Origin of the sequence: Halovibrio salipaludis, from assembly GCF_002286965.1 — a bacterium.
Taxonomy (GTDB): domain Bacteria; phylum Pseudomonadota; class Gammaproteobacteria; order Pseudomonadales; family Oleiphilaceae; genus Halospina; species Halospina salipaludis.
Map to the genome: position 1 here is coordinate 735,441 of NZ_NSKD01000001.1, position 54,428 is coordinate 789,868.

Annotated in this window: 57 protein-coding genes (2 of these 57 cut by a window edge); 32 read left to right on the forward strand and 25 right to left on the reverse strand. The window is 63.1% G+C overall.

Going from position 1 to position 54,428, the window contains the following annotated elements:
• A protein-coding gene (gene gshA, locus CK501_RS03565) for a glutamate--cysteine ligase (protein ID WP_095616328.1) crosses the window boundary here: on the forward strand, positions 1 to 479 show its end. The gene continues 1,060 nt to the left of window position 1, outside the view; only the last 479 of its 1,539 coding nucleotides appear in the window; its start codon lies beyond the left edge, outside the window; its stop codon occupies positions 477 to 479.
• A gap of 154 nt (positions 480 to 633) precedes the next feature.
• The gene (gene rmf / locus CK501_RS17195) at positions 634 to 894 is read left to right on the forward strand and encodes a ribosome modulation factor (protein WP_095616329.1); all 261 of its coding nucleotides are present in this window, start codon (positions 634 to 636) and stop codon (positions 892 to 894) included.
• Here the strand turns inward: rmf and CK501_RS03575 are convergent.
• Positions 789 to 1,274: a flagellar basal body-associated FliL family protein gene (locus CK501_RS03575; protein WP_158223030.1), complete on the reverse strand. Its 486-nt coding sequence runs from the start codon at positions 1,272 to 1,274 to the stop codon at positions 789 to 791. The two genes, rmf and CK501_RS03575, sit on opposite strands and share 106 nt — an antisense overlap.
• Positions 1,275 to 1,374: 100 nt before the next feature.
• On the opposite strand from CK501_RS03575, the gene CK501_RS03580 reads away from it, so the two are divergent.
• Both CK501_RS03580 and rsd read left to right on the forward strand, forming a co-directional pair.
• On the forward strand, positions 1,375 to 1,884 hold the full coding sequence (locus tag CK501_RS03580) for a disulfide bond formation protein B (RefSeq protein ID WP_095616331.1): 510 nt from the start codon (positions 1,375 to 1,377) through the stop codon (positions 1,882 to 1,884).
• Between the two features lie 101 nt (positions 1,885 to 1,985).
• Entirely contained in the window at positions 1,986 to 2,459 is a 474-nt protein-coding gene (gene rsd / locus CK501_RS03585) for a sigma D regulator (protein ID WP_095616332.1), read from the forward strand.
• 8 nt (positions 2,460 to 2,467) lie between these two features.
• Here the strand turns inward: rsd and CK501_RS03590 are convergent, their stop codons facing one another.
• Together CK501_RS03590 and CK501_RS03595 are read right to left on the reverse strand one after the other, a co-directional pair.
• A complete protein-coding gene (locus CK501_RS03590; RefSeq protein ID WP_095616333.1) occupies positions 2,468 to 3,202 on the reverse strand; it encodes an FKBP-type peptidyl-prolyl cis-trans isomerase in 735 nt (244 codons plus the stop codon).
• Entirely contained in the window at positions 3,199 to 3,708 is a 510-nt protein-coding gene (locus CK501_RS03595; RefSeq protein ID WP_158223031.1) for a DUF2390 domain-containing protein, read from the reverse strand. The genes CK501_RS03590 and CK501_RS03595 overlap by 4 nt, the downstream gene beginning before the upstream one ends.
• A 25-nt stretch (positions 3,709 to 3,733) precedes the next feature.
• On the opposite strand from CK501_RS03595, the gene CK501_RS03600 reads away from it, so the two are divergent.
• Positions 3,734 to 5,671, forward strand: a complete 1,938-nt coding sequence (locus CK501_RS03600; protein WP_095616335.1) for an ATP-binding cassette domain-containing protein — start codon at positions 3,734 to 3,736, stop codon at positions 5,669 to 5,671.
• Here the strand turns inward: CK501_RS03600 and ppx are convergent.
• Complete coding sequence (ppx, locus tag CK501_RS03605) at positions 5,662 to 7,176, reverse strand: exopolyphosphatase (protein WP_095616336.1); 1,515 nt, start codon at positions 7,174 to 7,176, stop codon at positions 5,662 to 5,664. The genes CK501_RS03600 and ppx overlap by 10 nt on opposite strands.
• Positions 7,177 to 7,360: 184 nt before the next feature.
• Here ppx and trxA point away from each other — a divergent pair, with 184 nt between their 5' ends.
• Positions 7,361 to 7,687 (forward strand): thioredoxin TrxA, encoded by a 327-nt coding sequence (gene trxA, locus CK501_RS03610; RefSeq protein ID WP_077530165.1) that lies wholly within the window; start codon positions 7,361 to 7,363, stop codon positions 7,685 to 7,687.
• Positions 7,688 to 7,725: 38 nt separating this feature from the next.
• Complete coding sequence (gene mobA / locus CK501_RS03615) at positions 7,726 to 8,328, forward strand: molybdenum cofactor guanylyltransferase (protein ID WP_095616337.1); 603 nt, start codon at positions 7,726 to 7,728, stop codon at positions 8,326 to 8,328.
• Here the strand turns inward: mobA and CK501_RS03620 are convergent.
• The 4 genes from CK501_RS03620 to moaB are packed head-to-tail and all read right to left on the reverse strand — an operon-like array spanning position 8,314 to position 10,828.
• Positions 8,314 to 8,778 (reverse strand): molybdenum cofactor biosynthesis protein MoaE, encoded by a 465-nt coding sequence (locus CK501_RS03620; protein WP_095616338.1) that lies wholly within the window; start codon positions 8,776 to 8,778, stop codon positions 8,314 to 8,316. The genes mobA and CK501_RS03620 overlap by 15 nt on opposite strands.
• A gap of 1 nt (position 8,779) precedes the next feature.
• On the reverse strand, positions 8,780 to 9,040 hold the full coding sequence (gene moaD, locus CK501_RS03625) for a molybdopterin converting factor subunit 1 (RefSeq protein WP_095616339.1): 261 nt from the start codon (positions 9,038 to 9,040) through the stop codon (positions 8,780 to 8,782).
• The gene (locus CK501_RS03630) at positions 9,033 to 10,253 is read right to left on the reverse strand and encodes a molybdopterin molybdotransferase MoeA (RefSeq protein ID WP_095616340.1); all 1,221 of its coding nucleotides are present in this window, start codon (positions 10,251 to 10,253) and stop codon (positions 9,033 to 9,035) included. The genes moaD and CK501_RS03630 overlap by 8 nt, the downstream gene beginning before the upstream one ends.
• Positions 10,253 to 10,828 carry a molybdenum cofactor biosynthesis protein B gene (moaB, locus tag CK501_RS03635; protein WP_095616341.1) on the reverse strand — a complete coding sequence of 192 codons (576 nt, stop codon included), beginning with the start codon at positions 10,826 to 10,828 and terminating at the stop codon, positions 10,253 to 10,255. Before moaB ends, CK501_RS03630 begins: the two co-directional genes overlap by 1 nt.
• Positions 10,829 to 11,139: 311 nt before the next feature.
• Between moaB and rho the strand changes: the two genes are divergently transcribed.
• Genes rho through CK501_RS03655 form a run of 3 tightly spaced genes read left to right on the forward strand, consistent with a single transcriptional unit; the run spans position 11,140 to position 14,650 of the window.
• Positions 11,140 to 12,402 carry a transcription termination factor Rho gene (rho, locus tag CK501_RS03645; protein ID WP_095616343.1) on the forward strand — a complete coding sequence of 421 codons (1,263 nt, stop codon included), beginning with the start codon at positions 11,140 to 11,142 and terminating at the stop codon, positions 12,400 to 12,402.
• A 16-nt stretch (positions 12,403 to 12,418) separates the two neighbouring features.
• Positions 12,419 to 13,885, forward strand: a complete 1,467-nt coding sequence (gene ubiD / locus CK501_RS03650; RefSeq protein ID WP_095616344.1) for a 4-hydroxy-3-polyprenylbenzoate decarboxylase — start codon at positions 12,419 to 12,421, stop codon at positions 13,883 to 13,885.
• Between the two features lie 33 nt (positions 13,886 to 13,918).
• Positions 13,919 to 14,650, forward strand: coding sequence for an NAD(P)H-flavin reductase (locus CK501_RS03655; protein ID WP_095616345.1), 732 nt, complete (start codon positions 13,919 to 13,921; stop codon positions 14,648 to 14,650).
• Positions 14,651 to 14,654: 4 nt separating this feature from the next.
• Here CK501_RS03655 and CK501_RS03660 read toward each other — a convergent pair whose 3' ends face one another.
• The 6 genes from CK501_RS03660 to CK501_RS03685 all read right to left on the reverse strand — a co-directional run bounded on the left by CK501_RS03660 (position 14,655) and on the right by CK501_RS03685 (position 20,585).
• Positions 14,655 to 15,917 (reverse strand): heme biosynthesis HemY N-terminal domain-containing protein, encoded by a 1,263-nt coding sequence (locus tag CK501_RS03660; RefSeq protein ID WP_095616346.1) that lies wholly within the window; start codon positions 15,915 to 15,917, stop codon positions 14,655 to 14,657.
• Positions 15,914 to 17,008: a uroporphyrinogen-III C-methyltransferase gene (locus CK501_RS03665; RefSeq protein WP_095616347.1), complete on the reverse strand. Its 1,095-nt coding sequence runs from the start codon at positions 17,006 to 17,008 to the stop codon at positions 15,914 to 15,916. Before CK501_RS03665 ends, CK501_RS03660 begins: the two co-directional genes overlap by 4 nt.
• A gap of 9 nt (positions 17,009 to 17,017) precedes the next feature.
• Positions 17,018 to 17,812, reverse strand: a complete 795-nt coding sequence (locus CK501_RS03670) for a uroporphyrinogen-III synthase (protein WP_095616348.1) — start codon at positions 17,810 to 17,812, stop codon at positions 17,018 to 17,020.
• Entirely contained in the window at positions 17,793 to 18,731 is a 939-nt protein-coding gene (gene hemC / locus CK501_RS03675; RefSeq protein ID WP_095616349.1) for a hydroxymethylbilane synthase, read from the reverse strand. The genes CK501_RS03670 and hemC overlap by 20 nt, the downstream gene beginning before the upstream one ends.
• An 82-nt stretch (positions 18,732 to 18,813) precedes the next feature.
• The gene (locus CK501_RS03680) at positions 18,814 to 19,539 is read right to left on the reverse strand and encodes a LytR/AlgR family response regulator transcription factor (protein WP_095616350.1); all 726 of its coding nucleotides are present in this window, start codon (positions 19,537 to 19,539) and stop codon (positions 18,814 to 18,816) included.
• On the reverse strand, positions 19,536 to 20,585 hold the full coding sequence (locus tag CK501_RS03685; RefSeq protein ID WP_095616351.1) for a sensor histidine kinase: 1,050 nt from the start codon (positions 20,583 to 20,585) through the stop codon (positions 19,536 to 19,538). The genes CK501_RS03680 and CK501_RS03685 overlap by 4 nt, the downstream gene beginning before the upstream one ends.
• Before the next feature lie 82 nt (positions 20,586 to 20,667).
• Here CK501_RS03685 and argH point away from each other — a divergent pair, with 82 nt between their 5' ends.
• Positions 20,668 to 22,071, forward strand: coding sequence for an argininosuccinate lyase (gene argH, locus CK501_RS03690; protein WP_095616352.1), 1,404 nt, complete (start codon positions 20,668 to 20,670; stop codon positions 22,069 to 22,071).
• Here the strand turns inward: argH and CK501_RS03695 are convergent.
• Positions 22,055 to 24,529, reverse strand: a complete 2,475-nt coding sequence (locus CK501_RS03695; protein ID WP_095616353.1) for an EAL domain-containing protein — start codon at positions 24,527 to 24,529, stop codon at positions 22,055 to 22,057. The two genes, argH and CK501_RS03695, sit on opposite strands and share 17 nt — an antisense overlap.
• Positions 24,530 to 24,630: 101 nt before the next feature.
• Between CK501_RS03695 and lptM the strand changes: the two genes are divergently transcribed.
• From lptM to CK501_RS03730, 7 genes are read left to right on the forward strand one after another with little or no spacing between them, the layout of a single operon-like run.
• Positions 24,631 to 24,780 (forward strand): LPS translocon maturation chaperone LptM, encoded by a 150-nt coding sequence (gene lptM / locus CK501_RS03700; protein ID WP_095616354.1) that lies wholly within the window; start codon positions 24,631 to 24,633, stop codon positions 24,778 to 24,780.
• Between the two features lie 18 nt (positions 24,781 to 24,798).
• Positions 24,799 to 26,058: a diaminopimelate decarboxylase gene (gene lysA / locus CK501_RS03705; RefSeq protein ID WP_095616355.1), complete on the forward strand. Its 1,260-nt coding sequence runs from the start codon at positions 24,799 to 24,801 to the stop codon at positions 26,056 to 26,058.
• Positions 26,055 to 26,987, forward strand: a complete 933-nt coding sequence (gene dapF, locus CK501_RS03710) for a diaminopimelate epimerase (RefSeq protein ID WP_095616356.1) — start codon at positions 26,055 to 26,057, stop codon at positions 26,985 to 26,987. Before lysA ends, dapF begins: the two co-directional genes overlap by 4 nt.
• Positions 26,984 to 27,718 (forward strand): DUF484 family protein, encoded by a 735-nt coding sequence (locus CK501_RS03715; RefSeq protein WP_095616357.1) that lies wholly within the window; start codon positions 26,984 to 26,986, stop codon positions 27,716 to 27,718. Before dapF ends, CK501_RS03715 begins: the two co-directional genes overlap by 4 nt.
• A 23-nt stretch (positions 27,719 to 27,741) precedes the next feature.
• Positions 27,742 to 28,722, forward strand: a complete 981-nt coding sequence (xerC, locus tag CK501_RS03720; protein ID WP_095616358.1) for a tyrosine recombinase XerC — start codon at positions 27,742 to 27,744, stop codon at positions 28,720 to 28,722.
• Positions 28,715 to 30,427, forward strand: coding sequence for a GGDEF domain-containing protein (locus tag CK501_RS03725; RefSeq protein ID WP_143421376.1), 1,713 nt, complete (start codon positions 28,715 to 28,717; stop codon positions 30,425 to 30,427). Before xerC ends, CK501_RS03725 begins: the two co-directional genes overlap by 8 nt.
• Positions 30,427 to 33,606: an ATP-binding protein gene (locus CK501_RS03730; protein ID WP_095616360.1), complete on the forward strand. Its 3,180-nt coding sequence runs from the start codon at positions 30,427 to 30,429 to the stop codon at positions 33,604 to 33,606. Before CK501_RS03725 ends, CK501_RS03730 begins: the two co-directional genes overlap by 1 nt.
• A 6-nt stretch (positions 33,607 to 33,612) precedes the next feature.
• Here CK501_RS03730 and CK501_RS03735 read toward each other — a convergent pair whose 3' ends face one another.
• The gene (locus CK501_RS03735; protein ID WP_095616361.1) at positions 33,613 to 33,981 is read right to left on the reverse strand and encodes a hypothetical protein; all 369 of its coding nucleotides are present in this window, start codon (positions 33,979 to 33,981) and stop codon (positions 33,613 to 33,615) included.
• A 168-nt stretch (positions 33,982 to 34,149) separates the two neighbouring features.
• Between CK501_RS03735 and CK501_RS03740 the strand changes: the two genes are divergently transcribed.
• The 4 genes from CK501_RS03740 (at position 34,150) to CK501_RS03755 (ending at position 36,681) form a co-directional block, all read left to right on the forward strand.
• A complete protein-coding gene (locus tag CK501_RS03740; protein WP_095616362.1) occupies positions 34,150 to 34,695 on the forward strand; it encodes a hypothetical protein in 546 nt (181 codons plus the stop codon).
• Between the two features lie 102 nt (positions 34,696 to 34,797).
• Positions 34,798 to 35,196 carry a DUF6165 family protein gene (locus CK501_RS03745; protein ID WP_095616363.1) on the forward strand — a complete coding sequence of 133 codons (399 nt, stop codon included), beginning with the start codon at positions 34,798 to 34,800 and terminating at the stop codon, positions 35,194 to 35,196.
• A gap of 18 nt (positions 35,197 to 35,214) precedes the next feature.
• The gene (locus tag CK501_RS03750; protein ID WP_269844180.1) at positions 35,215 to 35,952 is read left to right on the forward strand and encodes a 3-deoxy-D-manno-octulosonic acid kinase; all 738 of its coding nucleotides are present in this window, start codon (positions 35,215 to 35,217) and stop codon (positions 35,950 to 35,952) included.
• 3 nt (positions 35,953 to 35,955) lie between these two features.
• Positions 35,956 to 36,681, forward strand: a complete 726-nt coding sequence (locus tag CK501_RS03755) for a hypothetical protein (RefSeq protein WP_095616365.1) — start codon at positions 35,956 to 35,958, stop codon at positions 36,679 to 36,681.
• Positions 36,682 to 36,691: 10 nt separating this feature from the next.
• Here CK501_RS03755 and CK501_RS03760 read toward each other — a convergent pair whose 3' ends face one another.
• Positions 36,692 to 37,729: a glycosyltransferase family 9 protein gene (locus CK501_RS03760; RefSeq protein WP_095616366.1), complete on the reverse strand. Its 1,038-nt coding sequence runs from the start codon at positions 37,727 to 37,729 to the stop codon at positions 36,692 to 36,694.
• A gap of 206 nt (positions 37,730 to 37,935) precedes the next feature.
• Here CK501_RS03760 and CK501_RS03765 point away from each other — a divergent pair, with 206 nt between their 5' ends.
• From CK501_RS03765 to CK501_RS03775, 3 genes are all read left to right on the forward strand, one after another.
• Positions 37,936 to 38,961 carry a glycosyltransferase family 4 protein gene (locus tag CK501_RS03765; RefSeq protein ID WP_269844181.1) on the forward strand — a complete coding sequence of 342 codons (1,026 nt, stop codon included), beginning with the start codon at positions 37,936 to 37,938 and terminating at the stop codon, positions 38,959 to 38,961.
• Positions 38,962 to 39,070: 109 nt separating this feature from the next.
• Entirely contained in the window at positions 39,071 to 40,090 is a 1,020-nt protein-coding gene (locus CK501_RS03770; protein WP_095616368.1) for a hypothetical protein, read from the forward strand.
• Complete coding sequence (locus CK501_RS03775) at positions 40,087 to 41,157, forward strand: CDP-glycerol glycerophosphotransferase family protein (RefSeq protein ID WP_095616369.1); 1,071 nt, start codon at positions 40,087 to 40,089, stop codon at positions 41,155 to 41,157. The genes CK501_RS03770 and CK501_RS03775 overlap by 4 nt, the downstream gene beginning before the upstream one ends.
• A 3-nt stretch (positions 41,158 to 41,160) precedes the next feature.
• Here the strand turns inward: CK501_RS03775 and CK501_RS03780 are convergent, their stop codons facing one another.
• Genes CK501_RS03780 through CK501_RS03790 form a run of 3 tightly spaced genes read right to left on the reverse strand, consistent with a single transcriptional unit; the run spans position 41,161 to position 44,204 of the window.
• Positions 41,161 to 43,191 (reverse strand): glycosyltransferase, encoded by a 2,031-nt coding sequence (locus CK501_RS03780; RefSeq protein WP_095616370.1) that lies wholly within the window; start codon positions 43,189 to 43,191, stop codon positions 41,161 to 41,163.
• Positions 43,192 to 43,200: 9 nt separating this feature from the next.
• Positions 43,201 to 43,512: a hypothetical protein gene (locus CK501_RS03785; RefSeq protein ID WP_095616371.1), complete on the reverse strand. Its 312-nt coding sequence runs from the start codon at positions 43,510 to 43,512 to the stop codon at positions 43,201 to 43,203.
• On the reverse strand, positions 43,509 to 44,204 hold the full coding sequence (locus tag CK501_RS03790; protein WP_095616372.1) for a GntR family transcriptional regulator: 696 nt from the start codon (positions 44,202 to 44,204) through the stop codon (positions 43,509 to 43,511). Before CK501_RS03790 ends, CK501_RS03785 begins: the two co-directional genes overlap by 4 nt.
• Positions 44,205 to 44,448: 244 nt before the next feature.
• On the opposite strand from CK501_RS03790, the gene CK501_RS03795 reads away from it, so the two are divergent.
• Positions 44,449 to 45,057 carry a superoxide dismutase gene (locus CK501_RS03795; RefSeq protein WP_095616373.1) on the forward strand — a complete coding sequence of 203 codons (609 nt, stop codon included), beginning with the start codon at positions 44,449 to 44,451 and terminating at the stop codon, positions 45,055 to 45,057.
• Positions 45,058 to 45,130: 73 nt separating this feature from the next.
• Here CK501_RS03795 and CK501_RS03800 read toward each other — a convergent pair whose 3' ends face one another.
• Positions 45,131 to 46,015: an alpha/beta fold hydrolase gene (locus CK501_RS03800; RefSeq protein WP_095616374.1), complete on the reverse strand. Its 885-nt coding sequence runs from the start codon at positions 46,013 to 46,015 to the stop codon at positions 45,131 to 45,133.
• 67 nt (positions 46,016 to 46,082) lie between these two features.
• Between CK501_RS03800 and CK501_RS03805 the strand changes: the two genes are divergently transcribed.
• Positions 46,083 to 46,754: a class I SAM-dependent methyltransferase gene (locus tag CK501_RS03805; RefSeq protein ID WP_158223034.1), complete on the forward strand. Its 672-nt coding sequence runs from the start codon at positions 46,083 to 46,085 to the stop codon at positions 46,752 to 46,754.
• Here the strand turns inward: CK501_RS03805 and CK501_RS03810 are convergent.
• Both CK501_RS03810 and CK501_RS03815 read right to left on the reverse strand, forming a co-directional pair.
• Entirely contained in the window at positions 46,711 to 47,988 is a 1,278-nt protein-coding gene (locus tag CK501_RS03810; RefSeq protein ID WP_095616376.1) for a D-amino acid dehydrogenase, read from the reverse strand. The two genes, CK501_RS03805 and CK501_RS03810, sit on opposite strands and share 44 nt — an antisense overlap.
• A complete protein-coding gene (locus CK501_RS03815; RefSeq protein ID WP_095616377.1) occupies positions 47,985 to 49,172 on the reverse strand; it encodes a M24 family metallopeptidase in 1,188 nt (395 codons plus the stop codon). The genes CK501_RS03810 and CK501_RS03815 overlap by 4 nt, the downstream gene beginning before the upstream one ends.
• Positions 49,173 to 49,251: 79 nt before the next feature.
• On the opposite strand from CK501_RS03815, the gene CK501_RS03820 reads away from it, so the two are divergent.
• Positions 49,252 to 49,611, forward strand: a complete 360-nt coding sequence (locus tag CK501_RS03820) for a DUF1499 domain-containing protein (RefSeq protein ID WP_095616378.1) — start codon at positions 49,252 to 49,254, stop codon at positions 49,609 to 49,611.
• Positions 49,612 to 49,613: 2 nt separating this feature from the next.
• Positions 49,614 to 50,399 carry a hypothetical protein gene (locus tag CK501_RS03825; protein WP_095616379.1) on the forward strand — a complete coding sequence of 262 codons (786 nt, stop codon included), beginning with the start codon at positions 49,614 to 49,616 and terminating at the stop codon, positions 50,397 to 50,399.
• On the opposite strand, the gene CK501_RS03830 is transcribed toward CK501_RS03825, so the two are convergent.
• Positions 50,396 to 51,430 carry an AraC family transcriptional regulator gene (locus CK501_RS03830; RefSeq protein WP_095616380.1) on the reverse strand — a complete coding sequence of 345 codons (1,035 nt, stop codon included), beginning with the start codon at positions 51,428 to 51,430 and terminating at the stop codon, positions 50,396 to 50,398. The genes CK501_RS03825 and CK501_RS03830 overlap by 4 nt on opposite strands.
• Positions 51,431 to 51,653: 223 nt before the next feature.
• Entirely contained in the window at positions 51,654 to 52,103 is a 450-nt protein-coding gene (locus tag CK501_RS03835; protein ID WP_095616381.1) for a PilZ domain-containing protein, read from the reverse strand.
• A gap of 105 nt (positions 52,104 to 52,208) precedes the next feature.
• On the opposite strand from CK501_RS03835, the gene CK501_RS03840 reads away from it, so the two are divergent.
• The 3 genes in view from CK501_RS03840 to CK501_RS03850 are tightly spaced (at most 21 nt apart) and all read left to right on the forward strand, a layout consistent with a single transcriptional unit that may run on beyond the window.
• Positions 52,209 to 52,988 carry an alpha/beta fold hydrolase gene (locus CK501_RS03840; RefSeq protein ID WP_233128834.1) on the forward strand — a complete coding sequence of 260 codons (780 nt, stop codon included), beginning with the start codon at positions 52,209 to 52,211 and terminating at the stop codon, positions 52,986 to 52,988.
• Positions 52,989 to 53,009: 21 nt separating this feature from the next.
• Positions 53,010 to 54,107 carry an SMP-30/gluconolactonase/LRE family protein gene (locus tag CK501_RS03845; RefSeq protein WP_095616382.1) on the forward strand — a complete coding sequence of 366 codons (1,098 nt, stop codon included), beginning with the start codon at positions 53,010 to 53,012 and terminating at the stop codon, positions 54,105 to 54,107.
• Positions 54,100 to 54,428: the 5' portion of an acyl-CoA thioesterase gene (locus CK501_RS03850; RefSeq protein ID WP_095616383.1), read on the forward strand. Its footprint extends 115 nt past the window's final position; only the first 329 of its 444 coding nucleotides appear in the window; the start codon lies at positions 54,100 to 54,102; its stop codon lies beyond the right edge, outside the window. Before CK501_RS03845 ends, CK501_RS03850 begins: the two co-directional genes overlap by 8 nt.

Below are 54,428 nucleotides of genomic sequence, written 5' to 3' on the forward strand. Positions count from 1 at the left end.
GCCTGGTCAGCGACAGCCCGCTGATCGACGACAATGAATGTGAAAGCCTGGACAACGCCTTCCAGGACGTGGTCCGTCACGGGCGTGATCCGGATGCCCGGTTCTGTTTCGGTGCAGGTGCGGAACCGCTGGCGCAGGCAGGGCACCGGATCCTGGATCAAATGGGGGAGCTGGCGGCGGTGCTGCCGGGGGCTGAGCGCTACCAGGCGGTTCTGGCCACCATGCGGGCCCGGCTGGACGACCCCGCCCAGACACCCTCGGGCCGTCTGCTCAGTGAGCTGGGTGAGGGCCGGGAGCTGGTGGACTGGGGGCTGGCAAAGGCCTCCGCGCAGCAGGCGCAGGTCCGCGCTCAGGCTACGGATGACTGGGATGCACACCTGGCCGAACAGGCCCGCCAGTCACTGGCGGAGCAGAAAGCGGTGGAGGACGCCGAGAGCGAGGACTTCGAGACCTTTCTGGCCCGCTATCTGGCGGAATGAGGGCTGCCCTGTGAACGCTGTCCGCCCTGAGGGTGGCAGTGGCGCACAGTTCTTGAATGTTCAGTTGTTGGACACTGACCCGGCTGTTACCGTCTGTTGCAGAAGGTAACGGAACGTTATCGGTGGCCGAAACCGCATCCGGAGGAACAGGGTCATGGCCAGGAGTGGGGAGCTGGGCTGGGACCTGGAATCGCTGAACAAGGCCTATGACCATGGCTATATGGCGGCGTCCGTTCACATGGAGCCGTCACGCTGCCCCTACTGGACGGATGTGATCCGCGCCGCGTGGGAGGCGGGCTGGGAGGATGGTCACCTGGCCTGCACGATGAAACCGGGCAACAGCACTTCCCGTACCGGGCCGGAGGGCAATGGCTCATCCTCACTGGACCCGTTATTTTCTTCACTATCGGCCTGAGCCTCTTCAGGTTTCTGCTTCAGGGCCGGGATCTCACTGACAAGCCGTTCGTTTACCGCGTTGCGGATATCCGAGCGCAGCGTGTCCTGGCCCTCCGCACTGCGCAGCTCATCCACCGACCGGTCACTTATCAGCATCACCACCTCATGGCGTAGCCAGGGCGTGTGCGCTTCAGCCTTTTTACGCGCCTGTGCCTCATGGAAACGCAGCGTCACTTTTGCCTTGGCGTAACTGCCCGCCTGATCCGGGTCCCCGATGTTGACTACGAAGGCGGGCGACAGTTCCAGGTAGGTGGATGGTGGGCCGTCATCGCCTCCGCCACCCGCGGCGAGTGCGAGGGGTGCGGTGAGAGCCAGCAGTAACAGGGTGAATTGACGCATGAAGGATGCTGTCCGTGATTGTGGGTGATAACTTACACCCCATTGTAGGCGGCCGGGTGCGGTTGTGCATCCGGCCCGAAGGAACGTCACAGGAGTAGGCATGCGATTCAACCGGATTGTTTTCACTCTGATTGCACTGGCCTGTGTGGCGGTGCTGGGGGTGGCGCTTTACATGGAGCACGTGATGGGCCTGGAACCCTGCCCGCTGTGCATGCTCCAGCGCATGGCCTTTGTGGGGGTAGGGGTGGTGGCGCTGCTGGCGGCCCTGATTGGCCCCTCCGGCCCGGGGGTGCGCCTGGGCGGTGGGTTGATGGTGGTCCCGGCGCTGGCCGGCCTGGGACTGGCCGGGCGCCAGCTCTGGCTCCAGAGCCTGCCCGCCGATCAAGTGCCGCCCTGTGGCCCGGGCTATGATTACCTGCGTGAGACCTTCCCGCTCACGGAGGTGGTCCGGATGGCACTGGAGGGCGACGGCAGCTGTGCGGAGATCCAGTGGCAGTTCCTGGGGCTGAGCATTCCCGGCTGGAGTTTTGTGCTTTTCGCGCTTGCCGCGCTGGCGGGAGTCGGCCTGCTGGTGGTTGGCAAAGGGCGGCGGCACGGGTTGCTGGACTGACGATGTTCCGGTAATTTGAAAGCGCACATGGTGTTGAAGAACAACATTAAGGGAACCTGACAGGGTTCCGGAAACACCTGATCCTTTGATGGGAGGGGACTATGCTGGAAGACTGCCGGAATGCCCGGGAGCGGTGGGGCGGTGTCACTGAGCTGGTAGACCGCTGGCTGCAGGCGCGCCAGCAGCTGATCGTCCAGTACTGTGGGCTCAGCAACAACCCGGATTTCAGCCAGACCGGGCGGCTTCACGAACAGCTGTCATCGCTGTGTGAACAGCTTCTGGATTATGTGTCCGCTGGTCATTTCGAGGTCTACGAGCAGCTCATGAACGAGGCCCGGGAGTTCGATGACGGCGGTATCGAGGTGGCCAACCGGGTCTATCCGAAGATCAGCAAAACCACCCAGGAGATGCTGGCCTTCAACGACCTGCTTGAGGTGAGTGAGAAGAGCGAAGAGGACATGCGCGCGATGTACGCCCGTGTCTCACGCCTCGGTGAGATCATGGAGGAGCGTTTCGAGCTGGAGGATCTGCTGATCGAGAACCTCCATAACGCGCATGCCGATCAGGTGGCCTGACCTGGCCCCTACTGGACCTCGATCAGCTCCACGTCAAAGATCAGTGCCTGGTTGGGGCCGATCGAGGGCGGGCCATTCTCGCCATAGGCCAGTTGCGGTGGAATGTAGAACCGATAGCGGTCGCCCTCGTTCATCAGCTGGAGCCCTTCCGTCCAGCCCGGGATGACCTGCTGCAGGCCGAAAGTGGCGGGCTCGCCGCGTTCCCGGGAGCTGTCGAAGACGGTGCCGTCGATCAGTTCGCCGGTATAGTGGACCGTGACACGATCGTCCTCGGCCGGTGACTCACCATCCCCTTCCTCGATCACTTCGTACTGGAGCCCCGAGTCGGTGGTCTTCACACCATCCCGCTGGCGGTTCTTCTCCAGAAACGCTCTGGAGGCGGCCAGGTTCTCCTCGGCATCGCCGCCGCCGCTGCTCTTGCTCTGCTGGCCGGAGGTGTTGCCGGTGGCTTCATCCTGCAGGCGCTTCTGGTAGTTGCTGACGGCCTTCTGGATCTGCTCGTCGGAGAGCCGGGGCTCGTTGCCTTTCATACTGTCACGGACACCGGCCATGAAGGCATCGCTGTTGAGGTCCTGCATATCCTGCTGGATGCGGTCGGCAAAAAGCTTGCCCATGGCATAACCGAGCCGCTGGTCCTCGGACTCCAGGCTTACATCGGATTCGGCACTGCAGCCGACCGCCAGCATCAGGCAGGCGCCGGCGATGGTGCTGCGTTGCAGCGCGAGGGAAGTGCGTCGCGTCATGATGGTTCTCCGTTGGCTTCCTTGATCTCCCCCCACAGTTCAACCAGCGATGCGGCAGTGGCCGGGTCGAGCCCCGGGAGGAGGCTGCCCAGATTATGGCGGGCCAGGGCCGTGCGCGAAAGGCCCGACTGCGTGACGGATCCGTCATCCACGAGGCGCTGCCACCACCAGGCCAGCTCCACCTGTTCGGCCTTCAGCTCCGCCTGCTTGACGGTGTCGCGCAGTGGGGCCGTGGTGTCATTGCCCCTGGGCAGATTCATCCGCAGGGCGCGCAGGTCGGCGGTGACATCGGTGCGCCACTGGTGGATGCCCTCGGGCTCGGTTTGCGGGGCTTGGCGACGGCGGGCGGCACAGAACAGCGCCACCAGGAGTGGGGTCACCGCCAGACCCTGGTTCTGGGCCTCAAGGCACTGGTATGCGAATCCGTCGTGACGCCATAGGGTCAGCACGTACTGCCAGAGTGGATTGTCCAGTGACAGATTGTCGGGGGGCTCCTGCCGTGGCATGGGGTCTTTCCTGTAGAATGCCGCCATGATCGCATTCAATAACCTGACACTTCAGCGCGGCGGCCAGTGGCTGCTTGAGGACTGCTCCGCCACCATTCAGCCCGGGCAGCGGGTTGCCCTCATTGGTGGCAATGGTGCCGGCAAGTCCAGTCTCTTTCAAATGATCCTGGGGGAACTGGCACCGGAAAACGGCGAGATCCAGGTCCCCGGCGGCTGCCGCATCGCCCACATGGCCCAGGAGGTGGGTGGCAGCCAGCGCACGGCACGGGACTTTGTGCTGGATGGCCACGCCGAGCTGCGGCAGCTTGAGGAACGTCTGGCCCGGGCCGAGGCCAGTGGCGACGAAAACGAGATGGTCCGTGTCCATGGTGAACTGGACAATCTCAAGGCCTGGGACGCCCCGCGCCAGGCGGAGGCCCTGCTGCGGGGGCTGGCCTTTACGGATGATGACATGGACCGCCCGGTGGACAGCTTCTCCGGCGGCTGGCGCATCCGGCTGAACCTGGCCCAGGCACTGATGGTGCCTTCGGATCTGCTGTTGCTGGACGAGCCCACCAACCACCTGGACATTGAAGCCTGCTACTGGCTGGAAGGCTGGCTCAAGCAGTACCAGGGCACGCTGCTGTTCATCTCCCACGACCGCGATTTCATGGACCGGGTGGCAACCCATGTCATCCACTTTGAACACTGCAAGCTGTTCTATTACGTGGGCAACTACCACGCCTTTGAACGCCAGCGGGCGGAACGGCTGGCACGCCAGCAGGCGGAGTATGAAAAGCAGCAGAAGCGGGTTGCCGAAATCCAGTCCTTTATCGACCGCTTCCGGGCCCAGGCCAGCAAGGCGAAGCAGGCCCAGAGCCGCATCAAGGCGCTGGAACGCATGGAAACCATCGCACCGGCGCACGTGGATTCCCAGTTCGAATTCCGCTTCCCGGAGGCGGACAAGGTCTCCAATCCACTGCTGACCGTGCGGGGCGGTGCCGTGGGCTATGACGGCGCGCCGCTGCTCAGTGGCATTCACCTGCACCTGCTGCCGGGCAGCCGTATCGGTCTTCTCGGGGTCAATGGCGCGGGCAAGTCCACGCTGATCAGCATGCTGCGCGGGGCCACACCGCTGCTCAGTGGCGAACGTGTTACCGGGGAACATTTCCGGCCGGGTTATTTTGCCCAGCATCAGCTGGATGAACTGGATCTGGACGCCAGCCCATTCCAGCACCTGCAGCGGCTGACGCCCGAGGCGTCGGATCAGTCCATCCGCAAGTTCCTGGGCGGCTTTGGTTTCCGCGGGGATGATGCCCTGGCGAGCATCCGCAACTGCTCCGGGGGTGAGAAGGCCCGTCTGGCACTGGCCATCATCGCCTGGCAGAAGCCCAATGTGCTCTTCCTGGACGAGCCCACCAACCACCTGGACCTGGAGATGCGCCAGGCCCTGACCATGGCGCTGCAGTCGTTCAGCGGTGCCATGGTGCTGGTCTCCCACGATCGCCACCTGCTGCGCAACACGGTGGACACCTTCTGGCGCGTGGCGGACGGTACCGTCACCGAGTTCGACGGCGACCTGGACGAGTACGAACGCTGGCTTGCCGAAGGCGGTGAACGGGCTTCCGGCGGGGACGGAAAGTCTTCAGGTGCCCGGGATGCCGCTCCTCAGCCGGCAGCCAAAGAAAGCGCAGCCGAGCGCCAGGCGCGCAGGAAAGCCGCCGCCGAGCAGCGCCAGAAGATGGCGCCGCTGAAAAAGGAGGTCGAGCGCTGTGAGAAGGAGCTGGAACGCCTTGCGAAGGAGAAATCCGAGGTGGAAGAGGCGCTCGGCGATACCGGCCTGTATGAGGCCGAGCGCAAGGACGAACTGAAGCAGCTCCTGGACCGCCAGGCGGAGCTGGCACGCCGTGAATCCGAGGCCGAGGCGGCCTGGGTGGAGGCCAGCGAGTCCCTGGAGTCACTGGAGGCGGACGCCTACTCCTGAATCACCAGGTCGACATCGGCCTGTTTGACCCGCTCCCGCTCGCTCATCAGGTCGGCCCGTGTCAGCGGGTGCGCCTCCAGCCAGTCAGCCGGCAGTGAAAGGGTGATCCGTGCCCCTTTGGCGCTGAGGCTGAATGGTGGCGGCGCGGCGCCGGCACGCCCGTGCTGGAAGAGCACCGCAAGCCGCAGCATCACCGCAAGCCGTTTGATCGGCTGGATCTCGTCCGGGTAGAGGTGTTCGAACAGCGCGTTGTTGAACTTGCGCCTGTGGGTGCGCACCAGGGTTGCCAGCGCCCGCTGGTCGTCCTGCGAGAAACCCGGCAGGTCCGAGTGGGTCATCAGATAGGCGCCATGCTTGTGGTACTGGGTATGGCTGATGGCCAGCCCGATCTCATGCACCCGGCAGGCCCAGCACAGCAGGTTACGGTAGTCGCTGTTCCCGAGTCCCCAGTCCGGGCCGACCTGCTCCAGCGCCCGCGTGGCAGTGGCCTCCACCGCCGCCGCATGATCAAGGTCCACGGAATAGCGCCCCTGAAGAGCCTGGATGGTGCGTTCGCGCACGTCCTCATGGTTGTCCCGGCCCAGCAGATCGTAGAGCACCCCTTCACGCAGGGCGCCGTCGGCGAAGCTCATGGACTCGATGCCCAGCGACTCAAAGGCGGCGTAGAGTATGGCGAAGCCGGCCGGGAAAATGCTGCGCCTGTCCTCGCGTACCCCGAGGGTATCGAGCTTTTCCGTGCGCCCGATGTCGATCAGCCGCTTGCGCAGTGACTTCATGGACTCCCAGGTAACCCCCTCGCGGCTGAGGTTCAGCTCATTGACCACCCCGATGATGGCCTTGATGGAGCCGGAGGACCCCACGCAGTTGTGCCAGCCCCTCTGGCGGAAACGCTGCTGGATGTTGAGCAGCTCCTGGCGGGCGTGGGTGATGGCTCTGTCCATGCGCTTGCGCGAGATCTTGCCGTCCGGGAAGTAGTTGTTGCGGAAGGACACGCAGCCCATGTGCAGGCTTTCCGTTTCGCGTGCCTCGAAGCGTTCGCCGATGATGAACTCGGTGCTGCCGCCGCCGATGTCGATGACCAGTCGGGGGCCGGCGTCATCCGCGAGGGTGTGGGAGACCCCCAGGTAGATGAGGCGGGCTTCCTCGCGCCCGGCCACGATCTCCACCGGGCAGCCCAGGGTCTCCTCGGCCGACTGGATGAAGTGGTCCGCGTTACGGGCGGCACGCAGGGCGTTGGTGCCCACCACCCGGACCGATTCCGCGTTCATGCTGCGGATGCGCTGGGCGAAGCGCTGCAGGCAGGCCAGGCCGCGTTCCCTGGCCTCGGCGGAGAGGTAGTTGTCGCGGTCCAGCCCGGCACCGAGCTGGACCTTCTCGCCCATTTTCTCAATGGTGCGGATCTCGCCGTGCACCGCCTGGGCCACGACCATGTGGAAGCTGTTGGAGCCAAGGTCCACGGCGGCCAGCAGCCGGGGGGCGTCCTGGGAACTGTGCGGGGAAGTCACCTGTCTTGAAATCCTGCTGAAAGCCCATATATTCTGAACAGCGCCGTGTTCAGGGCTGGTATCTGATTCGGATACTAACCCGCGGAGCGGCCCATGTAACAGAGGGGATCCTCGCGTGTCCCGGTGACAGCCGGTTACGGCGGGCAAATTCCCATTCACACAGCAGCAATTTGGAAGTAGGGCGATGAGCGACAACATTGTGAGCGTGACCGACGGCACCTTCGAAGACGAAGTTCTCAAGTCGGACGTACCGGTTCTTGTGGACTACTGGGCGGAATGGTGCGGGCCCTGCAAGATGATCCATCCGGTTCTCGAAGAGATTGCGGACGAGTACGAGGGCAAGCTCAAGATCGCCAAGCTCAACATCGACGAGAACCAGCAGACGCCGCCGCGCTTCAACATCCGGGGGATCCCGACCCTGATGCTGTTCAAGAACGGCGATGTGGACGCCACCAAGGTGGGTGCACTGTCCAAGTCCCAGCTGACGGCTTTCCTCGACAGCAACCTGTAACGTTTTCGCCCCGGTCTGCCGGGGCGCTGTGATGCACTATGGTGGTTGGTGGACTGATTCTCGCCGGAGGGCGCGGTGAACGGATGGGCGGAGAAGACAAGGGGCTTCTGCGCTTGGACGGTCGTTCCTATGCGGCTCACCTGGCCGACGTGCTGTCTCCGGTGACCTCCGCGGTGGCCGTCAGTGCCAACCGCAATGCCGATGCTCACGGGCAGTGGGCGGATACCATTCTGCCGGATAACGCCTTTGCCGAAGCCGGCCCCCTGGCGGGGCTGGTGGAAGGGCTCCGGTGGGCGCGTATGCGTGGATTCCAGGGTGTGGTTGTGACGCCCTGTGATACGCCACGGCTCCCGCCCATATGGGCGGTCCAGATCCTGGAGGCGGCGCGGCGGCGTCCGGCCATTCCCTGTCTCTCGGACACCGGTGAGCGGCGGCACCCGCTGCATGGCTACTACCCGGTAGCGCTGCTGGGCCGGGTTGAGCGCTATCTCAGTCGTGGCGAACGCCGGGCCCTGGAACTGGCGGAACAGCTGGACGCCGAATGGATGGACTGCAGCGCCATGGTGGAAGGGTTCCTGAACGTGAACGAGCCCGGGGACCAGGCACGGCTCAGCAGCGAGGCGCGCTCAGAGACCGTCTGAATCCGACCAGCGCCGGGCCGCCTCGCGGTCACTGGCCTTCTGCTCCACCCAGTCGCCGTTACCCGCCGCGGTGATTTCCTTCTTCCAGAAAGGTGCGCGGGTTTTCAGGTAGTCCATGATGAACTGGCAGGCCTCAAAGGCATCCTGGCGGTGGCGGCTGCTGACCCCCACAAAGACAATCCGTTCTCCGGCCTGGATCTCTCCCACACGGTGCACGACCTCGGTGCGGTGAATGCGCCAGCGCCGGGCGGCCTCGTCCACCACCCCCTGGATGGCGGTTTCGGTCATGCCGGGGTAGTGCTCCAGGAAGAGACTCTGGACCCCGCTCTGGTCCCCAAGGTCGCGGGCAAGGCCCGTGAAGCTGCAGACCGCGCCGACCGCCGGGGCATCGTCTTCCAGCCCGGCCAGAACCGGCTCGGTTGCCAGTGCTTCGCTCTGGATGCGGATCATTTCAGCCTCCGGTGACCGGTGGGAAGAAGGCCACCTCATCCCCCGGATTCACCGGCGTTTCCTCCCGTGCCATGGCCTGGTTCACGGCCATGAGCACACAGTCGTCGTCCAGCAGCTCGGCCCATTCGTCGCCGCGCTGCTGAAGCTGCTCGCGGATATCACGGACACAGGTGATGCCGTCGGCGGGCAGCTTTTCCTCGCCGATCCCGAGGCGTTCGCGCAGACTGGCAAAGAAGCGGATTGCAATACTGGATTCAGCCATGGAGAAGCTCCGAAAACGGCAGGAAGGAGACTGGATCACCGACTTCCAGGGTCTGGTGCTCCGGAATGATGGCCAGCCCGTGCGACCAGCAGGCACTGCTGAGGACGCCCGAACTCTGGGTTGGTGCTGATTCGAGCCAGGTGCGGCCCTCGATGGAGCGACAGCGCACCCGCTGGAACTCGCGCCGGCTCTGGGGGCGTTCCACCGAGAACCCCGCGGGCATGGTGCAGGGGCGGGGCATGAGCTCGCCGTCCTCTCCCTGACAGGCGCGCAGGAAGGGTCGGCCCAGTACCAGAAAGGTTACCAGGACCGCCGCCGGGTTGCCGGGCAGCCCGAGGACGGGGGTTTCGTTGATATGGCCGAACGCCAGAGGTTTTCCGGGTTTGATAGCCATGCGCCACAGGTCCAGCTCGCCCAGCGCCCGGATGGCATCACGGATGTGATCCTCCTCCCCCACGGAAACCCCGCCGGTGGTGATGATGGCATCCGCCTGCTCCGTGGCCTGAGCCAGTGTGTCCCGTGTGGCCTCCAGAGTATCCGCCATGGTGTGGAACGGGACAGGCTCCCAGCCGGCGGCCCGCACCAGCGCGGTCAGCATGGGCTGGTTGGAGTTGTGGATCTGCCCCGGCGCCAGGGGCTGGCCGGGCGGAATCAGTTCGTCGCCGCTGCTGATGATGGCCACGCGCAGGGGTCGGAAGGTGGTGATCGCCGGCAGGCCGGCGGAGGCGAGCAGCCCCAGGTGCCAGGGATCGAGCCGGGTGCCGGCATTGATCAGGGTGTCGCCGGTATCAATGTCCTGGCCGGCGGGGCGGATGTTCTGGCCGACGCCCGGCGACTGGAGAAGCCGGACCCGCTCGCCTTCGGGTTCGGTGTTCTCCTGCATGACAACGGTATCAGCGCCTTCGGGAATGGCGGCGCCGGTGAAGATGCGGGCGGCCGTGCCGGTCGCCAGGGGCTCGGGTGCCTGCCCGGCGGGTACGCGCTGCGAGACGGGCAGTGTGCCCGCTCCGGCATCCGCCGCGCGCAGGGCATAGCCGTCCACGGCGCTGTTGTTCGCCGGCGGTACCTGCACCGCTGAAACCGGGCTCTCGGCGAGGATCCGCTCGACGGCGTCATCCAGGGGCGTGGTCTCGGTACCGGGCAGGACCCGGGCGGCCTTCATCAGTTGTGTCCGGGCCTCATCCACGCTGATCAGTGTGTCCGTGCCCGCCATCAGTTCGCTCCCCGGGCGGCATCAAGGGGAATTTCGCGGTCCAGTCCGCTGAGGTCACGCTCGGGTTTTCGCTGGACCAGGGCCGAAAAATTGCAGGGTCGGTGGCGGCTGTCGAGCTGGTCGCGCACGATGCCTTCCCAGGCGGTGCGGCAGGCGCCGGTGGAGCCCGGCATGCAGAAGATCACCGTATGGTTGGCCAGCCCGGCCAGGGCCCGGGACTGGATGGTGCTGTTACCGATCTCCTGGGCGGAAAGACGGCGGAATTCCTCGCCGAAACCCTCGATGGTCTTTTCGAACAGCGGGCCCAGCGATTCCGGCGTGCTGTCACGCTCCTGCAGGCCGGTGCCGCCGGTGATCAGCACGCTCTGGATCTGCGGATCCGCGATCCAGCGGCTGATCAGGGCCCGCATCAGGCAGGTGTCGTCCTGCAGCAGGCGCCGCGCCACAATGGTGTGACCCGCCTCCAGCGCGGCATCCACCAGGAACTGGCCGGAACTGTCCTCAGTCGGCCCCCGGCTGTCCGAGATGGTCAGGATGGCAAGGTTGAGGGGCGCGAAGTCACTGGCTGAGGCCATTGGGTCGGGTCTCCTGTGAGGGTTCCTTGATGCTGCCATGATAAGCGCAGCCGGGGGCTGCACCAATGCCTCCTGTGGGGTAAGCGAGGGGGTTTTTGCACTGCCATGGAAAATGGTGTATTTTGACAAAATCCTGAATAAGGCAGGCGGGTCGGTGCCCCACCCATCCGCCAATCCCGGAATCTCCGTTCTGACCCTGGTTTCACTGAATCGCCCCGATTGGCAGAGCCTGGGCAATCCGGAACTTCGCTTCCCCGACAGTCTGACAATCAACTTCATCCTATCCATCCAGACGTAATCCCAGACAATCTATGAATCTGACCGAACTCAAGAAAAAGCCCGTTCCCGAACTCATTGAGGTTGCCCAGGAAATGGGCCTCGAAAACATGGCCCGGTCGCGAAAGCAGGATGTGATCTTCGCGATTCTCAAAAAGCACGCCAAAAGCGGTGAGGACATCCACGGCGATGGCGTGCTTGAGATCCTTCAGGACGGGTTTGGGTTTCTGCGCTCCGCGGACTCCTCCTACCTGGCGGGCCCGGACGACATCTACGTCTCGCCCAGTCAGATCCGGCGGTTCAATCTGCGCACCGGGGACTCCATTTCCGGCAAGATCCGGCCCCCCAAGGACGGTGAGCGCTATTTCGCCCTGCTGAAAGTCAATGACATCAACTTTGGCAAGGCTGATAACTCCCGCCACAAGATCCTGTTCGAGAACCTCACGCCGCTGTTCCCGGAAGAACGGCTGAGGCTGGAGGCCGGTAACGGCTCCACGGAGGACCTTTCGGCCCGGATCCTGGATCTGGTCTCCCCCATCGGCAAGGGCCAGCGCGGGCTGATCGTTTCCCCGCCCAAGGCCGGTAAGACGCTGCTGATGCAGACCATTGCCCAGTCCATTGCCCGCAACTCGCCTGACTGCCATCTGATGGTGCTGCTCATTGATGAGCGTCCGGAAGAGGTGACTGAGATGCAGCGCACGGTGCGTGGCGAGGTGGTCGCTTCCACCTTTGACGAGCCGCCGGCCCGGCACGTGCAGGTGGCCGAGATGGTGATCGAGAAGGCCAAGCGTCTGGTTGAGCACAAGAAGGACGTGGTGGTCCTGCTCGACTCCATCACGCGTCTCGCCCGGGCCTACAACACCGTGATCCCTTCCTCGGGCAAGGTGCTGACCGGTGGTGTCGATGCGCACGCCCTGGAAAAGCCCAAGCGCTTCTTTGGCGCCGCCCGGAACGTGGAAGAAGGCGGCAGCCTGACCATCATGGCCACGGCGCTGGTCGACACCGGCTCCAAGATGGACGAGGTGATCTACGAGGAGTTCAAGGGCACGGGCAACATGGAGGTGCACCTGGATCGCCGCATTGCCGAACGCCACACCTACCCGGCCATCAACGTCCGCCGCTCGGGCACGCGCCGCGAGGACCTGCTGGTCAGCGAGGACGAACTGCAGCGGGTCTGGATCCTGCGCAAGCTTCTGCACTCGATGGATGATGACGTGGCCGCCGTGGAATTCCTGATCGACAAGCTGCGGGACACGAAGACCAACGAGGAATTCTTCCAGGCCATGAAGAAACGATAACCCCGCAGGAGCCTTCATGCAGTACCGGGATCTGCGCGATTTCATTGATCAGCTGGAACAGCAGGGCGAGCTCAAACGCATCACCACCGAGGTGGACCCGCGGCTGGAGATGACCGAGATCGCCGACCGGACCCTGAAGAAGGAGGGGCCGGCGCTGCTGTTCGAGAACCCGACGGGGTACAACATGCCGGTTCTGGCCAACCTGTTTGGTACGCCCAAGCGGGTGGCCATGGGGATGGGGCGCGACAGCGTCGAGAGCCTGCGCGAGATCGGCGAGCTGCTGGCGTTCCTCAAGGAGCCGGAACCGCCCAAGGGCTTCCGCGATGCCTTCGACAAGATGCCCATCTTCCGTCAGGTCATGAAGATGGGGCCCAAGATCAGGCGTTCCGCGCCCTGTCAGGAAGTGGTGCTGGAAGGCGATGACGTGGACCTCTACCAGCTGCCGGTGCAGACCTGCTGGCCGGAGGATGCGGGGCCGCTCATCACCTGGCCGCTGGTGGTCACACGCGGGCCGGAGAAGGAACGCCAGAACATGGGCATCTACCGCCAGCAGCGGATCGGGCGCAATCGCCTGATCATGCGCTGGCTGGCCCATCGCGGTGGCGCCCAGGATTTCCAGCAGTGGCAACAGCAGCATCCGGGCGAGCCCTTCCCGGTGGCGGTGGCGCTGGGTGCTGACCCGGCCACCATCCTGGGCGCGGTTACACCAGTGCCGGATACCCTTTCCGAGTACGCGTTTTCCGGCCTGCTGCGCGGCTCGCGCACTGAACTGGTCAATGCCGGGGTGGGTGATCTGCAGGTGCCGGCCAGTGCGGAGATCATCCTGGAAGGCCACATCTACCCGGATGACACGGCACCGGAGGGGCCTTTCGGGGACCATACCGGTTACTACAACGAGGTGGAGACCTTCCCGGTATTCACGGTGGAGCGCATCACCCACCGGAAAGATCCCATCTACCACAGCACCTATACGGGGCGCCCCCCGGACGAACCCGCGGTTCTGGGCGTGGCGCTGAACGAGGTGTTCGTGCCCATCCTGCGCAAGCAGTTCCCGGAGATCGTGGACTTCTACCTGCCGCCGGAGGGCTGCTCCTACCGCATGGCCGTTGTGACCATGAAGAAGCAGTACCCCGGCCATGCCAAGCGCGTGATGATGGGTGTATGGTCCTTCCTGCGCCAGTTCATGTACACCAAGTTCGTGATCGTCACCGATGATGACATCAATGCCCGTGACTGGCAGGACGTGATCTGGGCGATCACCACCCGCATGGACCCGACCCGCGATACCACCCTGGTGGACAACTCGCCCATTGATTACCTGGATTTCGCATCACCGGTAGCAGGGCTGGGTTCCAAGATGGGGCTGGATGCCACCACCAAGTGGCCTGGTGAGACCGACCGGGAGTGGGGGCGCCCGATTACCATGAGCGACGAGGTCAAACGCCGGGTGGACGAACTCTGGCCCCAGCTCGGCCTCGACTGAACTCCGGCCGCCTGCGCCGCGTACGAGGATACTATGGACGCCAACGCGCAACAGCCGAAGACAGACCTGTTCCATCTCAGCGAGATCGGGCAGGTCGGTAACGACATCTATCAGGTACGGTTCGAGTGGCCCCGGGGCCGCCCCGTGCCCTTCAGTGCCGGGCAGTACCTGGCCATCCATCTGCCCGGGCGGGATCCGTCCTGGTTTTCCATTGCCAGCGCCCCCGGGGCCGAGCAGCTGACCCTTCACATCCAGGCGCCGCCGGAGTGGGCCAGTGCCCATGAAGTCATGGAATACCTGCGTCACGAGGGGTGCGCCCGGATCTCCATGCCCTATGGTGAGGCCTGTCTGAGCGAGCCGCCCGGAGCGCCGCTGCTGCTGGTTGTGGCCGGCACGGGGTTTGCCCAGGCCAAGAGCATCGTGGACTACCTGCGTTTCAGCCGCATGGAGCAGCCGGTCACCCTCTACTGGGGCGCACGCGATGCCGGGGACATGTACCTGCGCGGGACCGCCGAACGCTGGGAGGAGGCCTGGCCGGACTTCCATTTCCGGCCGGTGGTGTGCGAGGCGGATGCGGCCTCGGACTGTCATCATGAACGCCTGGCCGAGGCCATCCTGGCGGATGGCCATGACCTGGGTCAGGTGAAGGTTATCGCCAGCGGCTCACCGGCGATGGTGTACAGCGTTCTGGATGGCCTCACGCCTGCCGGTTTCGACCCGGCCCGCTTCCACTCGGACGTACTGCAGTACGCCCCGCGCGACTGAGGCCTCAGCGCGCCGGGGCACCGCTGCGGCGCCGGGGCTCCGGCATGGGCAGCCTGGGCAGACCGTGGTGCTCAAGAACCCCCTGGCGAAGCAGGCGGACGCTGTCCTCGTAGCGGCCCAGATGGGCGTAGAGCCGGCATAGTTCCGCGGCCGTCTCCTGGCTGTGGCGTACTCCGAGACTGGTCTCCAGGTATTCCCTGGCCTTGCCCCAGAGCCGGTTACGCAGGCTGATGCGCCCCAGCGCCAGCAGCAGTTCCGGATTGTTGGGGCGCTCCTTGAGCCAGCCCTCGGCCGCCAGCAGCTGCTCATCCTCCCTGGGGCCCTGAATGCGGCCGTACAGGTTGATCAGCAGGTCACTCCAGCTGTGGCGCAGGACCTTGCGCAGCAGGCTTTCGGCGCGGGATTCCGCGCCCAGGCGGGCGAGATGGTTGGCGTAGTGATGCACCACGGACTCATCATTGCGCCGGGGCGGCGGCAGCTGATCCCAGACCCGGTCCAGATGGTCCAGGTTGCGCTGTTCCGGGGGCTGGCGTTCCAGCCGCTCGGCGGCCTGGTCGAGCACATTGAGCCAGACTTCCTGTTCCAGAACGGTCAGGCTGCTTTCATCCAGCGCGGCCTGGCGGCGCAGTTCCGGCAGCAGTTCACTGAGCGCCTGCCAGTCCTCGAGGTTGCGGTAGACATTGGCAAGCTGGCGCATCACGTGCGGGTGGTTGGGGGAGTTGCGGCGCAGCCGCAGCAGTGTCGCCAGGGCCTGTTCGTTACGCCCGGCGTTGAGCTGCAGCCGGGCCTGGGTCAGGCCCACCGCCAGATCCGAGCCGGCGGTGCTTTCCCAGGCGAGGCGCAGGAAGCGGTCGGCCTCCTCCTGGTCCCCCTGCTGGTGCGCGGCCTCCGCGGCTGACAGATAATTGATGAGCGGTGTTTCCGCGTTGCCCGCACCCTGCTCAAGCAGTTTGCGTGCCCGTCCCCAGTTGCCCTCGGCCAGCTCCAGCAGCCCCTGGGTGGTCCGGCGCTGGGCACGGCGGCGCCCGCTGTTGCGCCACCACTGGCCCATGGCACCGGGGCTCAGGCGCAGCCCGCGCACAAGCCCCAGCAGCCAGTGCAGGGCCAGGGCCGCCAGAACCACCAGTGACATCCCCACCCAGAAGTTGGTCTCAATCAGCCAGCTGCCGATGCTGATGCGGATGTAGCCGGGATCCTCCGCCATGCCCAGGCTGAGAAGCGTGCCTGCCAGAACGGCGACGAACAGAACAATGAGCAGGGCCCTCATTGGCTGGTCTCCCCATTGTCATCATCCGACTGGGGCGGACCGGATTCGTCGGCGCGGGCCCGCAGCCGGGCCTTGAGCAGTTCCAGGGATTCACTGATGTCCGGCGCTTCGGCCTGGAGGCGTTCATCCCGGAGGTCGCTGATCAGCTCGCGCAGTGCCGAGGCCGTCTGGTTGCTGCTGTCGTACCAGCGCTCCAGCCAGTCCCCGGCACGCCCGAGGGAGCGCCGGTAGACGGCGTTGTCACCGCGCAGCAGGGCGGCGGCGGCCTGTTCGAACATCAGCTGGAGATGGAGTTGGGCCTGGGTCTCCTGCTCGGGGGTCAGCAGGGCCTGGGTGGGCCCGTCCACCCGGCGGATGCGGACCATGCGGTCGAGAACGCCCAGCAGCTGTTGCCACAGGCCGGCATCCGTCTGCTGACTGCTGTTGCTGCCGGCATCGGGCAGTGTGTCGGCACCGTCCAGGGACTGGGCGCGGCCGAGCTCCGGGATCATCCCAATGGCGGCCTCGAGCTGCAGATGGATGCCGGTCCGGTCCACCGGGTCCATGGTGCGCAGCGCCAGGATCTCTTCGGCAAGGGCCTCGCGGATGGGGTGGACACCGGCGGCGTCGATGCCCGCCAGCAGTTCATCGGTGCTTTCCAGAACGCGCAGCGCTCCCTGGTGATCGTTTTCCAGTTCCAGCCGCTGGTTGGCGAGGCGCAGCAGATACTCCGCTTCGGCGAGCAGCCAGTCGGTCCGGGTGCGCTGACCCAGCCCAAGCAGGGAGCGGGCGTTGTGGGCGATCTGGCGGGATTGGGTGTCCAGCGCATCGGCCTGTTCGTCGAGTTTCCCCTCAAGCCGGTTGAGCCGCTGCGCGCGGGCCTCGCTGCCGGATTGCTGAGTCTCGCGCAGGTCGGAGGCCATGCTGTTGAGGGTGTCGAGGCGGTTGCCGAGCTGCTGCTGGGTGCGGTGCTGCTCCCACAGCATGAAGCCGGCGCCGAGCAGGCCCGCGGCCAGGAGGATGATGACCAGCCACAGCGGCCATAGCCGCGCGCGGCCGGGCTGGGGGCTGGGCGTGGTGGTCGCCGGAAGCTGTTTGCTGTTGTCGTTCACGAGTGTCCGTTACTCCGCGTTTGAGGGGGACGCCCTGCAGGCGTCGATCAGCCCGTCCGGGCTCATGGCCGGGGCCACCCGGACGTCGCGAAAGCCGGCGTCCCGGGCCTGTTGGGCCACGCGTTCCACCGGTACCACGAGGCAGCGTTCCCGCAGCTTCGAGTCTGCATTCTGACCCACCTCGAGCAGGCGCTTCAATGTTTCCCCGGAAAGCGCGAGCACGGTGTCCGGGTCAAAGGTGGTGAGGTTTTCCCGGAGCGTGGCCTCGGGCCAGTCGATGGGGGTGCGTTCATACAGTGGCAGGACCTCAACGCGCGCGCCGCGATCCGCCAGGGTATTCCGCAGCAGTTCCCGGCCCCGGTCGCCGCGTGCGATCAGGACTTTTTCGCCCGCCACCGCTTCTGGCTGGAAGGCGGGGCAGCTGAGCAGGGCCTCGGAGTCATGGCCGCTGGGCGGTGCCTGGCCGGGCAGGCCGGCATCACGGAATACCCGCGCAGTGCCGTCGCCGGGCCCCCACCATTCCAGGCCCACGGGCCACTGCGGCCACCAGTCATCCGCCTGCTCCAGAAGCAGACGTGCGGCATTGGGGCTGACCGCGATGATCTTCCGGAAGTTGTCCAGCTCCTGGATCAGACTGCGTTCACGGCCATCCAGGGTCCGGGGCTGGATGGCGATCAGCGGCAGGGCACGGCTCCGGGCGCCGGCCTGCTCAAGCGCCCGGCGTGTTTCCTCCGCCCTGGGTTCCGGACGCGAGACCAGTATCCGGCGTCCGGCCAGTGGCGCGTTATTCGGGCTCGTAACCATAGACCTCCGCCAGTATGGCGCCGGCACCTTCCTCCAGCAGCTGTTCGGCAAGCTGGCGGCCCAGTTCCTCACCGCCGCTGCGGTGGCTGCGGCCCTCAACCTGATGGACACGACTGCCGTCGGGGGCGGCGACCAGGCCACGCAGGTGGAGTTGATCCCCTTCCAGTTCGGCATAGGCCCCGATGGGCACCTGGCAGCCTCCTTCCAGGCGGGTGTTCAGGGCGCGTTCCGCGAGTACCCGGTCCCGGGAGTCGGCATGGATAAGCGGTTCCAGCATCGCGATGAGCTCGGCGTCGTCCCTGCGGCATTCAATGCCCAGTGCGCCCTGGCCGACCGCCGGCAGGCTGATCTCCGGCGGGATCTCGTAGCGGATGCGTTCGTCGAAGCCCAGCCGGCGCAGGCCGGAGGTGGCCAGCACAATGGCGTCGTACTGGCCGTCATCGAGCTTGGCCAGGCGCGTGTTGACGTTGCCGCGCAGGGTTTCGATCCGGCAGTCGGGCCGGTGCGCGGCGAGCTGCGCCTGGCGGCGCAGGCTGGAGGTGCCGATAACGGCGCCTTCGGGCAGGGCGTCCACATCCGCATGATGGTTGCTCACGAAAGCGTCCGTGGGGGCGCCCCGTTCACAGATGGCCATGAGCCCCAGGCCCTCGGGGAAGACCATCGGAACGTCCTTCATGGAGTGCACGGCGATGTCCGCGCGACCGTCCAGCATGGCTTCCTCGAGTTCCTTCACGAACAGGGCCTTGCCACCGATCTTGGCCAGCGGCACGTCCAGGATCTTGTCGCCACGGGTCTTGATGCCCACCAGCTCGACGCTCAGCCCTGGATGGGCCTGTTCCAGCCGGCTCTTGATGTGTTCGGCCTGCCACAGGGCAAGCTGGCTCCGGCGGGTGGCGATGCGCAGGGTGTCTCGGGCCATGAAGCGGCGGTTCCTCGATGTCGGAATGGTTTCGGGTCTTCCCTAGGGTACCGTTTACAGCGGCGGATGTCGCCCGCCAGGGTCAGCTCTCGAGATAATCCCGCACGCCCGTGGCATGCCGGCGGCTGACCCGAAGGCGCGTGCCGGCGGGGTCCGACAGCTGGGCCAGGTGGCCGGACTGGGTCCGGGTGAGCGCCTCCAGGTAGCGGCGGTTGACCAGGGTGTGGCGGTGGATACGCAGCAGGTGTTCGCCGTGGGCCTGCTCCAGTTCGCGCAGGCTGTAATCGCACAGGGTTTCGCCGCGGTCATGGACCAGGGTCACGTACTTGTTGTCGGCACTGGCGTAGTAGAGCCGGTCGAGCTCAACGCGCTCCACGCCCGCCTGGTTGCGGACCACAATGGCGGGGTTGTCCTGTGGCGCAAACTGCCGGCTCTGCGGGCGATTGACGCGGCCAGCCCTGGTCAGCGCACTGGCCAGGGCCTCCCGGCGTACCGGTTTGACCAGGTAGTCCGTGGCGTCGACCCGGAAGGCGCTCAGGGCGTAGTCGTCATAGGCGGTGCAGAAGATCACTGCCGGTGGTGTGGCCTGGGCGGTCAGCTCCCGGGCTGCGTCCATTCCGTCCATGCCCGGCATCCGCACATCCATGAGTACGATGTCGGGTCGGTGTTCCGCTGCCTTTTCCAGGGCCTCGGTTCCGTTGCCGGCCTCGGCGCAGACCCGGCAGTCTTCCATGGCTTCCAGCAGCCGTCGCAGCCGATCCCGGGCGGGGGCCTCGTCGTCCACGATCAGGACCCGATGTTCCGTCATGCCTTGTTCTCCCTGTTCCCTGGCAGTCTCAGCGTCACGGTGAAGTGGTCACTGCCCTGGCTGGCCTTGAGGGCCGCGGTGTCTCCGTAGACCGCCTGCAGCCGGGCCCGGATGTTCTCCAGGGCCATGCGCTGGCCCTGGTGGCGGCCCGCCTGGTCGCTGGCCAGGGGGTTGTGGATCAGTATATAGAGCCAGCGCCGGGTCCGTTCGGACTCCACCCGGATGGTACCACCCCCGGTCAGTGGCTGGATGCCGTGATAGACCGCGTTCTCCATCAGGGGCTGCAGGATCAGCGGCGGTACCGGCAGTTCGCTGGCGCTGTCGTCCAGGTGCCAGTCCACTTCCAGGCGCGGGCCCAGGCGCAGCTTTTCAATGGCGAGGTAGCGCTCGCACAGGCGCAGCTCCTCGGACAGAGGGATCAGGCGGGTCCCGGCGGTATTCAGGCTGACCCGGAAGAGATCGGAAAGATCCAGCACCACCTCCTCGGCGTGTTCCGGATCGGAGGCGATCAGGCTGGCGATGGTGTTCATGCTGTTGAACAGGAAGTGGGGCTGGATGCGCGCCTGGAGCGCGGCGAGGCGGGCCTCAACTTCCGCTTCCTCCTGGCGGCGGCGCTGGTACTGCAGGTGGAAGTAACGCAGCACCATCAGGGTGATCAGCGCCGCCATGAGCAGGTTGCGCAGCAGCGTGAAGGGGGCGTCCAACGGCGAGAGCGCGGGGTTGAGAAGCCATTGGCCGAACAGTGTGAAGGCGGCGGTGTCCACCAGTACCAGCAGGGTGATGGCCACGGTGGCCAGTGGCACCCCCAGGGATTCGAGCTGGCGCCTGAGCGCGCAGATGAGGCCGGCGGCGGTGAGGGTGACCCACTGCGCCAGCAGCGAGGCCAGGCCCAGGTAGTGCCAGTCCAGCAGGCCACTGGAAGGCCGGGCCAGTGCGAACAGCAGCACCACCAGCTCGGTGGTGAGCACCAGCAGGAACACGGCCCGGACCTGGCAGAGATCCGGGATGAAGCCGCCGTCGTGTTGTGGCTCCTGGCTCTGGTTCATGGTGACATAGGGCGCCGGATTGGAAGGCTGTTATACTGCGCGGCCTGCGGGTGCATTTGATTCCATGACAACAGGATAGACCATGAGCGACGAGCGGAAAGCGGCGGCCAAACTCTGGGGCGGACGGTTCAGCGAACCCACGGATGCCTTTGTGGAGCGGTTCACCGCCTCGGTGGGCTTTGACCAGCGCCTCTACCATCATGACATCCGGGGCTCCATCGCCCATGCGCGCATGCTCGCGAAGGTCGGCGTGCTCACCTCCGAGGAGGAGCACCAGATCATCGAGGGGCTGGAGGCCGTGCACGCGGACATCGAGGCGGGCCGTTTTGAGTGGTCGGTGAGCCTTGAGGATGTGCACATGAACATCGAGGCGGCGCTGACCGAGCGCATCGGCGTGACAGGCAAGAAGCTTCATACCGGGCGCTCGCGCAACGATCAGATCGCCACCGACATCCGCCTGTACCTGCGGGACGAGATCGATGCCATTGCCGCTGAGCTGGGGCGCCTCCAGTCCGGGCTGATCGAGCTGGCAGAGCGCGAGGCGGATACCATCATGCCGGGTTTCACGCACCTGCAGAGCGCTCAGCCGGTCACCTTCGGCCATCACATGCTGGCCTGGAACGAAATGCTCCAGCGCGACCACGAACGCCTGCTGGACTGCCGCAAGCGGGTGAACCGCCTGCCGCTGGGTGCTGCCGCGCTGGCCGGTACCAGCTATCCTATTGATCGCTATTACACCGCTGAGCTGCTGGGCTTTGACGGCCCCACTGCCAACTCACTGGATTCGGTCAGCGACCGGGATTTCGCCATCGAGTTCAGCAGCTTCGCTGCGCTGCTGCTGACCCATCTCTCCCGCTTCAGCGAGGAACTGGTGCTGTGGACCTCCGCGCAGTTCAGCTTCGTGGATCTGCCGGACCGCTTCTGCACCGGTTCCTCCATCATGCCCCAGAAGAAGAACCCGGATGTGCCCGAGCTGGTGCGCGGCAAGACCGGGCGCGTGAACGGCCATCTCATGTCCCTGCTGACCCTGATGAAGGGCCAGCCGCTGGCGTACAACAAGGACAACCAGGAGGACAAGGAGCCGCTGTTCGACACTGTGGATACCGTCAAGGGCTGCCTGCGGGCCTACGCGGACATGATGCCGGCGCTGACGGTCAAGCGTGAGAATACAAGGGCGGCCGCCCGGCGTGGCTTTGCCACCGCCACCGACCTGGCGGACTACCTGGTGCGGCAGGGGCTGGCGTTCCGGGATGCCCACGAGGTGGTGGGGCAGGCCGTTGCCTATGCCGACCGTGATGGGCGTGACCTTGAGGATCTGGAGCTGGCCGAGCTGCAGCAGTTCAGTGCGACAATCCGGGAGGACGTCTACGAGGTGCTGACCCTGGAGGGGTCCGTGAGCGCCCGTGCCCATGTGGGCGGTACGGCGCCGGTGCGGGTGCGCGAGGCGGCCCGCGAGGCGGCGCAGCGGCTTAATTCCGGGCCCTGAAGAACCCGCCGCGGCTGCCGGGCCTGGACGGCGGCGCGAGCTGGTCCAGAAGTTCCGGGCTGGTCAGGCGATAGCCCTGACCGAAGTGCAGCCCCAGTTCACGCACCTTGCGCAGGGTGGCGTCGTCCTCGATGAAGGGGGCGACGGTTACCGCCTCGCAGAGCAGGGCCATCCGGTGTATGGCTTCCACCATGATCACCTGCAGTGGATTGTCCGCCAGGTCATGCACCAGGCTTTCGTCCAGCTTGACGATGCTGACCCCCAGATCACCGATCAGGTTATGGGTCCTGCCGCTGACGCCAGCGGCGTCCAGGGCGATGCGGCAGCCCGCCGCCCGCAGTGCTTCAGCACTTCGCCGGGCCTCATCCGGGTACCGGCATGCATGGGCCTCGCGGATCTCGAAGCAGAAGCTGGTGGCCTCGAAGGAGCTGGCCTCGATCTGGTGTGCCACCTCGTCCGCAAAGCTGGTATCAAGAAGGCTGCTGGCGGACAGGTTGAAGCTGATCATCTTGAGCCGCGGCTGCATCAGGGGATTCTCCTCCAGCCAGGCCAGGGCACGGGCGATGACGCGCCGGTCCAGTGCATACCCCAGGTCAAAGCGTTCCGCCAGCGGCATGAAGGAGGCCGGGCGCCAGAGTTCCTCGGCGCGGCGGCCCTGATCGTCCGGCTCCCGGTAGAGCCGTGCCAGTACCTCCACATGGTCGCCCCAGGTGGCGCTGGCGATCGGGCGCAGTGCCTGGAAATGCAGCTCGATGGCATCGGTGGTGATGGCGTACATCAGCTGCGCCAGGTCCTCGCGGGTGGCGGTTTCGTCACCGCCTTCGGCGCCGGTGCGGTAGAGGTTGAGGCTGGAGGGGCCGGTGGCCTTGGCGGTCTCGCACAGGTCCGCCGCCAGGGTCAGGCACTGCTCCGGTGATTCGTCGGACACCAGGTGCAGGGGCAGGAGGCCGGCACTGACGGTGGTCTGGATGGTGTCGCCCCGCCATTCAAAGCCGAAGGCACTGACGGCGTCCCGCAGACTGTGGCAGACCTTGACGGCTTCCTCCGTGCCGCAGTTGTCCAGAATGATGACGAACTGGTCGCTGGCCACCCGGGCAATGGCATCGCGCTGGCGCAGGCGGCCCGACATCATGCTGCTGAGTTCCCGCAGGTAGCGGTCGCAGCCACCGGAGCCAAAACGGGCGTTGAGGGTGCTGAAGCCGTCCAGGTCCAGGTGCACCAGGGCATGGGGTGTGCCGGCCTCACGCTGGAGGCTCAGGGCACGGTGCAGGCGCTGGAGGATCTCGCGGCGGTTGAGCAGCCCCGTCAGCGGATCGTGCCGGTTCAGGTAGTGGACGTGATCCTCGCCATCCAGCTGGGAAACCCGTTTGTCCCGGGCCACCTGCGCCGCCCCGAGCAGTTCCCCGCCGGGGGAGAAGATGCGGTTGAACTGGATCTCGTAGACCGTCTGCTGTTCCTCGGACTGCGCCAGGGGCATCTCGATGCAGAAGCCTTCCTGGCTCATGGCGCGTTCCCACAGGCGGGCGTAGAGGCGCCGTTCCTCCGGGTAGTCCGCGAGCAGATCCGTGAGCTGGTCGCCCACATTGGGCATGACCCCGAAGGCGGCCTGGAAGGCATCATTGTAGGCCTGGTTGACCGCGACGATTTCCAGTTCCGGGTTCATGATGACGATCAGATCGTTCGAGGCGGCCAGCACGCTTTCGGTACGGTACTTCCAGACCTGGGCCGAGTGCGCGTCCGCACGGCGAGCGGTGATGTCCACGGCGCTGCCGGCGATCAGGCGGCGTTTGCCGGAATCGTCCAGGCTGCGCCCGGTGAGCCGCAGCCAGCGGTGGTTCTGGTTGGCGGTGAGCACCGGTACTTCCATGGAGAACGGCTCGCCCTGGCGCAGGCACTGGAGAATGGCCCGGCGCACCTGGCTCTGGTGCTCCTGGAAGTAGAACAGCACATGCTCCGGGTCGAGCTGATTGCCCGGCGGCAGGTCCAGCAGGTGGTAAAGGCCTTCGGACCAGTGCAGGCGGTTGAAGTCCGGATCCAACTCCCAGATACCGAGGCCACCACTCTGTTCGGCCAGGCGGAATACGCGGGTGTCCAGGGGCGTGGCCTGGCGCGGCCGTATGCGCATTGCCTCGTCGGTGCTGGCCGTGGCGTCACTGGTGGAGCGGCGCAGGTTGATGGAGAAGAAATAGCCGGAGGCATGGCGAACGGTGATCAGCGCGCTCTGGCCCTGCTCCAGGGCATCGTTGAGCGGGGGCATGAGGGGGTTGTCCTCGCGGCTGGCCACAAGCTCCTGCATGGGCAGACCCTGCATTTCCAGGATACCGTAGCCGAACAGGGCCTCGGCGGCGTCATCCGCTGCCTGGATGACGCCGTCATCGTCCACCTGCAGGCTGGCGGGCTCGGCGTTGGCGCTGCTGCCGGGTTCGGTGCGGACCCGCTTGATCAGATATTCCCTCATAGCGCCCGAGATTAGCAGAAAGCATGGCGGCCGGGTGACATCCGTGTGTGAGATCCTTCAACTGTGGCGTTATAATACTGCGTTTCTTCGGGAGGTGGCTTATGCGCGGATCGATCCTGGCACTGCTGGCGCTCATGCTGGTTCTGGCCGGCTGCGGGCAGAAGGGGCCGCTCTACCGCGAGGGCGACCAGGAAGGGCCGGACAGTGCACGGGCGCCGGCTCCGCACACCACTCCCAGTCATCTTTGCTGATCAGGGCAGACGCCGACCATGGATTTTTTCAACCGACACGACGGCGAGCTCTACGCCGAATCCGTACCGGTAAGCCGGATTGCTGCGGCTCACGGCACGCCCTGCTACATCTACTCAAGGGCCACACTGGAGCGCCATTTTCACGCCTATGACCGGGCGCTGGCGGGGATGCCCCATCGCATCTGCTATGCGGTGAAGGCCAACAGCAACCTGTCGGTGCTCAATGTGCTGGCCCGGCTGGGTGCCGGTTTCGACATTGTTTCCGGTGGCGAGCTCGAGCGCGTGATCCGGGCCGGTGGCGACCCCGGAGCGACCGTTTTCTCGGGCGTGGGCAAGCAGCGCTGGGAGATCGAGCGCGCCCTGGAGGCCGGGGTGCGTTGCTTCAACGTGGAGTCCGACTTCGAGCTGGCCATGATCAGCGAGGTAGCCTCGGAGCGCGGCCGGATCGCGCCGGTGTCGGTGCGCGTGAACCCGGACGTGGATGCCGGGACGCACCCGTACATCTCCACCGGCCTTAAGGAGAACAAGTTCGGCGTCGAGATTGAGCAGGCGCGGGTCCTTTACCGCCGGGCGGCGGAGATGCCCGGCCTTGAGGTGGTGGGTGCGGACTGTCACATCGGCTCGCAGCTGCAGAGCCTGGATCCGTTGATGGACGCGCTGGAGCGGATGCTGGCCCTGATCGACGCCCTCGCCGAAGACGGCATCGCCATCCAGCACCTGGATATGGGCGGGGGTCTTGGCGTGCCCTATGGTGACGAGCAGCCTCCCAGCCCGGGCGCTTACGGGGAGGCTCTGAAGGAGCGCCTGGCCGGCCGGGACCTGGAGCTGCTGCTGGAGCCCGGGCGTTCCATTGCTGCCAATGCCGGGATCATGGTGACCCGCGTGGAGGGCATCAAGGGCGGTGATGAACACCGGTTCGCCATTGTGGATGGCGCCATGAATGATCTGATCCGGCCGTCGTTGTATTCCGCCTGGCAGCGGATTGAGGCGGTGACCGACCAAAGTGGTATCCAGCCGGCCGTCTACGATGTGGTGGGGCCGGTCTGCGAGACAGGGGATTTCCTGGGCAAGCAGCGCGAGCTGGCCATTGAGGCGGGCGATCTGCTTGCCGTGCGCTCGGCTGGCGCCTACGGTTTTGTCATGAGTTCAAACTACAATACCCGCAACCGGCCACCGGAGCTCCTCGTTGACGGGGCGGATGTGCACCTGGTGCGCCGGCGGGAGACACTGGAGGAACAGCTGGCACCGGAAATACCGCTGCCGGAGCTGGGTTCATGAGTGGTGATGGGCGCCGGGGGCGTGGCGGCTGGCTGCGCTTTACCAAGATGCACGGGCTTGGCAACGACTTCATGGTGGTGGATGCCATCACCCAGCCGGTGCAGCTTGAGGCCGGCCAGATCCGGTCAATGGCGGACCGTCATCTGGGTGTGGGCTTTGATCAGCTGCTGATGGTGGAGCCCCCGGAGCGCCCGGACGTGGACTTCCGCTATCGCATCTTCAATGCGGACGGCTCCGAGGTGGAGCAGTGCGGCAACGGGGCCCGGTGTTTCGCGCGGTTCGTGCGCGACCAGCAGCTGACCCGCCAGCACCGGATACGGGTGCAGACGGCCACCGGCATCATGACCCTGGAGGTTACGAAGAAGGGGCTGGTGCGCGTGGATATGGGGGTTCCGGAGCTGGCGCCAGCGGCCATCCCGTTCGCGGCGGACGAACAGGCGGTGACCTATCCGATCTCGGTGGACGGCCAGGAGCTGAGCATTTCCACGGTGTCCATGGGCAACCCCCATGGTGTGGTGGTGGTGGACGATGTGGACACAGCCCCTGTTGAGAGCCTGGGCCCGCTGATTGAGGCCCATCCGCGTTTTCCGGCACGGGCCAACGCCGGCTTCATGCAGGTGGTGGCGCCGGACCGGATCCGGCTGCGGGTGTTCGAGCGCGGTGTGGGCGAAACCCGGGCCTGTGGCAGTGGCGCCTGTGCCGCGGTTGTGGCCGGGCGGCTGCGTGGGCTGCTGTCCGAGCGCGTCACAGTGGAGCTGCTCGGCGGTCCCCTGACCATTTCGTGGCCGGGGGATGGGGCAGCTGTTACGATGGAAGGGCCCGCCACGCGGGTCTTCGAGGGGCGGATCAAGCCACCCGGTGACGGACGCCGCTCCCGTCAGGGTGGTGGTCGCCCGCAGAACAACAGGAAAAAGAAGGGTAATGCATGACAGACCCGACAGCGGAACCGGCAACCGCCGGGGTTTCCGAAGCCGATGTGGCTGAGTACCTGGAGGCCAATCCGGATTTCTTCGAGCGTCATGAACATCTCCTGCAGAAGCTGACACTTCCCCATGACAGCGGTCAGGCGATCTCGCTGGTGGAGCGCCAGGTGCATCTGTTCCGCGAGCAGCGGGACGCCCTGCGTGAGGAACTGTCCGGCCTGATCGGCATTGCCCGGCAGAATGACCAGCTGTTCACGCGCAGCAAGCGCCTGCTCATGGCGCTGCTGGATGCCCGCTCAGTGGAGGAAGTGGCAGCGGTACTGGATGAAACCATCCGCGGGGAGTTCCAGCTCCAGAGTGCGAGCCTGACAGTGCTTACCGATGGCGAGCCGCCTTCCCAGTGCGGTGCTGTGCGCTATCTGGAACGGGAGAAGGCCCGGGAGGTGTTTGGCGACGTGCTGGATGAAAGCCAGCCGCTGTTCGGCAGGCTGCGTGACAGCCACCGTGAGGCACTGTTCTCCGCGCCGGAACGGGTGGGCTCGGCTGCGGTGATCCCGGTGCGCCGGGATGAGTGCGTCGGCCTGATCGCCATTGCCAGTGAGGACGAAGGGTATTTCCACAGCAGCATGGGGTCGCTGTTCATGACCTACATCAGCGATACCCTTGGCCGGCTGCTTCCGCCGCTGCTGGCGCCGGAAGGCCGGATTGCCATGCCCGATGCGGAAGCCGGCCACTGACCCATCACCCCGGGAGTTCCAGCATGGCGTCCACTGATGATGGATACGCGGAACGGGTCCAGGCGGCTGAGGAGCTGCCAGAGCCGGTGCAGCGTTTTCTGCGCTACATGGCCTCGGAGAAACGCAGCGCCTGGCGGACCTGCGAACACTACGGCCGGGATCTGCGCAGGCTCTACCAGTGGTGCGACAATCAGGAGCGCGACCCGGTTGCCCTTAACCAGGCCGAACTCCGTCGCTATGTGGCCGGCCTGGCCCGCGAGGGGCGTTCCGGTCGCACGATTGCTCGCCATCTTTCCGCCATCCGGCGGTTCTACGGGTTCCTCATCCGTGAGGGACTGGTCGCCGATAACCCAGCCCTCGACATCCGTCCGCCACGCAACCAGCGTCCGCTGCCCGGCGTGATGGACGTGGACCAGCTGCACCATCTGCTGGAACAGTCGCCGGAGGACCCTCTGGAGATGCGGGATCTGGCCATGATCGAGCTGATGTACTCCTCAGGGCTGCGGCTGGCGGAGCTGGTGGCACTGGATGAATCCGACGTGGATCGCCGTGATGCCAGCGTCCGGGTGACCGGCAAGGGCGGCAAGACCCGCATCGTGCCCGTTGGTCGCGCTGCCCTGGCGGCACTGGACCGCTGGCTGGAACAGCGCCAGGCACTGGCGGTGGCCAGTGAGCCGGCGGTATTCGTCAGCCGCAGAGGGCAGCGCATCCATCGCCGCACGGTGCAGGCCCGCCTGCGGCGCTGGGGGCAGCGCTGCCACGCGGACCAGGGCCTGCATCCGCATCTGATGCGTCATTCCTTCGCCAGCCACATGCTGGAATCCAGTGGTGACCTGCGGGCCGTACAGGAACTACTGGGGCATTCGGATATAGCCACCACACAGATCTATACTCACCTGGATTTCCAGCATCTGGCCCAGGTGTATGACAGCGCGCATCCGCGTGCGCGACGGCGCAGAGCCGGTGACCGCGGAGCCAGGACGGAGCAGGGGCGGCATGAGTGACCAGGACTGGCGGCAGAAGTATCTGGCCGCGCTGGAGCAGCATGAGCAGGATGAACAGCAATGGCAGCAGCGCCAGAACAGCCTTCAGCGGCTTCTGGTCCGTGTCTCGCTGGTTGCCGAAGGGCAGGACGGCGAACTGGACCGGCTGCTTGGCGAGCTGCGGGAGCTGGCCCGTGAAGGCGACCCTGATGCCGGCGCCCTTCGGCGCCTCCAGGATACGCTGGAAACGCACGTTTCCGGCTTCGACGAGGAACGTCAGGCGGTTGTCAGCCGCCTCCAGGACGCGCTGCAGCACCTGATCGATCCGCTGCGTTCACGGGCGGGGCGCAAGGAGCGCCGGCAGCTCAGGGCGCTGGAGCGCACGCCGGCAGACACTGTTGGGCGCTTCAATGCACTACCCGGGATTCTGGAGCAGCTGGCGGAACTCCAGCAGCAGGTTCTTTCCGGGTCCGGGGACGCACAGAAGCGCGGCTCGTTCTGGCAGCGGGTTCTTGGTGGCAGAGCTGACGTCAGGGAAGAGGCGGCTGAAGCAGACTCTCCGGACAGTAACGCTGACGAGCCGGAGGCCAGTGAGCTGGCTGCCGGGCTCGATCTGGACAGCGGTGAGCCCCGGGCCGACGATGAGCAGTTCCGCAACCTCTGTGCCCGGCTTCTGCAGCTTCTGCGCCATATCCAGCAACATATCCCGCTTCCGGAACCGGCCCAGGAACGGATTGAAATCCTTCTGGAAAGGGTCCGTGCAAGCGAAAACTGGGGCCAGATCCAGGCGGTTCTGGATGAGGTTGTGCACCTGGTTGTGGCGGCCGTGGGCCGGGGGCAGCGGGAGTTTGAACAGTTCCTGGCAGGTCTTGACCAGCGGCTGGTGCGGTTGCGCACCCAGTTCGAGACGGGGGCACTGGACTTCGGTCACTGGCAGGAAGTGTCCGAAGCCTTCGACCAGCGCATTGACCGGGAACTGGATGAGATGGGCAGCAGCGCGCTGGGAGCGACTGAGCTCAGCGGGCTGCAGCAGGCGGTTCGTGATCACGTTGACCGCCTCAATGCCACGCTGACGGAGTACCGCGAGGCTGAGACGAAGCGCGAACAGGCCCTGCGGGAGCAGGTTCAGGATCTTCAGGAAAAGGTGACCGCCATGGAGGCCGAGTCCCGGGAAGCGCAGAAGGAACTCAGACAGGAGCGGGAGCGGGCGGCTACCGATATGCTGACCCAGCTGCCCAACCGCGAGGCGCTGGAGGAACGGCTGGACCAGGAATACCGGCGCTGGCACCGCTATCGCGAGCCAACGAGTCTGGCCATCATCGACATCGACTGGTTCAAGGGCATCAACGACACCTACGGCCACCTGGCCGGCGACAAGGTCCTGCAGCTTCTGGCCCGCTCCCTGCGGGAGAACCTGCGTGAGACGGATTACATCGCGCGCTACGGTGGCGAGGAGTTCATCATCCTGCTGCCGGCAACGCCGCTGGAGACCGCGGTTTCCGTGCTGGATAAGCTGCGTGAGCGGATCCAGTCGCTGCCGTTCCATTTCCGGCATGAACGGGTCGAGGTGACCTTCTCCGGCGGCGTTACCGGCTTCATGGAGGTCGATGGGCCGCACCAGCTGCTGGATATGGCGGACCGTGCCCTGTACCGCGCCAAGGCGCAGGGCCGTAACCGTGTGCTGCCCGCTGACGAACAGGACAAACGCTCGGGAGGGGAGCGCTGATGCGGCTGTTGGTGGTTCTGACGGTGGTACTGGCGCTGGTCATCCCGGTGGCCGGGCATGCCATTCCGTTCCCGGCGAGCGATAACCTGCCCGAACTCAGTGTGGACCAGAAGCTCTGGCTGCAGGACAAGGAGCGTATCCGCCTGGGCATTCCCTCGGGCCGTCCGCCGCTGGCCTATCGTAATGAATTCGGTCGGGTCCTGGGCACCGAATCCGGCTATGCCCGGCTTCTTGAGCGCAAGCTGGGGACCCGTGTGGAAATGGTTGGCGGCAACCCCCTGCTTCTTGAACGCATGCTGGCCCAGGGCCAGATTGACGCGATCAGCATGCGCTTCGCCAATCGCTCAACCGGCGAGTACCGGTTCACCCGCCCCTATATGCAGGTGCGCTACGGCATCTATGCACGCCGGGATAACGCCAGCATCAGCCGGCTTGGCAGCCTGGAAGATAAGCGCGTGGTCTTTCTGGACGGCGACCGTTACCCGTTCCAGCTCCTCGATCGCATCCCCTCGTTCACGCCCCTGGCAGCACTGACGCTGAGTGAGGCCATGGACATGCTGCGCAGCGAGGAAGCGGATGCACTGCTCGCTCCCGTTCCGGTGGGGGATCAGTATCTTGAGAACAACGATCTGCGCGTCATCCAGAGGGTGCAGGTCATGGAGGAACGCCCCCTGCCCATGTCCTACGCCGTCCCCTTCGAGGAGGGGAAGTTGCGGGGCATTCTGGATGCGGCCATTGATTCGATGACCACCCTGGAGCACCGCAATATCCAGGGCGCCTGGATCGGCCATGAGGAGATTTTCGGGGACACTGAGGAAGAGGTGGTGCTCACTGCCAGCGAACGCCAGTGGCTGGAGGACAACCCGGAACTGAAAGTGGCCATGCGCACCGGCTGGCCCCCGGTTGAGTTCCGGGGCGAGAGCGAGCTGGAAGGCGTGATCCCCGATCTCCTGTCACTGATCGAGGCGGAGCTGGATTACGAGTTTGAACGGGTGCCGGTTCCCTCCGGCGAGACGGTGGATTCGATGCTCGCTGACGGGACAGTGGACGTGGTACCCGCGCTTCCACGCACACCGGATCGCCAGGACGAGCACCTGTTCACGCGCAGCTACCTCAGTCTGCCGGTGGCGATCGTGGTGCGCGATGACCACAGGTTCGTGGGCGATCTCTCCGAGCTTGATGACGGCGATCGGGTTGGCGTGGTCCAGGGTATGGCCGCCGGGGAGTATCTCAACCGCCACCACTCGGCCCTGGATGTCACGGAAGTCACCTCCATCGAGCAGGGCCTGCGCCGGGTGGCCAATAACGAGCTGGACGTGATGATCACCCATATCCCCGGTGTGAGCTACAACATCTCCCGGCTCGGTCTGGATAATCTCAGGATCACCAGTATCGCGCCCTTCCAGTACGATCTGCGGCTGGCCGTACAGGCGGAACACCCGGAACTGGTGGGGATTCTGGGTAAGGCACTGAGCCGCATTGACCGCTCGGCCCTGGACAAGGTCTACAACCGCTGGATCAAGCTCGACGTGGAACAGCAGGCGGACTACACCGTGGTCCGTCGGGTGGGGATCATCGCCCTGCTGGTGCTGGCGGCTTTCTTCTACTGGAACCGTAAGCTCTCCCGGGAAGTGGGTGAACGGGTGCGTTCCGAACAGGCCCTGAAGCGCAGCGAGGAGGAGCTGCTCGATGCCAAGCAGCGGGCCGAGGATCTGGCGGATCAGGCCGAGGAGGCGAACCGCGCCAAGAGCGAGTTCCTGGCCAACATGTCCCATGAGATCCGGACCCCCATGAACGCCGTCATCGGCTATACGGAGCTGCTTGAGCGCACCATCACTGACGAGCGCCAGCGCGGCTACCTGGAGTCCATCAAGGCCGGCAGCCGCAGCCTGCTGACGCTGATCAACGACATCCTGGACCTGTCACGCGTGGAGGCGGGCAAGATGCGGCTCGAATACGGGCCGCTGGATCTGGGGCGGCTGCTGGAGGACGTGCGCCATATCTTCACGATCCGGGCGCGCGAGAAAGGGCTGGAACTGGTCTTTGAAATGGACGAGAACATGCCGCCGGTGATGGTTCTGGATGAGACCCGCCTGCGCCAGGTGCTGTTCAACCTGGTGGGGAATGCCATCAAGTTCACCGATCATGGTGAGGTCCGGGTGCGTGTGGCCTGGAAGGAGAGCGAAGCGCCGGAGCTGTGCATCGAGGTGGTCGACACCGGCATCGGCATTCCCGAGGAGCAGCAGGAGCGGATCTTTGAGGCCTTTGAGCAGCAGGCCGGGCAGAGCAGCCGGCTTTACGGCGGCACCGGTCTGGGGCTGGCGATCAGCCGCAAGCTGGTCGAGATGATGAACGGTGAGCTCAGCGTGCGCAGCCAGCCCGGTGAGGGCACGACCTTCCGCGTGCATCTGCGTGATGTGGAAACAGCGCTGGCCGCACCGGATGTGAATGATGAGACGCTGGCGGTACGTTATCGCTTCAGTTGCAGCCGGGTCCTGATCGTGGATGACAACCCGGTGAACCGTCAGCTGGTGCGGGATGTGCTTGAGCCCGAAGGACTCGCGGTGGAAGAGGCTGAGAATGGTGTTCAGGCGCTGGAGAAGGCGCGTGCTTCCCGTCCGGATCTGGTGCTGATGGATATCCGCATGCCTGAGATGGACGGGTTTGCGGCGCTTCGGGCCTTTGGCGAGGATCGCAAGCTCAGTGATATCCCGATCGTGGCGCTTACTGCCTCGGTCATGACCAGCGAAGCCGCGCGCATCCGCGAGGCCGGATTTGATGGCTATCTGCACAAACCCGTGAGCCGGGAGATCCTGCTCGGGGAGTTGGCGGATTACCTCACCCATGAACGCATTGATCTGGAGCAGACGGATGAGGGGAGTGAGCCGGAGAATCTGACAGCCTGGAGCGACCTCAGCGAGGAGCAGCAGAAGCGGGTCATGCGGGCGCTGCGTTATTCCCTGATCCCGCAGGCCACGTCGCTGGTCGACAGCGGCGACCCGGAGGCACTCCAGGCGTTTGCCGAAGACCTACAGGCGCAGGCGCGGGACCAGGGTGTTGAGGAGCTGGTGGCCTTTGCCAGCCAGCTGGCGGAGGCCGTTGCCGGCTTTGAGCTGGACCGGGTGCAGCAGCTGCTGGAACAGTTCGCGGGGGAAGCCTTCCTGCCGGAACCGGAGTAGGACTGTTCAGAGGCAGTCGTACTGGTATTGGCGGTCGAAGGCGACGGACACCATATGCACGCCCCGCCGGGACAGGTCTTCCACCAGATCACGGTTGGTCAGTATGCGGCTGCAGATGTGATGGATGCGCTCCTGGCGCTGCTCGCGGCGGCTGAGGTTGTCGCCCTCAAAGTCCAGAAGCAGATAGGTCTTGGGGTGTCCATCCTCGGGGACGGTGGCATGCTCGTAGCCTTCGTAGCTGGCATTTACCTGCTTCAGGGTCGAGGCCAGGCGGTCCTCGAGACGCTCGCTGGCGCCAGCCGTCGCAGCCGGGGTGAGCAGCAGCGTGGTTGCCAGAACGGTGAACCAGTATCCTGTTGAAACTCGCAGCATCATCGCATTCAACGTAACAGAACGTAACGGATGTATTATCCTAGGCTGTTCCGGATAATGCAGCCGGTTTGACAGTTTTTTAATATTCCAGTGCTCGCTCTGCTACAGGGCTCACAGGCGTCATGTGCGCTATGCTGTGAAACAGACGCAGGCAAACAACGGGCAAACGCTATGTATCAACTGGTGTTTCGCGGGGAGTGGGAAGCAGGCCTTGACGAACAGTCGGCGCGGGAACGGGCCAGGGGGCTGTTCAAGGCCAATGATGCCCAGCTGGAGAAGATGTTCTCCGGTGAGCGCGTGGTGATCAGGAACCGGCTTGATGAGGCCACGGCGCACAAGTATCAGGCCGCCATGAAGAAGAACGGGCTGGTGGCGCATATTGAGCCCATGCAGCAGGCCGGGACGGCGGAGCAGCCGGAAGCCCGCTCGGATGAGGGCCGTGACCCATCGCCTTCAGGCAGTGATGTGGCGGTGGAACCGGGTGACCGGCTGCCGGTGGCGGGCGAGAAGGTGGATTCCATTCTGGCCGGCTCTGATCTCAGCCTGGGTGCTCCGGGCGAGCAGCTGGGGGACACGCGGGAGGAACCGGAACCCGTGTTCGAGCACCTGGATGAATGGTCGGTGGCACCGCCCGGGGAGGATCTCGGAGCCGGGGAGGAGAAGCCGGAGCCGCCGGCGCCGGATGTTTCCCATCTGTCATTGGCGGATAACTCCTGAGTTCCGGATTTTGAGAGGGTCGTGGTCAGAGGAGGAAGGCTTTATCATGAGCACTACCTTTCTGGTTGATATACAGAAATTTCTGAGGTGGTAGAGAGAACTATGGCAGACTCCATGATGGTGCCCGTCTCCTTCGGAGAGGTACTGGATAAGATTACGATCCTCGAGATCAAGTCGGAACGCATCAGCGATCCCTCCAAGGTTGCAAATGTTCGGAGAGAGCTCGATGACCTGAGCAGGGCATGGCAGGAAACGGTTGACGCCGGCCTTGTCGCTCCTCAACGGGATCAGCTTAAACGGATTAACGAAGAGCTCTGGGAGATTGAGGATGGCATACGGGAGCAGGAGGCTGCTGGTGACTTCGGGGAGCGGTTTATCGAGCTGGCAAGGGCCGTCTATTTCACCAATGACCGTCGTGCTGCTGTAAAAAAGGACGTTAATGAAGCACTGGGCTCACGCTATGTGGAAGAGAAGTCCTATCAGGATTACGCCCGTAAGTGAGTCTGAGAGGTTCTTCTGTTGCCAGAGCCGTTAACGTTCAGGGACCAAGCGGCGGAAGCACTGGTGGCGGCTCCACACGCCAGTTCTTTCCGTTGGGAATGGTTCGATCCTGCTTGGTGGGGGCATTGCGCACGCCCGGTTGATGATGGTGGGCGGGGTAGTGCCTGGTTCATCGATGCGGAACCTGGAATGGTACTGCGCCGATATCAGCGTGGCGGGGCTGTCGCCAGAGTATCCCGTTCTTCCTACCTGTACATGGGCCGGCGTCGTGTGCGTTCGGTGGCCGAGTTCCAGGTTCTGATGCGTGCCTTGGAGCTGGGTCTGCCCGTGCCCCAGCCCATCGCGGCGGGCGTCTGGTGGAAGGGAGTGTTGAGCTACCAGGCCTCGTTGTTGACGGAGCGCCTTCAAGGGGTGCAGTCCCTTGGTCAGCTTGTCGGGACACTGAAGTGGTCGCGCTGGCAGGCAGTGGGCAGGACCATCCGGCGTTTTCATGAGGCTGGGATATGCCATGCGGACCTTAATTGCTTCAACGTGCTTCTTTCTGGTGGCTCTGTCTATCTCATTGACTTTGATAAAGGCGCTTTCAGGGATCCCGCTGCAAAAGGCTGGAGGAACCGGAATCTGAAGCGGCTCCACCGTTCACTCAAAAAGGTTGTCTGGCCGGAGCATGGCCAGACGGGCCCTGAACAGGCCTGGGAGGCACTGCTGGAAGGCTATCTTGAGTCAACAGAGACTGGAGTGGAAGGGAGCCGGTAAGACATGATCGATCCCCACGGCATTGAGTACTGGCTGGTGCGCCTGCGCAACCGGATCAGTCTACGGTTGGCCCGGAAAGGTGACCGGGAGCATCCCAGGGTGTTTATCATGGGGCATCCGCACACGGCTACCACGGTACTCGCCAGGCTGTTTGAAGCTAATGGCTATAACAGCCAGCATACCTCCCGGCGGTGGCGTACGGACGCTCACGAGTGTTTTGCGGACCGGGGTAATTACCAGCCCCTGGACCTGCTCAGGGCCACCTATCCGAACAGCATGTTCATTCTGAATACCAGGCCCAGCCTTCACTACGTGCGTAACCGGTTGGATCGCCAAGTGCGCAAGCGTTTGCGAAAAGGGCGTAACCGCCCTCGTTTCTCAGAGCGATTCATTCGGGGTGAGATTCTGCGGCACAATGCTTTTCTTCTGGAATTTGCCGAGGCTTCCCGTGGTAGGGACGACTTTCTGGTTTTCAATATTGAAAGCCCGGGTGGGTTTCAGTTCATGGCGGATTGGATGGGACTGGAGGGCGCCCCAGAAGCACGCCCCTATTCGGGGGGGCGTTATCTGAGCGATGAGGAATCCTCACTTATTGATCAAGCCTATGAGTCACTTGGAGTTGCGGGAGAACGTCTCAATCCATTTGTGATTCCAGATCTTGTGCCGCCGGAAAGTCGCAAAAACCTCGCAGCCTTTCTGGAGGAGCATCGCGATCGGATTCGCTTATAGGGCACACCGCTCACACCTCATAGCGTTCCGCCATCCACTGGTCCAACTTCGCGGTTACATCCGCTGTTTCAATGAAGGCCATGGCGCCCTCATATTCCGCTTTAGCACCCCATGGAGCGGTTTCTGGCGTTTTGCCCGTAAAATGGTCCAGCGCCTGAGGGTAGCGATTAACGCACCACTCTAGCGAATTGTAGGGGCCTGAGCGATGGGGGTTGGAACCGGCATAGAGCCCAAGTACATCGGTGCCCATCGCGTTCGCGATGTGCGCCGGACCGGTGTCCGGGGAGACCACGAGGTTCGCGGCTTCAAGCAGTGCTGCAAGCTGTTTGAGGGTATCCTGGCCGACCAGATTTAGCGGAGTTTCTGTCATCCGGCGCTCAATGGCGCTGATGAACGCGGCTTCCTGCTCCGCGGGGCTTCCAACCAGAATAACGCGGGCTCCATAACGCTTGATGGCGTAGTCGGCCAATGCCGCATAGCGCTCGGGGAGCCAGTTACGCAGCGGATGGCTGGCGTATGGGCTGATGACGATGTTCGGACCGCTCTCTGCGATATGCTGTCGTGCCCATTCACGGTCTGATGAGCTCAGAGGCAATTGCCAACGTGCTGGTGCTGGCTCCAAGCCCAGTGGTTCCAGAAAGCTGGCTAGACAGTCCCTAACGTGCTGGCGAGGTGCGGTAGGGATGCGGCGGTTGATGAACAGCGAATGGAGGTCCTTGCTGCGGGCTCGGTCATAGCCGATTCTGAGTCGGGCTGGCACGAGGGCTGCAGCAAGGTTGGCCCGCATTGCAACCTGCATGTGCAGGAGCGCGTCAAATTGGCGGCCCCTGAGTTTCTGGAAGAGCTCGCGATAACCATGAAGACCGGCTTTTTTATCGAACGTGATGAATTCCACGCCAGGAAGGTCACCCACGAGTTTGGCCTCCGTGCGCCCGATAACCCAGGTGAGCTGGGTGCCGGGAAGTTGTTCCTGGAGGCTGAGGATCACCGGAATAACGTGCGTCACGTCACCAATGGCGGAAAGTCGCAGTATGCAGATTGCGTTCAAGATGGGCCTGCCAAATGGGGTTCGGTTCATTCAGGATGTGGCGTATATTATGCGGTCTGAAACGTCGGGAATACAGGGCCGGGCTCTGGATCTCCCGGATGCATGGATTGGTGTTTAGGTACGATATGAGCGATGGTAAACGACCTCTCCGGGTTCTGTGCCTGACAGATGCCTGTGACCGCCCGGAATCTGAGCTGTTCATCGGGATGCACCGTGCAGGGCATCAGGTCGATGTCATGTGCAATCCCTCAGGGCGGTTTTTCGAGTACCTGCGAGAAGCTGGGCTTAAGGTTCTGCCCATGAAACTGAGTGGCCGTTTCGACAGGGAAGGTACTGACAAGATCCGTGAGCAGCTGCAAGCCTCAGATTACGACATACTGCACGCCTACAACCCGCGTGCACTTGCCTGCGGTCTCAGGGCATCCAAAGGACTGCCTGTGCGGGTCGTGGCCTATCGGGGCGTTTCAGGCAACATCAGCTATCTGAATCCAGAGTCCTGGCTGACTTTTCTGCATCCCCGTGTCGACCGTATTGTGGCGGTATGTGATGCGGTCAGAGATTACCTTGCAGGGGTTCACTTTCTCGGGTGGCGTCTGCCACCGGAGAAACTGACCCGTATCTACAAGGGGCATGATCTGAGCTGGTACCAGCAGGCACCCGCGGATCTCTCAGGGTTTGGTATTCCAGACGATGCATTTGTGGTCTGTGCGACCGGGCGCGATCGGCCGCGGAAGGGGTACGATATCCTTCTGAAGGCAGCTGCATTCTGCCCCACGGAACTTAATATCCATTTCCTTCTCGTTGGCGATATGGATGGGAATGAGGGCCTGAGACAGCTCGCCCGTGACTCCGGCCATGAATCACGGATCCACTTTGCAGGGTATCAACAGAACGCACCGCAGCTGGCAGCGGCAAGCGATGCCTTCACGCTTCCCTCAGTTGAGCGTGAAGGGCTCCCCAGGGCTGTGATTGAAGCCATGGCTTACGGCATACCACCGGTTGTCAGCGATGTTGGCGGTATGCCTGAACTGGTTGTGGATGGGGACTGTGGGTATGTTGTGTCCAGAGGTGATGCTGAATCACTGGCCGAAGCAGTATGTAAGCTTGCACGCGATCGGTCTGCGGCACAGTCGATGGGTGAGGCTGCCCAGAGACGTATCCAAAGGCAATTCCATACCAGTCAGACAGTCGATCAGACGATCCGCTTATATCGGAGCCTAGGCACACCTTAGACATCACGCTTTAAAACACTGGGTCGAGTAGGGAAGTTGCAGTAGCCTTGCTTTAGTGTGTAGGCCAGTTCTATTTAAATTAATGTGCGTATTCTAAAGAGATTGGGTAATGCGCGATTTCATATTGCATGTTGGGTATCCCAAGACTGCAACCACCTTTCTTCAGACACAAGTTTTTCCGGAGTTTTCGGCTTTTGGTCGAGCTTCAAAACAGCCTCAAAGCAAGCCGATCGATCGTGAGCTTAAGAGGGTTGCCCTGCAAGAACCAGCCTCCTACTGGCGAAGCAGAAAAGCTGAGAGGTTGTTGAGCAGGCTTTTTGAACTGAGTGATCGAGAGTCGGTGCTGGTCAGTGATGAGCATTGGTTATGGGGGCCGAAGATGTTGTCTCCCCCGCAAAAGCAGGGTTGGAAAGACAGTGATGACGGTAGGCATCCGCTCGCCCAGCACATGGAGGAGTTGAAGAGAACTCTGTCGTATAAGTTCGGTTATCGGTTGAAGGTCATAGTCACGTGTCGGAACCAGGCTGATTTCATTGCTTCCTACTTTGCCCAATGCGCTAACCGGTATGAAGTCAAGGTCGACCAGCGGACGTTTTTGAATGTGGTTAATGAAGTTTTGGCGGAGCCAGGCTTCGAAGGAAAAGCATTTCTTGAATATGATCGTCTCTATCGAGACTTGCTTGATGTGACAGAAGGGAGAACCTGTATCCTGTTCCAGGAACAAATAACTGAAGAGTGTTTCTGGAGAAGCTTTGCGACTTTTACAGGACTCGAAGCCGGGAAGGGGCTTGAGTTTCTGAAGAAACAGGTTCGTGAAGGTCAGGGGGTCAACAGGCGTAGGGTTACGGCTGACACTTGGAAGGTTGAACAGTATCCCTTACCGAAAGCGTGGATGCGCCATCTGGTTTCATTGCCGGTTCCCGGGAATGAAGAGTTGCAGAAGAAATTGCTGTTGAAGATCAGGAAAAGAATCAATTTCTTTAAAGGAAACAAGGAAACTGTTGAGTTGGACGCAGAGACTAAAAAGACAATTCTCAGCGCCTACCGAAGAAGCAATGAAAATTTGTCCGAGCTCTGCAGGATAGACTTGGCAGAATTGGGCTATCTGGCGGAGAGAGGTGATAGTTGAGACGCTACCTTTTTTTTGTCAACCAGAACTACGCCTATTCGATACTTAAACCTCTTCAGCGCGAAATTATAGCACGTGGTGATGATATAGCTTGGTTCGTTGCTGGTTGCAGTGATGACCCGCTGGGCTTCTCAGATCAGCGTCTTTGCTCTTTGAAAGCTGTCATGGATTATCAGCCCGACGCCGTATTTGCCCCAGGCGATTGGGTTCCAGACTTTTTCCCCGGCGTTAAAGTGAAAATTTTCCACGGTTTCCCGATCAATAAGAGGGGAGATCCGGAAGATCGGCGCAGCCACTATAGAATCCGCGGCTGGTTTGATATCTACTGCACTATGGCCGAGGAAGATACGGAGAGGTTCCAGCGCCTTGCAGGGGATAACCCACATTTTGTGGTTCGCAAAACCGGCTGGCCAAAGCTGGACAGGATACTGAGCAATAACGAGTGGCTTAGTAAAGAAGATGTTTTTGAACGTCGCGACCTACCGGTTCTTTTTTATGCGTCCACATTTACCCGGGATGTGTCATCCGCTCCGGATCTGGTTGAAACCATCAAAAAGCTTCGTGCCTCGGGGGAATGGAACATTGTAGTGACACTGCACCCAAAGATGGCTCGGGAAACAGTAGAGGCCTATCGCGCACTGGCAGGTGACCGCTTGGTGTTTCTGGACAGTACGGAAGATTTTGTCCCTTACATGGGTATGACCGATGTCATGCTCTGTGATACCTCATCAATCATGTTCGAGTTTATGGCGTTGGATGTGCCTGTGGTGACGTTCAGGACTCGAATGCCGGGGTCACATCTTATTGATGTCCAGCAAGCGGGCGAAATTGAGCCCGCTTTGAAGAGAGCTCTGCAACGTGACCCCGAGCAGCTGGAATCCATGCGCAGTTTCTTCCAGACATTGCATTCATGGAAGGATGGTAAAGCGTCTGTTCGAATCATGGATGCCGTTGAGGCATTCCTTCAGGATCCTCCAGCGCTGGAAAGAAAGCCACTGAATTTGATTCGCAGACTTAAAGTCCGCTGGAGGTTCCGGTCATTAGTGGCGGCACAGAGAAGCCGCTAAGTTTTATTTCGCGGTCTTTCCTCGGGGCTTTGTCGACTCAGCGCGGGTAAGGGTCCATAGACCCGCGTATTTGTTGAATGCTCCTTGAGTGTAGGTCATGGCGACCAGAAAGCCTACAGGCCCATCCAGAAATCCCAGTCGCAGAATATAAACCTGAACAAAGGTCACGATTGCCCTGAACGTGGGGTATATCAGTGTCTTGGTTCTCCGCCCCTTACGGTAACGCTCCTGAGCCCCCAGCCAGGCATATTTGGCGCTTTTTTCAAGTGCATGCCCAAAATCCCGATGCGTGTAGTGTGTGAGGCGCCCTCTCAGAGTAACGGTCCTGCGCCCTTCTGGGAGAAGGATCTTTTCGTGGACCATTGCATCTGAAAAACGCACACCTTCTCGCCGGAAAAGACGCAGTGGGGCGCGGCCGCTGCGCCCGAAATCCAAACGCTTACCGTATAGTGTGACGGCCCAGGGCAGCTTGTAGGCATCCGCCCTGGGTTGATGGGAAAGTTCGTGGTTAATCTCCCGCGCAAGGTAGCTCGTCAGTCGTTCATCCGCATCAATGGAGAGAACCCAGTCACCGCTGGCCTGCTCGAGCGCTCGCTGTTTCTGAAGGCCAAAACCGGGCCAGTCGGTCACGGTGATATTGTCAGTGAACTCTTTTGCAATGGTAACGGTTTCGTCCGTGCTTCCGCTGTCAACTACAATGATTTCATCTGAGACTGGCTGAACGGATGCCAGGCAGTCCCGGATGTTATCAGCCTCATTATAGGTGATGATGATGGTGCTGAGATATTGCTCGCGCCGGCCTTGGAGGTTCTCCGCCACCGTGCGCCAGACAACGTAGGTCAGAGTAGTGACAGTAAGGAGATAGAAGGAAAGGTAAATCCCCCTCATGAACGTTGCCTCGGTGAGCCCAAAAAGCAGATATGCAAGTGGAATCAGGCAGCCTGCGGTCGCCATGGCAGACACTCGGCCGTTTTCGTGGCGGGTCAGGCGGGCGAATTGAACGAATGGTATAAGCAGAAGAAGGCTCCAGGATAGTGCACCGAGCAGGCCTCGTGTTGCGAGTACCTGGAGTAGGTCATTGTGTGCGTGGTTGTCGCAGCAACCTATAAGGCCTTCGTTCAGGTTGCCTGAGGCGACGCCCTGATGAATGGCGTCGGCGTACCCCTGGCTACCGACCCCAAGGATGGGAGCCTCCAGAAAGAGTTTGAGCGCTTTCTGCCAGATGTCGAACCGGAACTGGATTCCATTATCGACCATACCACCCAGTAGGCCCGAGAACCCGGACGACATGCGAGAGTCCAGGCCGACGAAGAGTGCAAGGGTTAAGCCGCCGAGTGCGCCCGAGAGCCACCGTTGGTGCGGTTTTCCAGCAATGATGAGAAACAGCAGAAGAACCGGGAATGCGATGAGGTTGTTGCGGGTCCCGGATAGATAGGCGGCTGTGAACGCGAAAAAAATCGCTGCAAGGGCTGCCAAGGCGCCTCCCCAGAGGCGTTCCCGGCGAAGAACAGGCAGGACTGCGAGGAGCATCGTGCCGAGCAGCAATGAAAGGTTCCCAAAGGGGATGGGGTTGGTAGCGCCTTCTGCACGCCCACCACTAACCCCCCACATGGTGTGCTCAACCGCAATCAGTCCTGCCGCCATACTTGCAAGAGCCAGGCCCCAGAATAACGCTGTATCTTTCAATCGTGTCCAGGAAAAGATAATAAACAGGGGCCAGAACAGAAGGAGGCGCCCATGCTTTCCCAAGTCTTTGAAGCCTTCATAGCCAAATCCATTGATGACCCAGGAAGCCAGACTTACTACGGCAAAAAAGGCAAGCGCAAAGCCAATCAGCTTGACTTCACGGTCTCCTGTCGCAATCGGCCGCCTGCCACGAAGTCTTGAATAACCAATAAGGACAAGCCCGCAAAGAGACAGCAGGTAAACTCCGCCAGAAAGTAAGCTATCAACGATCAAGCCACCAGTGAGCGTAACCAGGAAAAGTGCCGAGAAGACGAATGAACCAATGCGAGCGGGCGCTGGGGTGGGCATCCTGCGTTATTAATCCGTGACCGTGAGGGGGTGTATTTCCTGGACGCGGGGTTGCCCGCATTCAGTTCTGCTCGGGATTTCCAGAAGCACCTTGAATTCGTCTCCCTTTTCCCAGTCGTTTTCCTTGGGCGTCTGGAAGTGGTGTTCTCCGGGAAAGAAGTTCATCAGCGCCTTATTGTCCTCCAAACGCACGAGTTCAGCAACGCCTCGCGTTTGGGCCCACTTGCAGTCCTGTTCTTCAGAAAGAGGGAGCTCTTGCGACTGGAAAATACTGCATCCGCCTATGAGTGCAGTGGCCATGATAAGCGGTGCGTGCCTCATGATTCGGCTGCTCCGCTTCCAGTCCTTTCATTGCCCTGGGTGGTCAGACATGCAATCACCTGCTCACACTGCTTCATCGCGTAATCATGGACGTTCTGCACCAGTCCTTCCTCATCACGGGCGCGCAGCAGGTCGAGCGATTCACGCATGTGATTGAGGTTGTCCTCCAGTACCCGGTTGCCCTGGCGCAGGGCCACAAAGGCGCAGCGTTTGGCCGAGGGCCAGAGGTCATTGATGGCGGCGGTGATGAAGTAATTGTTGGCGTAAGCCAGCGAGGCCTGGGTGTATTCAATACCGGTATCCAGGAACTCCATGAGCTGGCCGTTACGGAAGGACTCGCACATGCTTTCGTAGAGCGATTCCAGCCGCTCCATATCGCCGGTTTCCCACTGGCGGACGAGCTTGCGCCCGGTGTGGCCCAGAAACACGCTCATTGCTTCGTACAGGCTGCGCACGAAGTCCTCGTCCAGCGTGGTCACAAACGCCCCCTTACGGGGCACGTTACGCACCAGGTGGCGTTTCTCCAGCATCAGCAGCGCCTCCCTCACGGCGCCATGGCTCACGTCCAGCTCTTTGGCCATGTTGCTTTCATGGATACGATCGCCTGATCTGAGCTGTTCAAAGGCGATCATGTTCTCAAGGTGACGGGCAACCTGTTCACTCAGGGTTTCGCGGGGTTTGAACGACTGCATTGCCGGAACTCGGATTCATTTTTATGGGATGATCGTATCATGCCATCGTTGCACAAATCAGCGGTTCTGCAAGCGCTGCCGACCCCTTGATTTCCGTCAAACCGATCCCATGGTCTGCAGGTAGACCCCGGAAATGGACGTTCGGCATTGGCTCGATTATGGGCACCGAGGGGTCGAGATCTGTGTTAACGTCCATGACTGAGGCTCTCAACCGAATACTGAAGGCCGTTAAGGAGGAAACACTATGGCTTTTGAACTCCCCAATCTTCCCTATTCCTACAACGCACTCGCGGAAAAGGGGATGTGCCAGGAAACGCTTGAGCTCCACCACGGCAAGCACCACAACACCTATGTCACGACCCTGAACAGTCTGGTCGAGCAGGACAGCAACCTGCAGGGCAAGTCGCTGGAAGAAATCGTCAAGCTCGCCTATGGCCGTGATGACCTGCAGAAAGTATTCAACCAGGCTGGCCAGCACTGGAACCACAACTTCTTCTGGGAAAACATGTCCCCCAACGGTGGCGGTATCCCGGGTAAGCTGGAACAGAAGCTGGTCGAGGACTTCGGTTCCGTGGATGACTTCAAGGAGCAGTTCAAGACCACCGCTGTCGGCCAGTTCGGTTCCGGCTGGGGCTGGCTGGTGCTGGGCAACGACGGCAAGCTGAAGGTCACCAAGACCCCGAACGCCGTCAACCCGCTGGCAACCGGTGAAGGCAAGGTCCTGCTGGCGCTGGACGTCTGGGAGCACAGTTACTATCTGGACTTCCGCAACCGTCGTCCGGACTATGTTATGAACTTCCTGAACAACCTGGCCAACTACGAGTACGCCGAGGAACAGCTCAACAAGGCGTAAACCGGCCCTGCCCGCCCTCTGGAAGGGCGCGCTTCAACCCCCGCCCGGTGCGTCCGGCCGGGGGTTTTCTGTTTCAGTGGAGGCTGTCCACCAATTCCCTGACGCGCGCCTGGACCCATTCGGGGTGTGTGACCGGCGCCCAGTGATTGGCTGCCAGACGCTTGCAGCTCACCTGCTGGCAGTACCGGGTCATGGCCTCGCACACCGCTGGTGTCGCGAAGGCGTCCTCTTCCAGGACCAGTATCTGGCTGGGTGTTCTGATGCTGCCGGGGCGTGGCGTGGGTGGCGGGCTGAGCGCGTTCTGGCGGTAGAGCTGGAACGTATGGCGCGTGAGGCGGGTAACCTCATCGCGTGAGCGTGCCAGGTGAGGGTGATCGCCGGGAAGGCCGCCCATGGTCAGGGCCGCACGGTAAACCGGCGTGCCGACCGTGCTGAACACGGCCCGGCCAAGGCCGGGAACGTTCAGTGCCAGCATGTACCAGGAGTGCAGTACCTGGTTCAGTGCCGGTTTGCGGTCGCCACCGCCCTTCAGGATCCCGTTCCGGACCCATTCGGCCGCCGCTCCAAGATGTGGGCCGGAAAGGCTGGTCCAGGAAGCGGCACGGCGGCCATAGACCGGGTCGGCCACGAAGCTCCAGCCGATGATTGAGCCCCAGTCGTGGCCCACCAGGTGTGCGGTGCCTTCCCGGCCCCGGGTAGCCGTGATCACGGCATCAATGTCCTCCAGAAGGCAGGGGATCCGGTAGCCTTCGGCACGCGCTGGCGGAGTGCTCTGTCCCGCCCCCCGCATATCGAAACCGATCACGTGGTAGTCGCTGCTCAACGCCTGCATATGGGGCAGCCAAAGGTCGTGGCAGTCCGGGAACCCGTGCAGGAAAAGGATAGCCGGGTTGGCCGGGTCGCCGTCCTCGACAATATGGAGTTCCGTCTGGGGGCGTCTGAGAGTCCGTGTTCGCATGGGTCTGACCTGTAGCGGTGATCCGGGTTATGCTTGTCGATCACCCATCATCCGGGAGGCAGGCGCCGTGTCATTGGCTGCATTTTACGAACGACACGTCTTTTCGCCCGTGCTGAAGCTGGCCGAGCGCACGCTGGCGGATGTCCGCCGGGATCTGCTCAGCCAGGCGTCGGGGGAGGTGCTGGAGATCGGTATCGGTTCCGGGCTCAGCCTGAGCCATTATAGGTCGGGCGTGGAACGGATTGTGGGCCTGGAGCCCTCGGAGGTCCTTCTGAACGAATGCCGGGAGCGCGTTGCGTCACGCTCTGGGGAACCACCGGTGGAACTGGTTCACGCAGGGGCTGAGTCCATGCCCTTTGAGGACAACCGGTTCGATACCGTGGTGGCGTTCCTGGTGTTCTGCACCATCCCGGAGGCGGACCGGGCCGCCCTTGAGATGGCGCGGGTGCTGAAGCCGGGCGGCCGGCTGCTGTTCTTCGAACATGTGGCCGCCAGCGAGCCGGGTTTGGCCCGCTGGCAGCAGCGTCTCAACTCTCTCTGGAGACCGCTTGCCTGTGGCTGCAATATCAACCGGAATACCCGTCGGGTTTTTGAGCGTGCCGGTTTTGATATGAGCGGCGTCGAGGTCCGGCGTCATCCGGATATTCCACTGCCACTGGTGCAGCCGGTGATCGAGGGGAATACCGGACTGGCCGTTAGCGGCGAGAACCCCCGAAGCGGCACGGGTCAAAAGCGCTGACATCGATGGGCGTCGGCTCTGAATGCATCATCATGCCCAGCAGTTCCGCGCTTCCTGCCGAGAGGGTCCACCCAAAGGTTCCATGGCCCGTATTGAGCCAGAGGTTCTGTAAGGGGCCGGCGCCGAGGGCCGGCGGGCCATCAGGCAGCATGGGCCGGAAGCCGGTCCAGGGCTCCGCGTGATTGAAATCCGCGGCGCCCGGGAAGCGCTCGTTGATGGCTTCCTGCAGCACCTGCAGTCGTGATTCCGGTATCCGGCGGTTGAAGCCGGCCAGCTCCGCAAAGCCGGTGATCCGCATCCGGTCCCCGAGACGGGTGATGGCAACCTTGTTGTCCAGGTCCACGACCGTGGAGCGGGGAGCTTTGTCGGGATTGTCCAGGGGCGCCGTCAGGGAGTAACCCTTGACCGGGTAGACGGGGAGCTTCAGGCCCAGTGGCCGGACCAGGTCCCGCGAGGCGCAGCCGGCACAGACAACGGTTGCATCAGCCGCTTCAAGCCAGCTCCTGTTGCCGTCGGAAACGTGCGCGCCTTCCAGGGCATTACCGTTATGTTCCCACTGCGTCACGCTCGTGCCGAAGAAGAACCGGACGCCCGCTTTCCGGCACTGCGCCATGAGCAGTTGTGAAAGGCGATGGCAGTCGCCGGTGCCATCACCATTGATCAGAAGGGATGGCTGCAGGTCCCCGGTTGCCGCCAGCGCGGGTTCCTGGCGATTGACCGAGTCGGCGTCCAGCCACTCGTGCTCGATCTGCTGCTCCGCGAGGGCCCTGGCCTTGGTCTGAAGGCCGGCGTATTCGACCGGATCGCGGCTGATTTCCAGCAGCCCCTCATGATGACCGTCGAATCCTTCGGGCAGCTCACGGTCGATGGCGTGGAAGGCGTTACGGCTGACCTGGCCAAGCTGGAGCATGGCGCGGTTGCTGGCGTCATAGCGGCCGCTCTCCCAGGCATAGCGCAGCGTCTGGAAGAGAAAACCGATCGTTCTCGGTGCTGGCGGCATGTGCATCTTCAGCGGACCCTGCCGACGGACCAGACCCTTCAGCCCAACGCCGATCAGATCCGGTGCTGCCCAGGGAGAGACGTGGCCGTAGGAGCGCTGGCCGGCATTGGCATAGCTCGTCTCCATGCCCGGGCCCTCGTGCGCTTCCACCACAGTCACTGAATACCCTCTGCGGGCCAGCATCCGGGCGGTGGTTAAACCGACGATGCCGGCGCCGACGACAAGTGCTCTCATGAGGATGGCTCCCGCAGCTGCCAGTCATTACGGGTGATGGGAGTGGCCCCGTTCTCACCCACGACAACCGTGTTGCTCATACCGATTCCGAACTCACCCGGTGCCCGCAGGCACAGGGGCAGGTGGAAGACCATGCCCGGCTCGAACGGGGATTCCTCGCCCTCGGCAATGAAGCCGGTCCCCTCGACCCAGCTCGGAGGGAACTGCGCCCCCACGGTGTAGCCAAAGACACCGGAGAAAAAGACCTCGTCCGCGACTTCCGCCAGGACCCGGTTGGCGGCTGTTGCCGCGTCCGTAAAGCGCTGCCCCGGACGCATCTCCGAGACCAGCGTGTCGTGGAGACGGTGGCAGACATCGTTGAGCCGTTTCATCCGGTCCGATGCCTTCCCAGCAACGGCTGTACGCATCTGTGGCGCGGTGTAGCGGTGGCGCACGGCGCCGAATTCGAGGAACACGGATTCGTTCTTCTCGATAACCCGACTCTGATGGTTGAGGTGGATCACGCTGCTGCGTGGCCCGCTGACCACAATGGGCTGCAGGCTCATGAACTCGCTGCCGGCGGCCAGCATGGCGCGGGCGCCTTCGGCCGCAATGGTGTTCTCGTCCACGCCCGGTTCGATCACGGCCATGGCGGCATCCAGGCCGGCCATGGTCATGCGTGCGCTCTCGTGCAGACGTTCCAGCTCTGCTGCTGTCTTGACGCGCCGGACGCGGTCCAGGACGGCGCTGGATTCATGGAAGCCAGTATCGGGCAACTGGGCCCGCAGGGCGTCCAGAACGCCGGGGCGCAGGCCGTTGCCCCACTGGTTGATGCCGATGGCGCGGCAGTCCCGGAGCTGGTCCACCAGGGGGCCGATCACGGACTGGACGGACTCCCACCGGTACCCGTCCACCTCGTCCACGAGAGCGGTTGCCGCAGCGGGGCCGGTTTCGATGGAGGGCACCTGGAGGAAACAGCGCTCCGGGCGGAAGACCAGCGCCGCATGGACCGAGACCTCAAAGGTCCGGTAGCCGGTGAGGTAGTTGATCTCGCCCGGATTGGTCACCAGCAGTGCCTCAAGGCCGGCTTCGCGCATGGCGCTGGCCACCCGCTGGCGGCGTGCCCGGAATTCTCCGGCGTCGAAACTCTGTTCGGTGCCGGCTGCCGTACTGCGCAGTGCCTGAAGGTAGTCGGTGTGATCCATCGTTGGCCTCTGGTAATGTCTGACCTTTACGCAAGTGAAGCAGATTTACCCCTACCCTGTCGTCCAGAATGGAGTCCGTATGAGTACTGATGCAGGAAGTCCGCAACTCAGGCCGTGTCCGCGCAAGCCCAATTGCGTTTCCAGTAAGGGCCGGGGGAAGCAGTACATAGAGCCCCTGCCGGGGGATGAAGGCACATGGGAGCGGCTGCCTGGCGTGCTGGAGGCCCTGAGTGGCGTACGGATTGTGGAGCAGACGGCGGAGACCATCCGTGCCGAGGCCCGCACCCGGGTGCTGCGGTTCGTGGACGATCTGGATTTTGTCCGTGACCCGGAGCAGGGCGTGATCCAGGTGCGTTCGGCCTCAAGGCTCGGCTATTCGGATCTCGGCGTGAACCGGCGGCGGCTTGAAACCGTGCGCAGTGAGCTGGCGAAGGACTAGCCATGGCACGCACCTACCAGGACCTTCTCCCGGTCGCCGATCGGCTGGCGCCGCTGTTCTACCGCGAAGAAGCCGAGGGTGTCGGCATGGATGACCTTGCCGGCATTCTCCGGGACCATCCCCGGCTGATGATCATCATGAATCATGGCCCCGCGCTCGGCCCGGCGCCCGCCCTGGCAGCACTGGTTCGGACCATGGTGCGTCATGGCGGAGGTGACAGGGTGCCGTTCGGGGTGACCTGGAGAGGGTTCTACCGGGTGCCCGGTGTCGGTCCCCTGGCGGAGCGTCTGGTGCAGACCTCGGCGGATTCCGGAGTAGAGGATGTTGTTGCCAAACTGAGCAATGGCACCTTCAATGACTGCGGCATCATGCCGGAAGGCGAATACAGCAATGTCGGCAACGGCATCGATATCCAGCCCTTCCGAAGCCAGCGGTTCATAGAGGCGGCCGTTCGGGCGGAAGTACCTGTACTGCTGCTGGCCCACAGCGGCACTGAAAGGCTGGGGCGACCGGTGCCCATTCCGGCTTCAGCCCGTTTCCTGGTGGAGCGTCTGCCCGAACACCTGCGCCGGGCTGTGAACCAGAGCGGTGTGGTGAGCCTGCCGTGGTTGCTGGGTGGGCGCATCCCCAAGCTGGGGCTTGCCTGTGAGCTGTACCAGCCGGATCTGTCACCCGAAGACCTCGAGGAGCCAGGGGCGGCCCAGCAGGTAGCCGTGAGTGCCCGCCATGTGCGGGCACGTCTCCAGCGTCTGGTGAATCATCTGGTGCTGCAGTTCGGCGAGGATTAGTCCGCCATCGTCGAGGCGCGTTCTTCGCGGTGCCGTGCCCGGTAGTGGCCAGGGCTTTCCCCGGTCCAGCGCTTGAAGGCCCGGCTGAAGGCACTCAGTTCCGAAAACCCGAGCAGGAACGCCACTTCCGTCAGCCCGTATTCGCCTTCAGCCACATACTGCAGTGCCCGTTCACGCCGCACCGTTTCCGCCAGGTTCTGGAAACTCTCGCCCTCTTTCTTCAGCTTGCGGTACAGCGTCTGGCGGCTCATGTGCATGGCCGAGGCCACCCGGTCCACATCCGGTGTGCGTGGGAGCTGTTTCTGGACGATGCGTCGGACCCGCTCGGAAACGGTTTTGCGCGGGCGCAACTGGCGCAGCAGCCGATTGACGTGTGTGGTCAGGGCAGAATGCACATAGGGGTTGCGGTGGGGCAGGGGCGAATCCAGGTAGCGGGCCGGAAAACACAGGCTGGTCTCACCGGCGCCGAAGGTGACCGGGCACTGGAAGATCCGCTCGTAGTGGGCCCGGTAGCCGGGGTCCTCGTGCGCCAGGCTCAGCTGCTCGATGGCCAGCCGGGGATGGATGAAGTGGCGCGCACGGGTGACGGCAGCGGACAGCGTTCGGTCCATGTCCGGAATGCAGTACAGCGCCGGATCCGGTACGTGCCAGGTGACCCGTATCCGGTCGCCCTCCCGGGTCTGGTACAGGTGCACCGCCTCGTTCACAAGACGGTGCAGCCGCATGTATTCCTCCAGCGCATGCTCAATGGTGTCGCTGTTGAACACGATGTGGCTCATCAGCCCCATGCGGTCCGGATCCACAATTTCACCCAGCCGCAATCCCAGTGCCGGGTCCCCGGTCAGAAGGAGTGCCTCCTGCCACAGCTGGTTATGGCTGTGCACAGCAACACGGCAGTCGGGATCCTCAAGTTCCTCTGACGAGATCCCAAGAATGCCATCAATATGGTCCTGGGTGGCGAATCCCCGGCTGGTCAGGTAGTGGGTGAGAGCAAGAGTGCCGGAAGCGCTCACCGTGGGACTGTCTGTCATCGACTGTTACCACCTGTCAAAAGGTTGAGCGGGTGCGTCAAGCCGGCTCAGGCATTGCGACGTAGGATAATACCTGAAATCCTGACAAACCCAAGGAGTCGCGTCATGGATATGGATACCAACCTCGAAATCTGCGTTCCGCACACTGAAGAAGAAAAAGCCAATCTCAAGGCTCTGTCCGATTATCTGAGCGAGATCCCCGCGTTCAACTGAGGGGCCCGCTCTACCCCTGATCTGAATAGGTTCTGATGAGGTCCTCACCGCTGCGGTGACGGGCCTTCATTTTCTGGATGCGCTCCAGAATCCCCTCCATGCGTCCCAGGCGGGCCTGGGTTTCGAGTGCACGCATGGTCCCATTGGCCCGGAAGTCGAATTTCAGACCGTAACGGTGCTGTTCCCCTTCAGCGCGCACGTTCGTGACCACCGCAACCAGCCGGTTCTGGTGGAGTTCGCTCCGGTCCAGGCGCAGAGTCAGATCCACCAGCACCTTCTGCCCCATGCGCAGTTTCCGGGACGTGATGATGGCGACACCCTCGCGGGTGAAATCGGCGGCTTCGACGACTTCACCACGCCTGAAGCGGCTGCGCCCTGGCTTCAACCGGACTTCCAGTTCTGCGGCGGGGAAACGCTGCAGGTGGCGGCGTTCATCGTAAAGGGGTGCTGCTGTGGCCATGGGGTCAGGTTCCGTTTAGGCTTACACTGCTTGATGTTACGAGTCTAAGCCCGTCGCCCGCTCTTCGCCAGTGGCGGGTGAGCGGTATGGCACGGAGAAACGGTTTTGACAGAGACGGTGGAACTCAATGCGGGCGTCAAGGGTGATGGCCCGCCCCTGATACTCATGCATGGCCTCTTCGGCGCCGGCGATACCCTGGGCGGTGTGCGTCGGCGCCTGGCGCCGGAATTCGAGGTGCACAGCCTGGACCTGCGCAACCACGGTGAATCACCGCATACGCGCAGCATGAGCTACCCCGAAATGGCAGCGGACGTGCTGGCCTACATGGATCGGGCTGGACTGGAGACGGCCCATCTTCTGGGCCATTCCATGGGCGGCAAGACCGCCATGGAAATGGCACTGATGGCGCCGGAGCGGGTTCGGCGCCTGATCGTTGCCGACATTGCGCCGGTGGCCTATGAGCCCCACCATGACGCCATCCAGGATGCGCTTGAGGCGCTGGATCCGGCCGCCGTGAAATCCCGCCGTGAAGCCGATGGCGTGCTGGCGGAAGACATCGGTGAGAAAGGCGTGCGGCAGTTTCTGCTGACCAATCTGGTGCCGGCGGACGGCGGTTTCCGGTGGCGGATGAATGTGCCGGGGATCCTGGCCTGCTACGAACAGATCATGGCAGGCCCGACGACCGAGGGTGCCTATGAGGGGCCGACCCTTTTCATTCGCGGTGGCAATTCGGACTATATCCAGAGCCGCCACCAGGACGCTGTTCAGCGCTATTTTCCCCAGGCTGAACTGAAGGTGATCCCCGAGGTCGGGCACTGGCTCCACGCGGAAAAACCCGAGCTGTTTGCCCGCATCTGCCAGCGCTTTCTGGCGGAAGACAACTGACACCAGCAAGTCGGAATAACAATGAAAAAAAGCCTGCTCATACTCCTGATCGCTGTTCTGCTGCTTATCGGCATCTTTCTGCTGTGGCCCTCGCCAGTCGATTCCGTCGCCTGGGAACCGCCGGAGGCACCGGGGCTGGAAGGGCCCGCGCAACCGAATGAAGCTTTATTGGACGCGGATGTGCTGGCCAAAGGTGACATCGAAGGCCCGGAGGACACCGAGGTGGATGCCGAGGGCAACGTCTATGGAGGCCTGCAGGACGGGCGGATCATCCGCGTAAGCCCGAACGGAGAGGTGGAAACCTTCGCGGATACCGGCGGTCGCCCCCTGGGCATGGAGTTCGACGATGATGGGAACCTGATCGTTGCAGACGCCTGGAAGGGGCTGCTGTCGGTTGCCCCGGATGGCGCCATTGAGGTGCTGACCACTGAATCCGAAGGCACCCCCTTTGCTTTCACCGATGACCTGGCCATTGCCTCGGACGGGCGCATCTACTTCTCGGACGCCAGCAGCCGTTTCCACCAGCCGGACTACCGCCTGGATATGCTCGAGAGCCGCCCGCACGGGCGCCTGCTCCGCTATGACCCGGAAACCGGGGAAACCGAAACTCTGATGGATGACCTCCACTTCGCCAACGGGGTGGCCCTGACCGAAGACGAGCGTTCCGTACTGGTCAACGAAACCTGGCGCTACCGCATCCAGCAGTATTGGCTTGAAGGCGAGAAGGCCGGTACCAGTGAGATCTTTGCCCGGAACCTGCCCGGCTTCCCGGATAACCTCTCCGCGGATGATAACGGCATCATCTGGGTGGCCCTGCCCACCAGGCGCAATCCACAGATGGACGCCTTTCACCCGAGTCCCTGGCTCAAGGAGCAGGTGGCCAAGCTGCCGGAATCCCTGCAGCCGAGCCCCGAGCCCTACGGCCTGGTACTGGCTTTCGACCAGCAGGGGAAGATGCTGGGCAGCCTGCATGACCCGACGGGGGAGCGTTTGCAGATGGTAACCTCGGTGAAAGCGCGGGACGGTGCGCTCTATTTTGGTTCACTCTACAATGACCGCATTGGTCGACTGGATTACGATCGGGCGATGAAAGCCCTGAGGGAGCAACCGAATGAGTGACTGGCACTGGCGGATGGCCGATCCGTTCACGATGAACATCAGGGTCTCGGAACAGGACGTGGATCGCCTCGGACACGCCAACAACACCGTCTATCTGCAGTGGATGGAAGAGATCAGCTGGGCGCACATTGAGTCCGTGGGCCTGACGTGGGAGCTGCAGGAAGAGCTTGGCCGCGCCATGGCGATTGTGCGCACCGAAATTGATTACAAAGCCGCGGCGCTGGCCGATGATGACCTGATCCTTGGAACCTGGCTGACCGAATTCGACGGCAAGCTGCGTTCCGGGCGTCAGTTCCAGCTGGTCCGGCCCAGTGACGGCCG

Bases quoted from the DNA above. Each gene is read 5' to 3' on its own strand.
- CK501_RS03830 (WP_095616380.1), bottom strand. From the start codon at position 51,430: ATGACAGACAGTCCCACGGTGAGCGCTTCCGGCACTCTTGCTCTCACC.
- CK501_RS03595 (WP_158223031.1), bottom strand. From the start codon at position 3,708: ATGCCACGGCAGGAGCCCCCCGACAATCTGTCACTGGACAATCCACTC.
- CK501_RS03575 (WP_158223030.1), bottom strand. From the start codon at position 1,274: ATGCGTCAATTCACCCTGTTACTGCTGGCTCTCACCGCACCCCTCGCA.
- rho (WP_095616343.1), top strand. From the start codon at position 11,140: ATGAATCTGACCGAACTCAAGAAAAAGCCCGTTCCCGAACTCATTGAG.
- CK501_RS03695 (WP_095616353.1), bottom strand. From the start codon at position 24,529: ATGAGGGAATATCTGATCAAGCGGGTCCGCACCGAACCCGGCAGCAGC.
- CK501_RS03590 (WP_095616333.1), bottom strand. From the start codon at position 3,202: ATGACGCGACGCACTTCCCTCGCGCTGCAACGCAGCACCATCGCCGGC.
- CK501_RS03780 (WP_095616370.1), bottom strand. From the start codon at position 43,191: ATGCCCACCCCAGCGCCCGCTCGCATTGGTTCATTCGTCTTCTCGGCA.
- CK501_RS03715 (WP_095616357.1), top strand. From the start codon at position 26,984: ATGACAGACCCGACAGCGGAACCGGCAACCGCCGGGGTTTCCGAAGCC.
- CK501_RS03680 (WP_095616350.1), bottom strand. From the start codon at position 19,539: ATGACGGAACATCGGGTCCTGATCGTGGACGACGAGGCCCCCGCCCGG.
- argH (WP_095616352.1), top strand. From the start codon at position 20,668: ATGAGCGACGAGCGGAAAGCGGCGGCCAAACTCTGGGGCGGACGGTTC.
- CK501_RS03670 (WP_095616348.1), bottom strand. From the start codon at position 17,812: ATGGTTACGAGCCCGAATAACGCGCCACTGGCCGGACGCCGGATACTG.
- CK501_RS03740 (WP_095616362.1), top strand. From the start codon at position 34,150: ATGTATCAACTGGTGTTTCGCGGGGAGTGGGAAGCAGGCCTTGACGAA.
- CK501_RS03730 (WP_095616360.1), top strand. From the start codon at position 30,427: ATGCGGCTGTTGGTGGTTCTGACGGTGGTACTGGCGCTGGTCATCCCG.
- CK501_RS03755 (WP_095616365.1), top strand. From the start codon at position 35,956: ATGATCGATCCCCACGGCATTGAGTACTGGCTGGTGCGCCTGCGCAAC.
- CK501_RS03630 (WP_095616340.1), bottom strand. From the start codon at position 10,253: ATGGCGGGCACGGACACACTGATCAGCGTGGATGAGGCCCGGACACAA.
- lysA (WP_095616355.1), top strand. From the start codon at position 24,799: ATGGATTTTTTCAACCGACACGACGGCGAGCTCTACGCCGAATCCGTA.
- rsd (WP_095616332.1), top strand. From the start codon at position 1,986: ATGCTGGAAGACTGCCGGAATGCCCGGGAGCGGTGGGGCGGTGTCACT.
- CK501_RS03655 (WP_095616345.1), top strand. From the start codon at position 13,919: ATGGACGCCAACGCGCAACAGCCGAAGACAGACCTGTTCCATCTCAGC.
- CK501_RS03825 (WP_095616379.1), top strand. From the start codon at position 49,614: ATGGCACGCACCTACCAGGACCTTCTCCCGGTCGCCGATCGGCTGGCG.
- CK501_RS03765 (WP_269844181.1), top strand. From the start codon at position 37,936: ATGCACCGTGCAGGGCATCAGGTCGATGTCATGTGCAATCCCTCAGGG.
- CK501_RS03770 (WP_095616368.1), top strand. From the start codon at position 39,071: ATGCGCGATTTCATATTGCATGTTGGGTATCCCAAGACTGCAACCACC.
- CK501_RS03685 (WP_095616351.1), bottom strand. From the start codon at position 20,585: ATGAACCAGAGCCAGGAGCCACAACACGACGGCGGCTTCATCCCGGAT.
- CK501_RS03600 (WP_095616335.1), top strand. From the start codon at position 3,734: ATGATCGCATTCAATAACCTGACACTTCAGCGCGGCGGCCAGTGGCTG.
- CK501_RS03580 (WP_095616331.1), top strand. From the start codon at position 1,375: ATGCGATTCAACCGGATTGTTTTCACTCTGATTGCACTGGCCTGTGTG.
- CK501_RS03620 (WP_095616338.1), bottom strand. From the start codon at position 8,778: ATGATCCGCATCCAGAGCGAAGCACTGGCAACCGAGCCGGTTCTGGCC.
- CK501_RS03835 (WP_095616381.1), bottom strand. From the start codon at position 52,103: ATGGCCACAGCAGCACCCCTTTACGATGAACGCCGCCACCTGCAGCGT.
- CK501_RS03790 (WP_095616372.1), bottom strand. From the start codon at position 44,204: ATGCAGTCGTTCAAACCCCGCGAAACCCTGAGTGAACAGGTTGCCCGT.
- CK501_RS03745 (WP_095616363.1), top strand. From the start codon at position 34,798: ATGGCAGACTCCATGATGGTGCCCGTCTCCTTCGGAGAGGTACTGGAT.
- CK501_RS03800 (WP_095616374.1), bottom strand. From the start codon at position 46,015: ATGCGAACACGGACTCTCAGACGCCCCCAGACGGAACTCCATATTGTC.
- CK501_RS03795 (WP_095616373.1), top strand. From the start codon at position 44,449: ATGGCTTTTGAACTCCCCAATCTTCCCTATTCCTACAACGCACTCGCG.
- CK501_RS03820 (WP_095616378.1), top strand. From the start codon at position 49,252: ATGAGTACTGATGCAGGAAGTCCGCAACTCAGGCCGTGTCCGCGCAAG.
- CK501_RS03810 (WP_095616376.1), bottom strand. From the start codon at position 47,988: ATGAGAGCACTTGTCGTCGGCGCCGGCATCGTCGGTTTAACCACCGCC.
- CK501_RS03660 (WP_095616346.1), bottom strand. From the start codon at position 15,917: ATGAGGGCCCTGCTCATTGTTCTGTTCGTCGCCGTTCTGGCAGGCACG.
- xerC (WP_095616358.1), top strand. From the start codon at position 27,742: ATGGCGTCCACTGATGATGGATACGCGGAACGGGTCCAGGCGGCTGAG.
- moaD (WP_095616339.1), bottom strand. From the start codon at position 9,040: ATGGCTGAATCCAGTATTGCAATCCGCTTCTTTGCCAGTCTGCGCGAA.
- CK501_RS03815 (WP_095616377.1), bottom strand. From the start codon at position 49,172: ATGGATCACACCGACTACCTTCAGGCACTGCGCAGTACGGCAGCCGGC.
- CK501_RS03735 (WP_095616361.1), bottom strand. From the start codon at position 33,981: ATGATGCTGCGAGTTTCAACAGGATACTGGTTCACCGTTCTGGCAACC.
- CK501_RS03725 (WP_143421376.1), top strand. From the start codon at position 28,715: ATGAGTGACCAGGACTGGCGGCAGAAGTATCTGGCCGCGCTGGAGCAG.
- lptM (WP_095616354.1), top strand. From the start codon at position 24,631: ATGCGCGGATCGATCCTGGCACTGCTGGCGCTCATGCTGGTTCTGGCC.
- CK501_RS03845 (WP_095616382.1), top strand. From the start codon at position 53,010: ATGAAAAAAAGCCTGCTCATACTCCTGATCGCTGTTCTGCTGCTTATC.
- moaB (WP_095616341.1), bottom strand. From the start codon at position 10,828: ATGGCCTCAGCCAGTGACTTCGCGCCCCTCAACCTTGCCATCCTGACC.
- hemC (WP_095616349.1), bottom strand. From the start codon at position 18,731: ATGGCCCGAGACACCCTGCGCATCGCCACCCGCCGGAGCCAGCTTGCC.
- ubiD (WP_095616344.1), top strand. From the start codon at position 12,419: ATGCAGTACCGGGATCTGCGCGATTTCATTGATCAGCTGGAACAGCAG.
- rmf (WP_095616329.1), top strand. From the start codon at position 634: ATGGCCAGGAGTGGGGAGCTGGGCTGGGACCTGGAATCGCTGAACAAG.
- dapF (WP_095616356.1), top strand. From the start codon at position 26,055: ATGAGTGGTGATGGGCGCCGGGGGCGTGGCGGCTGGCTGCGCTTTACC.
- CK501_RS03785 (WP_095616371.1), bottom strand. From the start codon at position 43,512: ATGAGGCACGCACCGCTTATCATGGCCACTGCACTCATAGGCGGATGC.
- mobA (WP_095616337.1), top strand. From the start codon at position 7,726: ATGGTGGTTGGTGGACTGATTCTCGCCGGAGGGCGCGGTGAACGGATG.
- trxA (WP_077530165.1), top strand. From the start codon at position 7,361: ATGAGCGACAACATTGTGAGCGTGACCGACGGCACCTTCGAAGACGAA.